Raw genomic sequence first — 55211 nt, forward strand, 5'->3', positions numbered from 1 at the left:
GGTGCTGTTCGCCGTCCATGTGTTCCTCCCTGCACGCCACCCTTGTGGGCGACGCTCGCTTCATCGACGCGACTCGCTCCCCGCGTGCCGATGACGCACTCCCGGTCCATGATCTGGGTCACACCAACGCAACGGCCGCGGTGAACGCGACTGCTACATCGAGGCAACCTCGACCACTGACAGTCATCCCTCTATACCCAAAGTAACAGGTACAGCGCCGTATCCGATATGTGACCCGGCGATACACTCGCGCGGATGACGTCCTCAGGTACTCCGCCCGACGGGCGGGCCACCCGGTGGGCAGGGCAGCGCGAACGCCGGCGCCGGGAGTTCGTGGAAGCCGGAATGCGTGCGATCGCCCGGTTCGGGCCGGAGGTGTCCACCGAGCAGATCGCCGACGAGGCCGGCGTCGCTCGCACGCGCATTTACAAGCATTTCGCCGACACCGCGGATCTGCAGCGCGCTATCGCGTTGCGCGCGGCGGAAATGATCGGGGCGCAATTCGCTCCGCTGTGGGGAGTTTCCGGCACGCCGCGCGAAATGGTGCACGCGACGATCGGCGCGCATATCGAATGGCTTTCCGAACACCGCGCGCTGTACCAGTACCTGATGCGCCAGTCGGTGACCGGCCCGCGCGACGTCGTCGCGGACGTGAAAACCGCGATCGCCCGGCAGCTGACGGTGCTGTTCGAGTACTACCTCGGCCTGTTCGGCGCGGACCAGCGGGTCGGCGAGACGATCGCGTACGGGCTGGTGGGGCTGGTCGAGTCCAGTACGGCGCATTGGCTGGACGCGCCGCGTGGGATCGACCGGGACGATCTGCGGCAGCTGCTCGCGCGGTGGGTCTGGTCGATTCTCGACGACACCCTGCGCACGGTCGGCGTCGCCCTCAACCCGGACTCGCCGCTGACCGACCTGGACTACCAGGTCCTGGACTGACAAAAGAAAACCTCCCCGCGGAACGCCGCGGGGAGGTCTCGAACCGAGGGAGTGTCAGGCCTTCCGCCCGACCCCTCCCGCGATGCATTCCTGGACCTGGTTCAGCGGCTGGTACCGCGGGCCGTCCGGCCACCAGTCCTCGCACAGCACCAGGCCCGGGTCGACCAGTTCGGTGCCGCCGAACATGCGGCCGATCTCGTCCCACGTGCGGAAGAGGCCGCTGCCCATCGGGCTGTGCGTGAACTTGTCCTCCATCCGCCGGGCGATCTCGCTGTGCTCGGGCGTCTGCGGGTCGAGGAAGTGCGCGACCACCACGAACGAGCCGGACGGCAGCGCGTCGACGTAGGTCCGCATCATCTCCTCGTAGTCGTCGCCGAGGTAGTGGTGCAGGGTTCCGTTGTGCAGCAACGCGATCGGCTTCGTCCAGTCGAGGAACTCGCGCGCGGTCTCGTTCTGCAGGATCTGGTCGGGCTTGAAGATGTCGGCTTCGATGAACCGGGTGTTGTCGTTCTCTTCGAGCAGCGCGCGCCCGTGCGCGAGGACCACCGGGTCGTTGTCCACGTACAGCACCCGGGCTTCGGGGATGATCCGCTGCACGACCTGGTGCGTGTTTTCCGCGGTGGGCAGGCCGGAACCGCAGTCGAGGTACTGGGTGACCCTGCCCTGGGTGGCGAGGAAGCGGCAGGCGCGGATCAGGAAGTTGCGGTTGGCCCAGGCGAGGTCGTTGACCTCCGGGGCCACGGTCCGCACCTGGTCGAGCACCCTGCGGTCGATCTCGTAGTTGTTCGTGCCGTTCAGCGCGGCGTCGTACACCCGGGCAATGCTCGCTCGCGTGATATCGACCCCGACCGGGTGCGAACTGGGCGATTCGACGGCCTCGGTCATTTCTGGCGTCACCTCGGATGTGTCGGACGTCTCTTTGGTCTACTCACCGTAGACCTTCCGGGCTGTCAAGCGACCGCCAGGAGGAGGACAACCGGAGTGGGTGACAGATTCTTGATTCATTCCAGAAAATCCGGCAGACTCCGGGGCATGCCGACGACCGCGGACTTCGAGCAGCTGCTGCGCGGAGTGCAGTTGCGGATCACGCGCCCTCGGGTGGCCGTGCTCTCCGCCGTGCACGCCAACGCGCACGCGGACACCGAATCCGTCATCGGCATGGTGCGCGCGGATCTCGGCGAGGTTTCCCACCAGGCCGTTTACGACGTGCTGCGCGCGCTGACCGAGGCGGGGCTGCTGCGGCGCATCCAGCCGCCCGGTTCGGTCGCGCGGTACGAGGCCCGGGTAGGGGACAACCACCACCACGTCGTGTGCCGCTCGTGCGGTGCCATCGAGGATGTCGACTGCGCGGTCGGGGAAGCGCCTTGCCTGACCGCGTCCGAAGCACACGGTTTCGTCATCGACGAGGCCGAGGTCGTCTACTGGGGCCGATGCCCCGCCTGTTCGACGGCAGCAAACTGATTCTCATTTCCGGAAGGATTCCCGTGTCTGACACCCCGAACGCCGAAGTCGGCGAGATGAACGAGGAGACCGCTGGCGGGTGCCCGGTCCACACGGGTCGCTTCGCGCACCCGACCGAGGGCGGCAGCAGCCGCGACTGGTGGCCGAACCAGCTCAACCTGAAGATCCTCCGGAAGCATCCCGCGGTGGCGGACCCGATGGACGACGGCTTCGACTACGCCAAGGAATTCCAGAGCCTCGACCTCGACGAGGTCGCCCGCGACGTCGACGCGGTGCTCACCGACTCCAAGGAGTGGTGGCCCGCCGACTTCGGCAACTACGGCCCGCTGTTCATCCGGATGGCCTGGCACAGCGCGGGCACCTACCGGATCGACGACGGCCGCGGCGGGGCCGGCGCCGGGCAGCAGCGGTTCGCGCCGCTGAACAGCTGGCCGGACAACGGGAACCTCGACAAGGCGCGCCGCCTGCTGTGGCCGGTCAAGAAGAAGTACGGCAAGAAGATCTCGTGGGCCGACCTGATGATCTTCGCAGGCAACCGCGCGCTCGAGACGATGGGCTTCAAGACCTTCGGCTTCGCCGGCGGCCGCGCCGACGTGTGGGAGCCGGACGAGGACGTGTACTGGGGCCCGGAGCGCACCTGGCTCGGCGACGAGCGGTACAAGGGCGACCGCGAGCTGGAGAACCCGCTGGCCGCGGTCCAGATGGGGCTCATCTACGTGAACCCGGAAGGCCCGAACGGCAACCCGGACCCGATCGCCGCCGCGCGCGACATCCGCGAGACGTTCGGCCGGATGGCGATGAACGACGAGGAGACCGTCGCGCTGATCGCGGGCGGGCACACCTTCGGCAAGACGCACGGCGCGGCCGACGCGGACGTGCACGTGGGCGCGGAGCCGGAAGGCGCCTCGATCGAGCAGATGGGCCTCGGCTGGAAGAACAGCTTCGGCAGCGGCAAGGGCCGGGACGCGATCACGAGCGGGCTGGAGGTCACCTGGACCCCCACCCCCACGAAGTGGAGCAACTGGTTCTTCCACAACCTCTTCACTTACGAGTGGGAGCTGACCAAGAGCCCGGCGGGCGCGCACCAGTGGAAGCCGAAGAACAACGCCGCGGCGAACACCGTGCCGGACCCGGAGACCGGTGACCTCAACCGGGCGCCGAGCATGCTGACCACCGACCTGGCGCTGCGCTTCGACCCGATCTACGAGCCGATTTCGCGCCGGTTCTACGAGAACCCGGACGAGTTCGCGGACGCCTTCGCTCGCGCCTGGTACAAGCTCACCCACCGCGACATGGGCCCGATCCAGCGCTACCTCGGCCCGCTGGTGCCGCAGGAAGAGCTCATCTGGCAGGACCCGGTCCCGGCCGTCGACCACGAGCTGGTCGACGACGCGGACGTGGCGGACCTCAAGGCGAAGATCCTCGAGTCCGGCCTTTCGGTGTCGCAGCTGGTGTCCACCGCCTGGGCATCGGCATCGACCTATCGGCACAGCGACAAGCGCGGCGGCGCGAACGGCGCCCGCATCCGCCTCGAGCCGCAGCGCGGCTGGGAGGTCAACGAGCCGGACGAGCTGGCGCAGGTGCTGCGCACGCTCGAGGGCGTCCAGGAAGCGTTCAACAGCGCGCAGACCGGCGGCAAGAAGATCTCGCTCGCCGACCTGATCGTGCTGGCCGGCGCGGCGGGCGTGGAGAAGGCGGCGAAGGACGGCGGCGTCGACCTCACCGTCCCGTTCACGCCGGGCCGCACCGACGCTTCGCAGGAGCAGACCGACGTCGAGTCGTTCGCGCCGCTCGAGCCGAAGGCCGACGGGTTCCGCAACTACCGCGGCAAGGCCAACCCGCTGCCGTCGGAGTACCTGCTGGTGGACAAGGCGAACCTGCTCAACCTGAGCGCGCCGGAGATGACCGTGCTGGTCGGCGGCCTGCGCGTGCTGGGTGCGAACTACCAGAACTCGGCCGCGGGCGTGCTGACCGACCGGCCGGGCACCCTGACGAACGACTTCTTCGTCAACCTGCTCGACATGGGCACCGAGTGGAAGCCTGCCGACGGCGAGGGCCCGAACGCGGAGTCCTTCGAGGGCCGCGATCTCGCCACCGGCGAGGTCAAGTGGACCGGCACCCGCAACGACCTGGTGTTCGGGTCGAACTCCGAACTGCGCGCCGTCGCCGAGGTCTACGGCAGCGACGACGCCAAGGAGAAGTTCGTCCGCGACTTCGTCGCCGCGTGGCACAAGGTGATGAACAACGACCGGTACGACCTGGTCTGAGTTCCGCCTGAAAGCCTAGGTCCGTGAAGGGCCCCTTGAGGGAATCAGATTCCCTCAAGGGGCCCTTCACGGCTTTTCGGCGGGTGCGGGGGTCAGGACTGGACGAGCTTGCCCATCGCGTTGACCTCGTCGACGTCGCCGGTGCTGAAGAACGACCACGGCACGGTCACGAAACCGCTGTCGCCCCAGCCGGATCCCCAGCTGTTCTCGATCTTCACGCCCTGGTCGTTGTAGGCCACGATGGTCACCTCGTGCCCGCCGACGACCGGGTCGCTGTTCGAGTCGCCGGGCAGGTACGAGTAGTCGCTCGCGGTCGACGAGTCCAGGTTCATGAAGCTCTGGTGCACGGTGAACCCGATCGCGACCGGTTCGCCCTGGGAAATGGCGTTCTCGATGTCGTTGCGCGCCGCGTCCCCGCTCGTCGACAATTGCGTGTAGCCGGACAGCTTGTAGTGCGCGGCATTCGCTTTCTCGTTCTGGTCGGGCTGAGTCGTGTAGTCGAAATCGCCCTGCCAGTAGTCGGATTTGGTGTCGATGCCCTGCTGCTGTTCCATCGGCAGCGCGACGCTCGCCCAGGTGCCCTGGTCGTTGCCCTTGGCGATCTGGGAGTAAATGAACATCGGGGCCATCGGGCCGCCGCTGATGCCCTGCTCGTTCATCAGCACGCCGTAGCCGGTGTAGCCGGTGGCCCAGGTGACGCACGAGCCGACCTGGCCCTGGTCGCCGGGCGCGTTGGCGTACTGGGTGAGGTCGCCGCTGGACGGCAGTTCGGCGGTGGTGCGCGGGTGCACCGGGAGCGCGGAGTTCGCGTGGGCGTGCATCCTGGACTGCGCGGCCTTCAGTCCGGCGACGTTCAGTCCGAGGCCGTGCTTGAGGTGCTGCGGGTGGTGCTGGGCGGCGGCCGCGGTGGCAGGGGTCGCGCCCATCGCCGCGGCCAGGCCGGCCGCGGCGAGCAGGGAAACGAGTGCGGACGTTTTTCTGATCTGCATTCTGGTACTCCTTGTGGACATGCAGAAAAAGAAATCGGAAAGGGTGGGGAGGTGGATCCGACCACGACAAAGGTAGATCGGCGGAAATTTTCCGGGAACCTACGAAAGGCGGGAGTGCATCAACTGTCGAATTGGAGCGGATCGATCAAGCGGACATTACGCCCGTTATCGCCGCTATTCCGGCGTACTGGTCCATTATGGACTCGCAGGAAACCGTCGTGCTCACAATGGTTTGAACCATTCGGCGAGGTTTCTCCAGCAGCGCGGGGGCTGCTCGCACGGGCCTCCGCGCCGGCGGAACCTCAGTCGGGCAGCGGGGTGGTGCGCGCGCCGTTGAGAAGGGCGTCGATCGCCCACTGGGAACGCGTGTCCGCGTTGCCGGAGAACAGGTTCTCGCTCGCCGCGGCGATGTTCGGATGCGTTTCGGGCGAGAGGCCGCGGACGGTTTCGGCGAGCGCGTCGTGCTGGCGTTCGGCTTCCGGGCGGTTCTTGCGGGTGCTGTGCTCGACCGCGCTGGCGGTGGCGACGAGCAGCAGCAGGTCGACTGTCCACGCGGCCGGGCCGGACGGAACCCCGGCCTCGGCGAGCAGGCCGAGCACGGTGTCGACGACGGCGAGGTAGTTCGGCCCGTTCAGCGGGGTCACGAGCGCGACGCGGGCGAGTCCGGGGTGGGCGTACAGGACGTCGCGGTAGGTGGACAGGACTGTCCACAAGCGACTGCGCCAGTCGTCTTCGGCGGTGCTCGCGGTGGTGGGGACTTCGCCGAGGAGTTCGTCGAGCACCGCGGCGTGGAGTTCGTCGGTGTCGCGGACGTAGACGTAGAGCGAAGCCGGGCCGGTGTCCAGTTCCTTCGCGAGCCGCCGCATGGTGACGCGTTCGGCCCCTTCGCGGCGCACGACGTCGAGAGCGGCCGCGACGATGCCCTCGCGGCTCAGCGCGGGCTTGGCGGGACGTTCCCGGCGGTTGTAGCCACTCGCGGTCATCCGCCCATGGTATGCGCACGCCGGCCGAACGGTCTGGACCTTGGCCGGGCTACTCGGCGAGCACACTGTCCAGCGTGGGCTGGACGTCGGTCCGCAGGATCGCGCCGAGGTAGACCGCGGCGACCCGCTGCTGCTTGTCCACGATCAGCGAGATCGGCACCGCGCTCAGCGGGAGGCCGCGCAGGCGCAGGGCGACCCGGCCGGACGGATCGAAGATCGACTCGTAGCCGAGCCCGAGGTCCTTGACGAAGTCCGCGGCGTACTTCGGGTTGTCGCGGACGTTGATGCCGAGCACCCGGATCCCCCGGTCGCGGCCGGAGTCGGCGATGTCCTGCAGTGTGCGCGCTTCGGCACGGCACGGCCCGCACCAGGCTCCCCAGAGGTTGAGCAGGACGACGTTGCCGGAGTAATCGGCCAGCGAGAGGTCCTTGCCGGGCTCGCGCAGGCTCTGGCCCTTGAGGTTCGCCACCTTTTTGCGTTGCGGCACCGGATAGTGGATGGTCGTCTGCCCGCCCGGCGAGACGAATTCGAAGGTGTCCGGCCGGCTGACCGCGTCCTTCCCGGTCGCGCACGCGGTGAGGGGCAGCAGTGCCAGGAGGAGGAGACGGGCGAAGCGCACGCGGCATGGTATCGCCGATACACCGGGCGGGCGCCGACGCGGTTTTCTAGGCTGGACCTCGTGTGGGAGACAGCGAGGGACCGCTTGCGGAGCAGGCTGGCCGACGGCTTGGCCCAGTCCGGGCTCACGCTGCCCTGGTGGGTTCCGATGGGGACGACCGCCTTCACGGTGATCGGGCTGGTCGTCGCGGTCGGACAGCGGGTCGGGCCCGCGCTGCCGGTCGCGATCGCCGGGTTTCTGCTGGTCACGGCCTCGACGCTGCTGTGGGTGTGCACCGGGCGGCTCGCGCCGTCGTGGGTGAAGGCGCTCGGGATGCTCGCCGGGATCGGGCTGCTGCTGACGTATCCGGTGGTGCCGGACTTCGCGCCGATGCCGTTGATCGTGCTCGCCGGCGAACTGGGGTCCATCGCTTCGGCGCGGGTCGCGTTCGCGGCGACCGGCGGGGCGATCGCGGTGCTCGGGGCGGCCGCGCTGACCGTCGGGCTGGTCGGGTTCCCGGTGTACATGCTCGCGGTGGTGGTGGGGATGGCCGCCGGGTTCATGCTCCGCTGGTACGTGCGCGCCCTCGACGCCGAGCGCGGCAAGCAGGCGGCCGTGCGCGAACAGGCGATGCTCGGCGAGCGGCAGCGGATCGCGCGCGAAGTGCACGACGTCGTCGCGCATTCGCTGAGCATCACGTTGTTGCACGTCACGGGCGCGCGGCACGGGTTGCGCACGGATCGCGACATCGACGAGGCCGTCGCGGCGCTCACCGAGGCGGAGCGGATCGGGCGGGCGGCGATGGCCGATATCCGCCGCACGGTTGGATTGCTCGCGCAGGAGTCGGCGGGGACGCGGCCGTTGCCCGGCGCGGGCGACATCGCGGACCTGGTGGCCGAAACGTGCGCGGCCGGGCTGGTCGCGGACTGGGAACTGGAGGGCGACGTGTCGGCGGTCGACAGCACGGTGGGGCTGGGGCTCTACCGGATCGTCCAGGAGTCGCTGGCGAACGTGGTCAAACACGCACCGGGGGAGAAGGCGTTGGTACGGCTGGAGATCGATGCGGCGGACGCGCGGTTGACTGTCCGCAATGGACATAGCGGCGCGGCGCGCAACGAGGGCGGCTCGGGGCTGGCGGGCATGAGGGCGCGGGCGGATCAGCTCGGTGCGCGGCTGACTGCCGGACCCGAGGGCGGCGAGTGGGTCGTCGACGTGACGGTGCCGTTGGCGCGCGAGGCCGCGTCGTGACCGCAGCGTCGGGCGAAATGCGGGTCTTGCTCGTCGATGATCAGGAGCTGGTGCGGTCCGGATTGCGGTTGATCCTGCGGCGCCGCGACGGGTTCGTGGTGGTGGGGGAGTGCTCGGACGGCGACGAGGTCCCGGCCGCGCTCGAAGCGGCCGGCGGGGTCGACGTCGTGGTGATGGACCTGCGGATGAAGCGGGTCGACGGCATCGAGGCGACGCGACGGCTGCGTGCGTCCGGCCCGCGTCCGCCGGTGCTCGCGCTGACCACGTTCGATGACGACGAGCTGCTCGCCGGAGTGCTGCGTGCGGGTGCGGTCGGATACGTGCTGAAGGATTCGCCCGCGGAGGACCTGATCCGCGCGGTGCGAGCGGTCGCGATGGGTGAGGCGTGGCTCGACCCGGCGGTCACCGGACGCGTGCTCACGACCTACCGCGAGGCGGCTGGCGATCGTCCGGTGCTGCCGCCTGGATTGCTGACGCCGCGCGAGATGGCCGTGCTGACGGCGGTGGCACGGGGTTTGACGGACGCGGAAATCGCCGGAACGCTGGGGATTTCCGCGAGTACGGTCGAGGCGCACTTCGAGCGGGTGTGTGCGAAACTCCGCCTCCGCGACCGGGCGGCGGCCATCGTCTACGCCTTCGACCACGGCCTGGTCATCCCCGGCGCGGCTCCCGCTCCGGCCGACCCGGACTCGTTGCGGTTCAGCGTGCTCGGCCCGTTGCAGGCTTGGCGGGGACCGAACCTGCTGGACCTGGGCCCAGTACGGCAACAGGCGCTGCTCGCGGCGCTGGTCCTGCGCCCCGGCGAGACGGTCAGTCCAGGAGAGTTGCTCGACGGCGTGTGGGGCCTGGAGCCGCCCGGCACCGGCGGCCGGGTGGTCCCGGTCTACGTGCACCGACTGCGGAAATGCCTGCGCGGCGCTGGTGAACGGACGGAAGACTCGGTCATCGGCAGCGATCGCGGCGGATACCGCTTCGCCGGGGAGCGAGCGCGGCTGGACGTCACCGAGCTGACCGACCGGATCTCGGAAGCCACCACCGCCACCCGCGGCGACGACCCGGCAGCTGCGGTCGACGCGTACGACGGTGCACTGGCCCTCTTCCACGGCGAGCCGCTGGCCGGACTGCCCGGTCCGTTCGTCGAGGGAGAACGCGTACGCCTGACCGAGCGGCGGCTGACGTTGGTGCAGGAGAAGGCGGTGCTGCAGCTGAAGCTGGGGCGGACCGACGACGTGGTGCACGAGCTGTCGGCGTTGCTGGCGGTGCATCCGCATCGGGAACCGCTGGCGGTGCTGCTGATGCGCGCGCTCCACAGCGGTGGCCGCCGGGCGGACGCGTTGGCGGTGCACCGGCGGATGCGGGAACGGCTGCGGGCGGACTTGGATGTCGAGCCGGGGGCGGAGCTGAACCGGGAGTTGCGGGTGGTGCTCAGCTCGGATCGGGGTCCCTCTTGAGCACGCACGGGACCCTGCACCATGTCGAGTTGTGGGTGCCGGACCTCGGCCGCGCGATCGCGTCGCTGGGATGGCTGCTGGAAGAACTGGGATACCAGCAGTTCCAGGACTGGGCCGCCGGACGCAGCTGGCGGTTCGGGCCGACGTACCTCGTGGTAGAGCAATCCCCGGCACTGACCGCGGACCGGCACGACCGCTGTCGGCCGGGGCTGAATCACCTGGCGTTTCACGTCAAGGACGCGGCGACGGTCGAGCGGCTGGCCGCCGGCGCCGCCCGGCACGGGTGGCAGCTGATGTTTCCGGAGAAACATCCCCATGCGGGCGGCGCGGAGCACTATGCCGCGTACCTGCAGAACGACGACGGCTTCGAGGTCGAACTCGTCAGCTCTGCCGCGCAGTGCTGACCGGAGTGCGCGGGCGGTGCTGACCCGGGTACTGGGAATCCGACGAATCCGAATCGGCGTCCGAGTCCGAGTCCGAGTATTCCGAAGCCGGATACTGCGACTCCGACGAACTCGCGTACTGCGCCGGATACCGCGAATCCGAAGAAGAACCAGTGCCCGGCTCCTCCCCAGAGCTGCTCTTCGAAGCCTCGCTGAGCTTCGTCATCAGCTGCGTGGCGGCTTCCAGCCCCTGGGTCACCGAGGTGATGAGCTGCAGCAAATTGTCCGAGTCCGACAGCAGAACTCCGAGCTTCTGCGCGATCTGCCCGCCGTACTGCGTAGCGATCGCCACCGCCTGCGGGATCGCCGCCGCGATGCTCGCGCCGAACGTCGCCTGCGCGGCGGCGAACGCCTGGGTCATCAGCTGGATGATCTGCCCGACAGCCTCCGAAATGAGCCCGCCGACCTCCTGCTGCGCCTTCGCGACGACCTTCCCCGCCCCGGTCGCCGCCTTGGCCATCGCGATACCGGCCTGGCCGACGGCCTCGACGCAGTCCGCGTGCTGCGAGCTGTTGTCGCGGTAGCTCGAAGCCGAAGAACCGCTCCACCCCGACGTTTCCGGACCCGCCGACTGGCGGTAGTCGTCCGCGACCGAGGACACCTGCTGGCCGCCGCCCTCCATGCCCTGCGAGTGCGACGACACCGAATCCGGGTTGCCCTGCAACTGTTTCAGCGGTTCTTCCAGGAACCGCACCAGTTCGGTGATCATCCCGAACCCGGCGGACGTCAACGCGGCGAGCGGGTCCTGCGACGCGCCGAGCAGGTCGAGCGCGGTGGTCGCGCCGCCGAGTCCGGCGGACACCCAGTCGTGGTTTTCGACCGCCTGCGCGGTGCTCTTCAGGTGTGCCAGCAGCTGGCCGGAGTCGGTGCTCGTCACGGTAGGTCCTTCCCGGGCAGCGAGGCCGCGTTGCCCTGGTCGCGGCGCTCGTAGCTTTCCGCGGCCTGCGTGAGGTTCGCGCTCACTTTGTCCACAGTGGACGAAGCGTGCGAGACGGCGTCGTTGGTCTTGCCGACCGCCGATTGCAGGCCCGCGGTGAGGAACTGCACGAAGACGCCGAGCGCCTGGTCGCCGAGTCCGGACGGGGCGCTGCGGGCGACATTGCCGAGCCGGTCGGCCAGATCGCCGACGGTGGCCGCGTGCCGGCGCAGTTGCGCGGGGTCGACCTCGAAGCCGGCGGTCACGAGATGATCCCCGGGTTCGCGAAGTAGTCGTCCTCCTGGCGCGGCGCGGCGGGAGCGGCCTCGACCGGCAGGTTGTCGCGGACGAGCTGGAGCGCGGGGCCGTCGCCGACGTAGTCGGTCATGATGTCCACGACCTGCGCGCCGGCCTGGCGGTGCGCGTCGTGCACGGTCGCGAGGATGAGCCGGGCGAGCGCGTCGGCTTCCAGCGCGCGGGCGGCGGGGCTCAGCCGAAGGTCGGTCAGCGCGCCGCTCGGGCCCACTTCGACCTCGACCTCGCCGCGCGGGGACGCGGCCCGGCCGCCGACGCGGCTGAGGCTCGCGCTCGCGGCCTCGGCGTTCGCCTGCATCCGGGAGAGGTTTTTCTGGTAGTCGGCGAGCCAGGCCGCCGAATCTTGGATCGGCACGGAAGATCCTCCGGTCGTTTTCGGTGCGGTCATCACGGCCGCCGCGCGGCGGTGGCCAGCTCGCCGAGGGCGAAGCGCAGATCGGCCTGGCGCAGCGAGTTCACGCTGAGCCAGCCGTCGCGCGCGGGGTTGACCCGGACGCGGCCGCGCGGTCCGTCCATCCAGGACAGTTCGCGGCCCGCCCTGGTGCGCCCGTCGCGGGTCGCGCCGAGCTGGCCCCGCCCGGTCAGCGGGACGACCAGGCCGACGAGACTGTCCAGCGCCGCCGGGTCTCCGCCGCTGTCGCGGACGAGGTCGCGCAGCCGGTGTGCGCGGGAGGTGTCGTCCTCGTCGTCGGTGAGCGCCATCGCCTCCTTGACCGCGTGCGCGGGCAGTGTGACCGGCATCGTGCGGGCCGCCTCGACCTGCGGGATTTCCGCGAGGACGGCGTCCACCAGCGCGGTCTCGTCCACCCGGCGCACCGACAGCGTGTCCGCCTCGAGCCGCTGACGGCAGATCAGCGCGGAGGACCGGTAGACGAGTGCGGTGACGGCGGTCGCCCCCTCGGCGTCCGCCACCACCAGATCGACGATGCCGCGGCGTTCGCGCAGCGCGGTCACGGCTTCCGCGGCGAGACCGTCCGGCCCGGATTCGTCCGCGAGACCACGTGCTTGCAGCGCCTGTCCGGCGGTGGCGAACAGGATCTCGCGTTCGCCCTCGATCCGGCCGTAAGACGGCACCTGCAAGGGATACGGCCAGCTCGCCCCGGCGTGCGCGGCCAGCAGGTCCGCCTCGACGAGTCCGATGTGGACGGTCTCGTCGCCGGTACGCGGCAGCACGGCGGTCATTCGGCTTGCCGTTCGAGCCGCTGGAACGCTTCCTGTACCCCGGATTCGTGCTCTTGATAGCGCCGGATACCGGCCCGCAGCGCCTCGTGGAACCCGGTCAGCTCGGTGTCCGCCGCGCCCAGTTCGCCGGTCAGCCCGGCGTGCCCGGCGGCCTCGCGCAGCCGCTGCGCCAGGTGCAGTGCGGGCGGCGCGGTGCCGAGCTGCGGGAGCCGGTCGGCGAGCCGTCCCGCCGAACCGACGAGTTCCCCGGTCTGCTCGCCGAGTCTGCCGAGCGCGGCGACCTGCCGGTCCAGCGCGTTCGGGGCGACCTCGTGGCCGGTCATCGGAAACTCCTGTCTTTCCGGGGTGTCACAGCCCGATCACCGGGCTGATGGTCTTGTCTTCGGGGTGCAGGAGCGGCTGGTCGAGGACCGGCATCTTGTTCTTGTGCTCCTCTTCCTCCTCTTGGGCGGCTCCCGCGCCGCGGCCGGGCATCATGCCGTTGCCGTTGGCCGCGCGGGCGGCGGCCATCTCCGCCATCGCGGCGTTGCGGGCGAGCAGCGCGCCCTCCATGCCGAGCGCGGAGCGAATCCCCGCGGCCATCCCGGATTCGACCGGCGCCGCGGTGGTCAGCGCGCCCCACGGCATGCTGCCGCCCGCGCCGGTCCCGGCTCCGCCGAGCGGACCGACGTAGCTCGACGCACTGGTCGACTCGTCCGCGCCGTAGGAATCCGCGGTCGTCGACCCGGCGGGCGGCGGATTGATGGCGCGCGAGCTCTTGTGCAGGCTGGCTTCGTAGCGCTGCATCACGTGCACCGCTTCGGCTTTCTGTTCGGCGGCCGCGACGTTCGCGGCGAACAGGCTGGCCCCGCCGCCCGCGACCGCGCCGATCGCCGCGCCCATCAGCGCACCCGGACCGGCGCCGATCCCGCCGGCACCGGCGCCGAGGATCCCGCCGATGACCGCGCCCGCACCCGCTCCGGCCGCCGCGGCGGCGACTGCGCCCCCAGTCGGGTCGCCCGGCGGCTTCGGCATGGTGTTGCGCGCGACGGCGAGCGAATCGCCCGCGTTCTGGGCCGCGCCGCCGACGGTCCCGGCGCGGTCGCCGATCCCGGACGCGCGCTCGCCGAGCGAGCCCAGCCGTCCGGAAGCGCGTTCGGCGGCCTGTCCGCTCCAGTTCTCGTGCAGCGTCCCCTGCTGCGATTTGAGCGAATCGGCGTGCGAGCGCATTTCCGAACCGTGCCGCTGCCATTCCGCCGCGACCGTGCTGACGTCGCCGACGTCGGCCTTCTCCCACAGCATCTGGTACAGCTGCTGGTGCGTGTAGGCGTTCCAGTTGGTGCTGCCGGGCGGGATCGGGGCCCCGAAGTAGCCCTCCCACACGTTGCGCAGCGCGGACACGACCGGTTTGGCCAGGTCGCCGACCGGCCCCGCCTTGTCGAGTCCCGCGAGCGCCGAGTCCGCCAGATTCTCCACCCCGGCCGACGCCGCGTCGGCCACTGATCCGGATTCGCCGGTCATACCCCCACCTTCGCCTCTGCCCGGCAGGCTGTCGCCAGGCACTCGCGCACGGTAAAGGGCGGCGATGAAATCACGATGAAAGCTGTGATCACCGGGGCGGGACGAGGTCTCCGCTCTCGATCCGGGCCGCGGTGCGGGCGAGCCACGCGGCGTCGTGGGCGAGGCGGGAAACCAGGAAATGCACCTCGATCATCTGCATTTCCGGCAAATCGGCGTTATCGAGCGTCGCGGACAGTTCTCGCTGCTGCCCGCTGACCCGTTCCGCCCGGTCGCGCAGCAGCGTCACCGCGCGGGCGGGCGGCAGCGCGCCGAGGTAGGCCAGCGCGATCAGGAACCGGGAATCGAGGTTCGGGTCGGCGTCGCGCAGTTGCCGTTCGATCCGTCCGCGGAAATCGGCGAGACCCGTCTCGGTCAGCCGCACCGGTCGCGGGTCGCCCTCGCCGTCCGGTTCGACGAGCCCGTTCCGGGTCAGCGTGCCGACCAGTGTGTACACGGTCGACGTTTTCGGGTTCAGGAACGGATAGCGCGTGCGCAGCTCGCGCAGGAGCGCGTACTGGTGGCGCGGGGTTTCCACGAGCAGGCCCAGCATCGGCAGCACGAGCGGGTTGTCGAGAGCGTTCGTCGGCACCGGACCAGGGTAGCGCACTATAGTCGTATACGAGTACATTGCTCGTATACGACTACTGGAGGAGACGCTCATGATCGCCTTTGGCGTGTGGCCCGGCGTGGTCAGCACGGATCTCGTGCGGCTGGAAACCTTCATCGACGCGCCGCCGGAGGACGTCGAACGGACCGCGGAAGCGTTGCGGGACCTCGCGAAGGGCACGGAACGGTTCTACGTGCGGTGCTATCGCAGCTATCGGGGCCCGCACGAACCGACGCCGCCTGACCCCGTGCCGTACCTCGGCGACGGACGGGTGGTCGACTACGTGCTCGGTTACGGCAGTCCGGAGGTCGATCCGGACGGGTTCGCGGACGCGGTGCGGGCCGCGGTTCGCGAGGTCGCCGAGTTGGGCGGCGGGAAACTGCAGGTCTGCGAGGAGGTCAATGTGGCCGCGCCGCTGGACGGCGGCAGTCCTGGTTGCTACGAAGCGCTCGGGGCCGGGCTCGCGGCGGCGCTGGACGAGCGGGCGCGGCTGGGGGTCGACGTGATGATCGGGTTCAACGCCGCGGTCGCGCTGTCCGGCGATCCGTTCTGGGACGCGGTGCGCTCGGCGGTAGACCCGGAAGTACTGAATCGCATTGACTTCCTCGGCTTGGACTTCTTTCCGGACGTATTCCGTCCGGTGCCTGCCGACGCGTTGGCCGGCGCGGTGACCCACGTCGTGCGGTCGTTTCGCGAATCCGCGTCGGCGATTGGTATCCCAGCGACTGTGCCGATGCACATCACCGAGACCGGTTGGCCGACGGGACCGGAGAATTCGGAGGAACAACAGGTGCGCGTGATGGAATCCGTCGCGCGCACGGTGTTCGAGCTGGCTGCTGAGGCCGGGGTGGACACCTACGAGATTTTCGGGCTGCGGGACGGATTGTCGAGCGGTCCGCGAGAGAATCGGTTCGGATTGCTGCGCGACGATTATTCCCCGAAACCGGTGTACGAGACGATGAAGCGGCTGATCGCCGAACATTCTTCCTGAACGGCAGTCCCGCGAAAGATGGACATTCCGCCGCGTGCCGGATTCTTTTAGTTCCATCTGGCCCCTGGTCACCGAGAAGGGGAGGCCCGATTCTGTATCGGTCATAGATCACCAGTGCCCTCAGGGAGATACCGTGCGCAGAACTAAGTTGGTGGCAGGCGCGTTGGGTGCCTGCGCACTGGTCATGGGTGTGGCGCCAGCGGCGAGCAGCCAGATCGGCCAGCAGTCGCCGGACACCGCCCGGCAACCCGCCGGTTCGGCCTATCGCGACGGCGACTCCGCCTCCGCCACGCTGAAGGACGCGAAGGGCGACGAGGTCGGCTCCGCGTGGTTCACCGCCGACAACCGCTCGCACGCCGTCTGGGTCGAGGTGTACCTCACCGGTCATTTCACGCCCGGTTTCCACGGCATGCACGTCCACGAAAAGGGAAACTGCACCGTCGGCGATCCGAAGAACCCGTTCACCGCGGCGGGCGGCCACTTGATGCCGATGGACCACCACACCGGACTGCCGATCGGGCAGCTGCCGCCGGTGCAGGTCCGGTCGAACGGTCGTGGGTATCTCAAGTTCGTGCTGGACACCTTTACTCTGGACCAGCTTTTCGGTCCTGACGGCACCGCGATCATCGTGCACTCGAAGTCCGACAACTTCGCGAACATTCCCGCCGATCGCTACAGCGTCCGGGGTGACCCCGGCGCACCGGTGCCGGATGAAAAAACCAAGGCGACCGGCGACGCGGGCTCCCGGTTCGCGTGCGGCGTGCTCACCCGCGACCAGAACTGACTCAGTCCTTTGTAGACTCATCGTGGTCCGTGCAGGACTCCTTGCCGGAATCAGATTCCCGCAAGGAGTCCTGCACGGACCGGTAGCCGGGGTCGCGGAGGCGGCGGCTACTACGATCGGCGCATGTCTAGTCAGCCGGTCACGCTCTCGCGGCCCGTGCGGTTCTTCAGTTTCGCGTCCGCGGCGAGTCTTCGCTGGACCGGCTTCGGCGGGGTGCTGCTGCTCGCCGTCGCGGTGTACGCCGGGGCCGCCGGGATGCCCGGGGTCCTGCCGTTCGCGGGCGGGATCGCCGGTGCCGGGCTGGTGGTGCTCGCATGGGCGCTGCTCGGCGGCCGCATCCTCGCCGCGGACCTCCCCGACGCGGGCTGGCTGAAGCGGACGCTCGCGTTGTGGTGCGGGCCGTTGCTCGTCGTGCCGCCGCTGTTCAGCGGGGACGTCTTCAGCTACCTCGCGCAGGGTGCGGTGGCCGCGCACGGGTTCGACCTCAACGTCGTCGGGCCGCGGCAGGCACTGGGTTCGGCGTCGGACATCGTCGGCCGGGTCAGCGTTTACTGGCGCGAGACGCCGTCGCCGTACGGGCCGTTGTTCGGCGCGGTCGAGCGGGTCATCGCGCAGGTGTCCGGCGGGAATCCGATCGTCGGCGTCGCACTGCATCGGCTGATCGAGGTGGCCGGGCTGGTGCTGATCGCGTGGGCAGTGCCTCGGCTGGCGGCCGCGGCGGGAGCGTCGCCGCGGGTCGCGTTGTGGCTGGGCGTGCTGAACCCGCTCGTTCTGTGGCACGTGGTCGCCGGGATGCACAACGACTCGCTGATGCTGGGCCTGATGCTCGCGGGGGTGGCGATCGCGCTGGAAGCGGTGGGCGACCGGATCCGCTGGTGGCCGCTCGCGGGCGGGGTGCTGCTCATCGCGCTCGGTGCTGAGGTGAAGGTGCCCGCGCTGGTCGCGCTGGCCGCGGTCGGCACGGCGATTGCCCGCCGGCGCGGGCGGATCGGCGAATTCCTGCTCGCGGGCGCGGCGATGGTCCTCGTCTTCGCGGCGGTGTCCGCGGCGGTTTCGCTCGCGTCGGGGATCGGGTTCAGCTGGGTCTCGGCGCTGACGACCTCGGGGGAGGTCAACAGCTGGATGGCGCCGACGAACTGGTTCGGCTTCCTCGTCGGCGGCATCGGTTCGCTGTTCGGCGCGCACCTCACGCAGACGATGATCGGTGTCGGCAAGATCATCGGGTACGTGCTCACCGCCGCCGGGATCGTCGTGGTGCTGCAACGCCAGTGGACCGGCCGGATCGACGCGGTCCGCTCGCTCGGGCTGATGCTGAGCGCGGTCGTGGTCTTCGGGCCGGTCGTCCAGCCGTGGTATCTGCTGTGGGCGGTGATTCCGCTGGCCGCGTCGCTGCCCGCCGGCCGCGTGCGGTCCGTGGTGATCACGCTCGTCGCGGTGTTCTCCGTGGTGCTTCCGCCGGTGGGCGGCAACTTCAGCGGACGCGTCGGGTTGCTGGTGCTCGCATACGTGATCGGGCTCGCGGTGGTGGTCGCGGCGTTCTTCGCGCTGCGGAAAGCGTCCGCAGTGGACTAACGCTGGCTGAGCCAGACCTGTTCAGCGGCTCGCGCGGACGCGATCGCGTCGTCGACCACCAGCGGCTTCGCCGGGTCGAGCGTGGTGTGCGATTCGGTGGTGTAGAAGCGCACCTCGTGCCCGTCCGGGTCGTGCAGGCCGGGCAGGATCCAGCCGAGGGTCGCGAAGTGGACGCCCGCGTGCTGTTCGCCGCGGCGGGTGAGATCGTCGGCTAGTTCGGTGAGGCCGGCCCGGTCGGGGACGCCGATGGAGAAGTAGTCGAACCCGGCCGCCGCGCGGGCGAGGTCCGGGTTGAGCACGAGTCCGAGATCCGGTCCGCCGCGCGGATGCGTCATGGTGACGCCGGTCCGGCGGCCGTGCCGGCGGAATTCGAGGGCGATCGCGTAGCCGAGCCGGTCGGCGTACCAGGCTGCCGACCGGTCGAGGTCGGCCACCGGCAGCTTCAGGTGATGCACTCCGTCGAGGGTGGGGATCATCGTCGGCCTCCACTGATGCAGTCCAACTGCAATGTAGTTATGATGCATCTGGTGAAAGACCAGGTCAAGGCCGATGCCAGGGCCGAGTTCGGGGCCGCCCGGATCGCCCGGACCGAGGCGCTCGTCGTCGCCGCGGCGCGGGAGCTGTTTCTGGAGCACGGCTATGCGGCCACCGCGCTGACGCAGGTCGCGCGCCAGGCCGGGGTCGCGCCGAGGACCGTGTACGTCCGCTTCGGCACCAAGGCGGCGTTGTTCCGGCGGGTGATCGACGAAGCGCTCGTCGGGGACGCGGAGCCGATCGACGTCGCGCACCGGCCGCGAGCGCAGGACGCGATGACCGCCAGGACCTTGGCCGAACGGTTGAACGCGCTCGCCGACGTCACGGTTGGAATCGCGGACCGCGCCGGAGCGTTGCTCGAAGTGGCAGCACAGGCCGAAGGCGCGGAGCCGGAAATCGCCGAGGCGGCGCAGTCCGGGCGACGCGAGACAGCACGACTGTGCCGGGAGTTCTGGTCCCGCGCGACGCATGACGGTCTTCTTGAGTCCACTGTGGACATAGAGCAACTCGCGAGCACCACGGATGCCTTGCTGTGCGCGGACACGATGGTGCATCTGCGTCGCGTGCACGGCTGGGCCGCGGCGGAATACGGGCGCTGGCTGCGAACGGTGCTGGTTGCCCTGGGCAGGACGTCCGGATAGGTTGCGATCATGGACATCGAGGTGCTCGTGTTCGACGTGCTGGGCACGCTCGTCGACGAACCGGCCGGAATCCGTGCGGGAATCCGGAAATTCGCGCCGTCGCTCGCTGGCCCGGAGGTCGAAGAGCTGCTTTCGGTGTGGCAGAAGCACGTCGAGCAGGAGCAGGGCCGCATCGTCGCCGGGGAGCGACCGTACGTCGCGAGCGACGTCATCGACCGGGAAGCCGCGCAAGCCGTCGCCGACGCGGTCGGTGCTGGCGACGCCGCCCAGTTGGCGCTCGCGGCCCGGCAACTGCCGCCGTGGCCGGACACTGTGGACGGCCTCGCTCGCCTCGCCGAACGGTTCCCGCTGGTCGGACTGTCCAACGCGAGCCGGACCGCGTTGCTCGACCTGTGCGCGAACGCCGGACTGCGGTGGCACACCGTGCTCTCCGCCGAGAACGCTCGCACCTACAAGCCCGCTCCGGACGTTTATCAGCTCGCTATCGACGTCGCGGGCCGCGCACCGGAGCGGCTGCTGATGGTCGCCGCGCACGCCTGGGATCTGCGAGGCGCGCAAGAAGCTGGGTTCCGGACCGCGTACGTCAGCCGCCCGGTCGGCGATCCGCCGGGCCCCGCCGATCGGTTCGACCTCCACGCCGACAGGCTCGCGGACCTCGCTGATCAGCTCGAAAACGGTCGCGACTGAACCCCGGACCAGGCATGATCTCGGCGTGACCGCGCCCAGGACGACCGATCTCAGCGACTTCGAACGCCGTCTGGTCGAGTCGGCCCGCGAAGGCGAACTGCTCGGGGCCGACCAGATCGACGTCGACGACCTGGCCGAAACCGAAAGCCCGGACCACCTCGTGCGGGCGGCGGTCCTGCGCGACCTGCTGCTCGGCAGGCACGGCGACCTCGATCCGCGCGGGATCATGCTGGCGCGGGCGCGCATCACCGGCGAACTGAACCTCGACGGCGTCTCCGCGACCGCCGGACTCATGCTGCTCACCTGCGTCTTCGACCAGCCGGTGCTCGCGCGCCAGGCGAGGCTGCCGCACCTGTACTTGATCGGCGGGCGGATGCCGGGCCTGCACGCGTCGCGGGTGCGGATCGAGGGAGACCTGCACCTGTCCGACGGCGTGCGGATCACCGGAGACAGCCCGGACGGGGCGATCCGGCTGATCGGCGCGCACCTCGGCGGGAGCCTGCTCTGCCGGGACGCGGACATCGTCAATCCGGCCGGGCTCGCATTGGAGGCGAGTTCGGCGGAACTGGGCGGCGGGCTGTACCTGCACCGGGGAACCCGGATCACCGGCTCGTCGGCGGACGGCGCGATCCACCTCAACGGCGCGAGCGTCGGCGGTCCGCTGGAATGCCAAAGCATCAAGGTTTCCAACGACCTCGGACCGGCCGTCGAGGCGGACACCCTGACGGTCGCGCGCAGCATGCTGATCCGGGATTCGGAGCTGAGCGGCAAGGGCGAGATCGGCGCGATGCGGTTGCAGGGCGCGCAGATCGGCGGGCAGCTCGAGTTCTCCGCGACCACGCGGATCACGTCGCCGGAAGGACGGCTGCTCGGGCTCTCCGACGCGAAAGCCACCACAGTGTTCATGCCGGGCGACCTCGTGTGTCCCGAAGGCAGCACGAGCGCCGAGTGCGATCATTCCGAACTGGCCTGGCTGGACGGATTCACCTGCACCGCCATCGATCCGGCGTTCGGCTGGCGGCGGTGGCTGCATCTGCTTCGGTGTCACACCGAGTACTACGACGCCACCGGTTACCAGAAGCTGGCGGCAGTCGAACGGACCGCGGGCCACGACGGCAACGCGCGCACGATCCTGATCGCGCAACAGGACGACCTGCGCCGCCGTTCGCCGGAAGCACTCGGCGGGCGGATGTCGCGGCTGTTCCACTGGATCTGGGGCACGCTGGCCGGATACGGCTACCGCGCCCGGCGCACGGCGGCGGCGTTGCTGCTCGCGCTCGTCGCGGCCGGAGTACTCGGATTGTGGGCCGGGGCAACGGAAACCCAGCCCGGGCACCACGCGGCGCAACGGGTCGCGACCGGGACGGCGTGTTCCCCGGTCGAACTGATCGGCCTGGGGCTCGACCGGGGCTTGCCGATCGCGCCGACCGGGTTGCGGAGCCGGTGCGACCTCGATACCGCGAGTGTGTCCGGGCAGGTGTTCACCGCGGCGATCTGGGGCGTGCAGGTCGCGGTGTGGGGACTGGCGACGCTCGCGCTGGCCGGGTACACGAACCTGGTGCGCAAAACCGCCTGACGTTCCGCGCTGCTCACAGCAGATCTGCCGTCGGCAGAGAAAGCGGCGGCGGCCGGGCCCGCGGCGGCAAGGTCGAGGCATGACCAACGAATCGACTCCGCCGATGTTCGACCAGCGGCTCCGGGAACGGTTCCTGAGCCAGCGGGTCCTCGTGCTGGACGGCGTGCTCGACGACGACAACGGGACGGTCCTCGCGACCCAGATGCTGTCCCTGGCGGGCGAAGACCCGGTCAAGGACATCGCGTTGTGGATCCACTCGCCCGGCGGTTCGGTCCCGTCGATGCTCGCGATCCGCGACGTGATGCGCCTGGTGCCGTGCGACGTTTCGACGCTCGCACTCGGATTGGCGTGCAGCGCCGGGCAGTTCCTGCTGTCCGCGGGCACTCCCGGGAAGCGATTCGCCCTGCCGCACGCGCGAATCCTGATGCACCAGGGATCGGCCGGCATCGGCGGCTCGGCCGTGGAGGTCGAGGTGCAGGCCGACGACCTGCGCTACACCCGGGACACCGTGCTGGGCCTCACCGCACAGGACACCGGGCAGCCGTTCGACCGGATTTTCGCCGATTCCCTGCACGACCGGTGGTACACCGCCGCCGAGGCGCGGGACTACGGCTTCATCGACCAGATCGTCGACCGCCTGGAGCAGGTCGTGCCGGTGCGCACGCACGCGATGGGCCTGGGGGTACGCGCATGAGCACCTACACCATCCCGAACGTCATCACTCGCAGCCCCGGCGGCGAGCGGATCATGGACGTCTACTCGCACCTGCTGTCCGAACGGATCGTGTACCTGGGCACGGCGATCGACTCGGGCGTCGCGAACGCGCTGATCGCGCAGTTGCTGTTCCTGGAGTCGGACAACCCGGAGCAGGAAATCAACCTGTACATCAACTCCGAGGGCGGCGACCCGGCCGCGATGCTGGCGCTGTACGACACGATGCGCTTCATCAAGGCCCCGGTGGCGACGACCTGCGTCGGCCAGGCAGTGGCGACGGGCGCGGTGCTGCTGGCCGCAGGCGCGGCCGGCCGCCGATCGGTGCTGCCGCACGCGCGGGTGGTGCTGCACCAGCCCGCCGCACAGGGCCGCGGGACGATCCCCGACCTGATCCTGCAAGCGGACGAGGTGATCCGGGTCCGCACGCAACTGGAGGAGATCACGTCCCGGCACACCGGCCACGACGTGGCGGAACTCCGGCACGACACGGACCGCGACCGGGTCTTCGACGCGGCCGGGGCGGTGGAGTACGGGCTCGCGGACCAGGTGATCGCGGCCCGTCCGTGAGGCGGGGACGCAGGCCGGTCTGGGGTTCCGGCCTGCGGCTTCGCTTGAGCTGCGGTGAGTACTGGCCTGGGTTTCGCGCTCAGGCTGCCGTGCGCGAGGCTGTGGTGAGCGCGGGTCCGGCTTGCCTTGGCTCAGCGCGTCTTCAGCACGCGTCCGGCGGGCGATGCGCGGGCCGCGGTTCGAGCGCGTTGTTCCCGGCGATCCCGCTCAGCGGCTCAAGCCGCCATCAGCACCGGGCCGGCCGGACGCCGCGCGGGCCGCGGTCCGACCACGCTGATCCGCCGCATGTCCCCGGCGATCCCGCTCAGCAGACCGGCCAGGTTCACCCCGAGCGCACCGGTCACCGCGGCGATCATCTCGCTCGACGGTTCCTTCCGGCCGCGTTCGATCTCGGACAGGTACTGCGGCGAGATCCCGGCCCGCTCGGCGACGTCGACGAGCCGCTCGCCCTGGGTTTCCCGGGCGGCGCGGAGACTGCGGCCGAGCACCTCGCGCCACAGGGGTTCCGCCTCGTCGTCCCGGGCGGGGGCGCGGCGCTGGTGGAAAGGAAGGATGTCCGCCATGGGCCCAGCCTGGCATCCGCGGGGCCTCCGGCGACAGCGGTTCCGCTCAGGGCAGAACGTCAGCCCGCGACTTGGTTGCCGAGCATGATCACGCCGAGCACCAGCGCGATCGCCGACACCCCGATGCCCACCCCCGACACCGGCTTGCCCGTGTGCCGTCCGATGACGCCGACGAGTCCGCAGGCCAGGCCGGCCAGTCCGAACGGGAGCGCGAGGTACGCCCGGACGCCGCTCAGGTCGATCGGCAGCAACGGAACCACACAGCCGAGCACGCCCAGCACCAGCGACAACACCCCCAGCCATACGCCGTTCGCCGGAGCGGGCAGGGCGGGCGGATAGGGGGAGTAGCCGGGGTACTGCTGGGCATTCGGCTGGACCGGCCATGGCTGCGGCTGCCCGGTCCACTGCGGCGGGGGCCCGGCCGGCGGCATTCCCTGCGGACGGGGTTCGTCAGTCATCGGAAAGCTCCTCACCGCGCGAAAGAAACGTCGTCACACCTTAGAACGCGGGTGCGAGAAGGCTCATCCGTTTCGAGCAAGTCGGTAGGGTGCCCGAGGCAGCAACCAGCGACCGACGAGGTGACGCATGGACCGGCGCGAACTGATCGACCAGGCTCTCCGCGGCGTCGAGGCGTGGGAACGCAAATGGGGTCCGTTCACCCCGTCCCCGGCGAGCGAACCGGACGTCGATCTCCCCGCGCTGCTCGAAGACTACGCCGCGAGGATGGACGCGTCCTTCCCCTTCTTCCACCCCCGCTACGCAGGGCAGATGCTCAAACCGCCGCATCCGGTCGCGGTGGCCGCCTATCTAGCCGCGATGGTGGTCAACCCGAACAACCACGCGCTCGACGCCTCGCAGGCCACCTCGCCGATGGAGGTCGAGGTCGTCGCCGACCTGGCGCGGATGTTCGGGTTCGCGCAGCCGTCGCTCGGCCACCTCACCTCCAGCGGGACGATCGCGAACCTCGAAGCCCTCTGGGTCGCCCGCGAACTGGCTCCGGGCAAAGCGGTCGTCCATTCGCGGGACGCGCACTACACGCACGGCCGCATGTGCCAGGTGCTCGGCGTGGAATCCCGTGCGGTGCGGGCACTTCCCGACGGACGCGTTGACCTGTCCGCCGTCGAAGCCGAGGTCCGCGGCGGTGGGGTCGGCACGGTGGTGCTGACCCCGGGAACGACCGGGCTCGGGGCGGTCGACGACATCCAGCAGGCCCTCGCGCTGAAAGAACAGTACGGAGTCCGCCTGCATGTCGACGGCGCGTACGGCGGGTTCTACACTCTGCTGGGCGAGTACGAGGCCTACCGTGCGATCGGCTCGTGCGATTCCGTTGTCGTGGACCCGCATAAGCACGGGCTTCAGCCGTACGGCTGTGGTGCGGTGCTGTTCGCCGACCCGGCGGTCGGCCGGTTCTACCAACACGATTCTCCCTATACCTACTTCACTTCCGACGAGTTGCACCTCGGGGAGATCTCCCTGGAATGCTCCCGCGCGGGTGCTGCCGCCGGAGCGCTTTGGCTTACTCTGCAAGCCTTCCCGCTGGAACGCGACCGCGGCCTCGGCCGGTTGCTGGCCGCGTGCCGTCGAGCGGCGAACGACTTTGCCGGACTGCTCAAGGAATCCGACCGGTTCGCGCTGCACCTTGAGCCCACTTTGGACATTGTCGCCTACTGGCCGCGACGGACCCGGATGAGCGAGATCACCGAAGCCGCCAACACCATCCTCCAGAAGGGCATGGCAGACAAGGACAATCCACTGTACCTGTCCACTTTGCGGGTTGACGCGGACGCGTTCGCCGCACTGCACCCGGACGTCGAACGCGACGCCGAGACCGTCACCATCCTCCGCTCGGTGTTGATGAAGCCCGAGCACGAGGCCTGGATCCCGCAGCTCAAGCAAGCGCTCGACCGGTTGGCGGACTGAGTCCCGGACAGCGGGACTGACCCGCTCAATCCGGACGGACCGCCGGTTACATCGGTGCGCATGGCTGTGGAACCGCGCACCGCAGAGCGGTCGAGAGGGTATTACGTCGCGATCGTCGTGGCGATCGCGCTCCTGACCGAGAACGCCAACTTCGAGTTCACCCTCGTCGGGGTGGGCCTGCCCGACATCGCCGCCGCCTTCGGGACCGGCCAGGTGGCGCTGGTGATGACCGTCGTCTTCGTCGCGTCGCTCGTGTTCCTCCCGATCGCCGGGAAACTCGCCGACACGCACGGCAAGAAGAAAGTCCTCCTGGCCGCGGCCGTCATGTTCGGCGCCGGATCGCTGATCTGCGCACTGGCCCCGGTGTACTGGCTTTTCCTTGCCGGACGCGTGCTCCAGTCCGCTTTCGTCGTCGCGTACGTCGCGGGTTACGGCCTCATCCGCGACCTCTTCCCGCCGCGGCTGGTGCCGCTCGGGGTCGGCGCGCTCGGGGTCGGCACCGGCGTCGCCGCGTTCGGCGGTCCGCTGCTCGGCGGGTATCTGGTTGATGCCTATGGGTTCCGCAGCGCCTTCTGGTTCACGCTCGGCTACGACGTTGTCGTCTCGACGCTCGTGCTGCTCGTCGTCCCCGAAACCCGGGTGCGGATCAAACGCCGTATCGACGTCGCCGGTGGCTTGCTGCTCGGCGGCGGGATGGCGGTGCTCGTGCTCGGCCTGGTCGAGAAGGAGTATCTCGGTTACGCCGTGGCGCTTTCGGTGGTGCTGCTGGTGCTTTTCGTGCTCGTCGAGCGCCGCCGCGCCGAACCGTTGATCGATCTCGCGCTGGCGTCTCAACCCAAGGTATGGCTGACATTGCTCGCTTCGGGCACCGCCATTTTCGTCACCACCGCCAACAGTTCCGTGCTCATCCCGCAACTGCTCAGGACTCCGCATGTGCCCGGCGTGGCGGAACGCGGTCTCGGCATGAACGCGTTGGAATACGGGGTAAGCTACGGCCTGCCGTTCGGCCTGGTCGGCGCGGCCGCCGGCTATGCCGCCGGATGGGTGTGCCGGAGATTCGCGCCGAGAACTGCTTTGCTCACCTCGATTGCCGGCACCCTCGGTGGGGTAGTGCTGATCCTTTTCGGACAGTTGAACGGGCCGGTCCTGATCGTAGTGATCGCCGCACTCATGGGCATCGGACTGGGATTTCTCTACGCCGGAGCCAACAATCTCGTCATCGAGGCCGTGCCCGCGGAGGCGCAGGGCGTCACGACTTCGTTGCTGTACACCGCACTCGGCGTGATGAACACGCTCGGCACGGCGATCGTCGGTTCGATCACCGCCGCCCATCAGGTCCGGCTCGGCACGGGTGTTTCCATTACGAACGACACCGGATACCAGGCGGCGTACTTCGTACTGCTCGGCGTCGGCGTCCTCGCGCTCTTGCTGACTTTTCTGATGCGGCACGGCCGGACTCCGGCTACCGGCGGGACGGCGAACGCGTAAGATCCCTGCTGTGACAGACGGCCGGAATACTTGCGCAGACTGGAAATTCGCCGTGAGCACGCTGGGGATGCCCGGCATTCCGGTGCGGGAATCGGCCGCCATCGCCGCCGCGCACGGATGTGCCGGGCTGGAACTGCGGGTGCACGCGGACGAGGAAGTCCACTTAGGACTGAAAGATACCGGGTCCGTTCGCGACCAGATCAGCGAAGCAGGGCTGGAGATTTCCGCACTGGCCGGCTACGTCCAGGTCTGCGCACCCGGTATAGCCGGCGAACTCCGCGCGCTGATCGACCTTGCCGCGCGACTGAACGCCCCCGCGATCCGAGTCTTTCCCGGCGGCACCGGCGAAGACGGCCGCGCGGTAGACCAGATCGCCGAGGTGCTCCCCGACCTGACCGACTCCGGCGTCCAGTTGCTCGTCGAGACCCACGATTCCCACCTCACCGCGGAATCCGTGCTCCGCCTCGTGAAACCGTTCGCCGACCCGGCACGGGTAGCGGTCCTGTGGGACGCGCTGCACCCGTGGCGGGCAGGCGAAGCTCCGGCGCGGACCCGGGCGCTCCTGGGGGAGTACCTCGGGTACTTCCAGTTGAAGGACGCGACCGCCGGGCTGACCCCGGTCCCGCCGGGCGAGGGAATGGTCCCGCTCGGGGAATGCGGGCGCCTGCTGCGATCGTGGTCCGGCTGGATTTCCCTGGAATGGGAACGCGCCTGGCATCCGGAGATCGCGCCGGTCGACGTCCCGCTGCGCGCGGCGGCGGATTGGCTGGCGCGCTGGCGCGGTTGATCAGCCCGCGGAGGTTTGTGCCACGTATTCCTCAAGTCCGCGTCCGGTCAGCGGATAGTAGTCGGACAACCGCCCGCCCTCGTCGAGCCGTCTCCGTGCGAATGCTTCTTTGTCTTGGTGAGCAAGGGAATCCTCGGCAATAGTCAAGGCTTTCGACTGCGGCACCACGACTGCCCCGTCCTCGTCGGCCACGATCACATCCCCCGGCGTCACCAGCGCGCCCCCGGCGCCGACCGGAACGTTGAACGCGGCCGGGAACAGTTCCGTCTGCGACGCGTAATGCGGCGTCACCCCCGTGCACCACACCGGCACGCCAAGCGCGCGGATCCGCGCGGCGTCGCGGACCCGGCCGTCCACCACGATTCCCGCGCCGCCGCGCAGTTTGAAGTAGCGCACCAGCATGTCGCCGAGGCAGCCGGTGAAGTGGCTGCCGAACGCCGAAACCACCAGCACATCACCCGGTTTGATCGACTCCAGCACCTGCCACAACGCCGTCTTGCGCTCGGCGTCCTCCTGTGCGGTGCCGGAGAAAACGTCCTCGCGCTGCGGCAGGAACTGCAGAGTCACCGCGCCGCCGACGACCTTGACGTCCGGGGTCCGGTGCAGCGGGACGGGACCGTCGAGGAAGGTCCGTGTGATGCCCATCTGGTGCAGCTTCGCGCACGCCGTCGCGGCGCTGACGTCGTCCAGTGCCTCGATCATCCGCGTGGTCGGCCGGGTGAAGGTCGCGGTCTGCACCGGCGCCAGCTTCGAGTCGTAGATGTCGGTTTCCCCTGCTGGGACAGCCTGCCGGCCGTTCGCGTCCATGGCGTGCCTCTCCGCGCGTCGCCGTCCGAGTGACGGTGACATTATCGTCTATCGATGGTAGATGTAACCGCCGACGGCCGAGCGCTGTCAACCTCGGACACCCCCGAGGACCCCCGCAGGTCCCGCTGAAGGGAGACCGCTGTGCCCGCATCCCCGGATTGGTTCGAGCCGGCCCGGTTCGGCTTGTTCGTCCACTTCGGCCTCTACAGCCTCGCCGCGCGGCACGAATGGGTCCGCAGCCGCGAGGCGATCCCGGACGCCGAGTACGACCGCTACCTCGAACGATTCGACCCCGACCAGTTCGACGCCCCGGCACTGGCCAAAGCCGCCCGCGAAGCCGGGATGCGCTACGCCGTTCTCACGGCCAAGCACCACGACGGCTTCTGCCTCTTCGGCTCGAAGCTGACCGACTACCACTCGGTCCGCGTCACCGGACGCGACCTGGTCGCCGAGTTCGCCGACGCGATGCGCGCCGAAGGAATCCGCGTCGGGCTGTACTACTCGCTGCTCGACTGGCATCACCCGGACTTCGAGATCGACCGCTACCACCCGCTGCACGCCGACACCGCCGCGCTCGGCAAACCCCGCGACATGGCCCGCTACCGCGAATTCCTGCGCGGCCAGGTCACCGAGCTGCTCACCGAGTACGGCGACATCGACCTGCTGTTCTTCGACTTCACCTACCCGGCGAAGGGCCCGGAGGACTGGGGCGCGGAGGAACTGCTGGCCCTCGTCCGCGAGCTGCGCCCCGGAATCCTGGTCAACGACCGCCTCGGCATCCCCGGCGATTACGTGACGCCCGAGCAGTACCAGCCCGACCGTCCGCTGGAACGCGACGGCGTGCCGGTGCGCTGGGAGGCCTGCCACACGCTCAACGGATCCTGGGGCTACGACCGCGACAACCACGAGTACAAAGACCCCGCGCTGCTGGTGCGGATGCTGGTCCAATCCGTGTCGTGCGGCGGAAACCTGCTGCTCAACGTCGGTCCGACCGGCCGCGGCGCGCTCGATCCGCGTGCCCGGGAAACACTCGCCGCCATCGCCGGGTGGATGCACCTCCACGAACGCTCGGTGCACAACGCCGGACCGGCAAAGTGCACGCCGCCGTCGAACGTGCTGTACACACAGGCCGGCGACCGGCTGTACGTGCATCTCCTGTCGTGGCCGCTCAAACACCTCCACCTGCCAGGGCTGGCCGGCCGCGTCCGGTACGCACAGCTGCTGCATGACGGCTCGGAGGTGCGGTTCCACCAGCTCGACGGGGAAAACCACGAGCACAACAACCTCGCGCCGCCGAGCCAGGACGCGGGCACCCTCACGCTGACCCTGCCCATCATCGCGCCGGACGTGCTGCTCCCGGTGCTCGAACTGTTCCTCGAAGCCGATGCTTAACCCACTGGAACCGAAAGAGCCGAACCTGCCGGATGTCACCGCCCGGACGGTCTGGGACGCGACAGAATCCTCGACGCGGCAGGACATTCTGGTCGCCGCGGCGATCGAACTCGACCGCCCGGTGCCGCAGTTGCTGGCCGGAGACTGGGCCCGCCCGCTCCGCGACGGCAACCGCAGTGCGTACGAAACGAAGGTCCGGCAGCTGAAGGAACGCGTCACGGTGCTGGTCCTGGCCGCGGTCCTGACCGGCGAAGTCGCGCCGGCCACCGCGCCGCCGGGGGAGTGCCCGAACCTCGACGCGGCGATCGACGGCCTGGTCGCGCTCGCCGAGGCGACCACCTGGTGCTGGGCCCCGCACGACCGGTTCGCCGCGGCCCGCGGCGACGTCCTCCCGGACCCGGACGAACCGTTCCTCGACCTCGGCGCGGCCGACGTGGTGTCCCTCTTCGCCTGGGCCGACCAGGTGCTCGGCCCGCATCTGGACCTGCGCGCGCCCGGTCTGCGCCGCCGTCTTCGCCGCGAGGCGGACCGGCGCGTGCTCGGCCCGTTCGAGCGGATCCGGGACTGGGCGTGGATCGGCGCGGACGGCACCGCGAACAACTGGAATCCGTGGATCCACGGTGCGGTCCTCGCCGCCGCGGCGTTCCTGTGCGACGACCAGCCGCGCCGGACTCGGCTGGTGCGGCTCGTCTGCGAAGGACTCGACCACTACCTCGCCGCGCTGCCCGACGACGGCGCCATCGACGAGGGCATCGCGTACTGGTGGCAGGGTCCGTGCCGGTTGCTGGAGGCGCTGGACCTGCTGTCGGAGCTCGGCATGCCGGACGTCCGCGAGCCCTTCGCCGAGCTGCTGCGGTATCCGCAGCGGATGCACCTCGGCGAGGATTGGTATGTCAACGTCGGCGACGCCTCCGCGCGTTTGCTGCTGTCTCAACCGTGGCATGTGCCGTATCAATGGGGCCGGTTGCTCGGTCAACCCGAAACGGCCGCGCACGCCGCGGAAGGCGCTCGGTTGTCCGGTCGCGCCGTGCATCCGGTAGCCGGACTGGGCCGCGCGCTCGCCGCGCTGCGGGACCCGCACTGGTGCCGGGCCGCGCTCGAAGGCAGCCAGGAGACGCCGTGGCTGGCGCGTGAATCGTGGTTCTCGCGCGTCCAGATTTTGGTGGCACGCGAGGAAACCGGCCGGGTCGACGGGCTTGCCGTGGCGGCGAAAGCCGGGCACAACGGGGAGCACCACAACCACCTCGACGTCGGGACGTACTGGGTAGCGCTCGACGGCCGTCCGATGGTCGTCGACGCCGGTCGGCCGACCTACACCGCCGCGACGTTCGGGCCGGACCGGTACGCCGCGTGGCCGTTCCGCAGCGCCTGGCACAACGTCCCGGAACCCGGTGCGGAACAGGTACCCGGCGCTGGGTTCGGGGCGCGCGCGGTCATGGTCGATCTCAGCGAACCGAGCCTGCGTGCGGAACTCAGCGGCGCGTACCCGGACGGCGCCGTGCCGAGGTGGCAACGAACCGTCCGGCTGTGCCGTGCCGGACGCGAAGTCGTGGTCGAGGACGAGTGGGACGGAGATCCAGAACCCGTTCTGGTGCACCATCTCCTCGCCGGTTCGGTCGAGTGCGGAGCCGGTTGGGCCAGCGTCGCCGCCGAGGGCCGGACGCTGCGGCTGGCCTGGGACGCCGGGGCGGCGGTCGCGGTGCCGCGCGAGCAGCCGATCGACGATCCGCTCCTGCGGCTGAGCTGGGGAAACGTCCTCACCCGGCTGACCTTGCGGGTCACCGATCCCGCCGCGCGCCGGGTAACGGTGCGCTGGAGCCGGTGAAAATCCGGTCTTGACAGGCCGGGGGCGAGGTTTACGATCAGTTATCGATAGACGATGAAGCGAGATTGATCGTTTTCCTGATCTGAACCGGCAGCGGGGTCGGTGCGCCCGTGTCGCCGAAGTGCGTCCCCGCGCGCCCTTGGTGAGGCGATTTCCGTTGCGGCACAGGCGTTTCGCCTCCGATTCGTTATTGACCGCGCTCGGGGTGCATGGTTTCATCTCGACTATCGATTACTCGCGATTACGCAATGGAGCGTGTGGCTGACATGAGAAAACACTGGCGCCGAGGCACCGCTGCCATCGCGGCGACGATCGTGCTCGGCTCGACCGCGGCGTGCGCGGGCGGTTCGTCGGACGCGTCCGGGGAGACGACCCTGCGGGTGATCGTCAACATCACCCCGAACCTCACCCAGGAGTACTGGAAGGGCCTGTTCGCCCAGTACGAGCAGAAGCATCCGGGCGTGCACGTCAAGCTGGAGCTGACCGGCACGATCTCGGCGGGCGCGAAGCTCAACCAGGACCTCGCCGCGGGCGATCCGCCGGACATCGCCCAGCAGATCATCCCGACCAAGGAGAACGCGCAGCTGTTCGCGGACCTCAGCGACCAGGAGTGGACCAAGGACACCCCGCTCGCGCAGCAGCACGAGATCGAGGGCAAGCGGTACCTGGTCGGCGTCGGCGAGCAGATCCAGTCGCTGGTGTTCTACAACAAGGCCGCGTTCGCGAAGGCCGGGGTGAACCCGGCGGCGATCAAGACTCTCGACCAGTTCACCGAGGCGATGGGCAAGCTCAAGGCGGCGGGCTTCCAGCCGCTGCAGACTGCGGGGCAATGGGTTCCGGGCGCGCAGTTCTCCATGATGGCCGACGCGGGCGTGCTCACCGCCGATCCGGAGTGGACAGTGAAGCGCACGGGCAAGAAGGTCAGCTTCGCCGACAGCGGCTACGTGAAGTACCTGCAGCGCTACCAGAGCTGGATCCAGCAGGGATACCTCCAGAAGAGCGCGCTCGGCCTCACCTACACCGACGGCCAGGCAGCGTTCCTGGCCGGCAAATCGGCGATGTACGTGATGGGCTCGTACTTCGTTCCCTCCGCGGACAAGGCGAAGAAGAGCGACGAGATCGGCGTGTTCAGCATGCCGACCGACGGCGCGTACCCGTCCGGCCAGTTCGGCAACGTCGCGGACCCGTACGTGGTCGCCGCGGCTTCGCCGCATCCGAAGGAAGCGACCGAGCTGGTGCGCTGGCTGGTCACCGACAAGGAGGCCGTGCGCAGCCAGCTCGCCGCGGACGGCAACCTGCGCAAGGGATTCAGCTACGACATGTCGAGCCTGGGCAAGCAGGTGCAGCAGATTCTCGAAGCCGCGCCGTCGGTGCTCGTGAAGGCGGGCGAACGCCAGCCGATCGACGGATACACCACTGAGCTCAACACCCAGGTGCAGTCCCTGTACACCGGCTCGTCGGCGCAGCAAGTCGCGGAGGGTTTGGACAAGTGGTGGAACTCGCAGAGCTGACGAAGCCGGTCGCGGCACCGCCCACGCCGCCGCGGCGCAACACCCGGCCACGCGGGGTGCGGCTTCGTGCGGTCGCGGTCTCGCTGGGGATGAGCGGACCGGCGGTGCTGCTCTACACCGTGCTCACTGTCGTACCAGTCGGCGTAGCGATATATCTCAGTTTCACCGACTGGAATGGCTTCGCCAAGGCCGTGTTCGTCGGGGGGAAGAACTACGCGAAGCTGTTCTCTGACCCGGCATCGGGCCGCGCCTGGTATGTCACCGGCATCATCTCGGTGGCGGGCACCGTGCTGATGGTCGGCGGCGGGCTGGTGTACGCGCTGGCGTTGCGCGGACGGTCCAAATGGAACTCGTTCTTCCGCGCGCTGGCCTACTATCCGCACGTGATCAGCGCGCTGATCCTGGGCTATCTGTGGGCGGCCATCCTCGGCACCAACGGCGCGATCAACAGCACGCTGCAGAAATTCGGGATCGGTCCGATCGGGTTCCTGTTCGACGAGAAGCTCGCGCTGATCGCGTTGATCTGGGTCATCGTGTGGGCCGGGTTCGGCTTCAACGTGGTGCTGTTCGTCGCCGCGCTGCAGACCGTCCCAGCGGAACTGCTCGAAGCGGCGGCGATCGACGGAGCGTCGAAGGGGCAGATCAACCGGCGGATCGTCGTCCCGATGATCGCTCCCGTGGTCACCGTCGCGACCGTGCTGAACCTGGTCGGCCTGATCCGCGCGTACGACCTGGTCGTGAGCCTCACCGGCGGCGGTCCGGCCGGTTCGACCCAGACGTACGGATATCTCATCCTCGCCAAATCGTTCGAGGGCACCAAGATCGGCTACGCGACCGCGCAGGCCGTGTTCCTGATGGTGGTCTCGGCCGCGCTCGCCCTGCTGGTCACAGCGTTGCGCAACCGGCAAGACCAAGCCGCGGCCGGATAAGGGGGCAAGCAGTGGTGGTACAGGCGGAGCCGCGGGCTGTTGCGGCGCGGCGGCTGAAGCGAGGCGCGGAACGCGAGGGCGGCGTCGTCCGGTTCGTGCTGCTCGCCGGGCTCCTCGTGGTGATGGTGGTGCCGGTTTACCTGTTGCTGGTCAACAGTTTCAAACCGCAGGACGACATCGTCAACAACCCGTTCGGGCTTCCGGTCGGGAACTTCACCTTCGATTTCATCAAAGCCGCGGCGACGAGCCCGGACTTCAACGTATTGCAGGGATACGGGTTCACCCTGTTCCTCGTCGTGACGGTGGACATCTTCTGCATCGCGCTCGCCGGACCCGCGGCGTACGTGATCGCGCGCAGCCTGAAGAAACGCACGCAGCTGTTGTTGCTGTACTTCCTGGCCGGCACATTCATTCCGGGTGCGGCACTGGTGATCCCGGTGATCTACGTACTGCGTTCGGTCGGCCTCGCGAACACCGTGACCGGCCTGATCGCGCACGACGTGGCCTCGACGCTTCCGGTGAGCATTTTCCTGTTCGTCGGCTTCATCCGCACGATTCCGGTCGACATCGACAACGCGGCGACGATCGACGGCGCGGGCCGGTACCGGACGTTCTGGATGATCATTTTCCCGCTCATGCGCCCGGCCGTGGTCACCGTGCTGATCCTCAACTCGATCGGCATCTGGAACGACTTCGTCAGCCCGCAGATCCTGCTGAGCCCCGGCTCCGGCCACTACACCGTGACCACCGCGATCTACGCCGGGATCAGCCAGTATTCGACCGACCTGACGAAGGTGTTCCCGAACCTCCTGCTGGCCATCGCGCCGGTGATCATTTTCTTCATCTACATGCAACGGCACATCATCAGCGGCCTCACCGTCGGGGCCGTGAAGGGCTGAGTCTCTCTCATGAGGAGTAAGGACAATGCAGTGCTGAGGAAGGTCGCGGTCCTGGCGGCCGCATTCGTCACGACGCTCGCCGTCGCCCCCGCCGCTTCGGCCGCCGGGCGCACGTTTTACGTGGCCGCCAACGGTCACGACACTGCGAACGGGCAAGCCCCGGCCGCGGCGTTCCAGCATGTCCAACGCTGCGCCGACGTCATGGTGGCCGGCGACACCTGCGTAATCGCCGGCGGCACTTACCGGGAAACGGTGAAACCGGCCAATTCCGGTACCGCCGGAAAGCCCATCACCTATCGCGCCGCGCCCGGCGAGAAGGTGACGCTGAGCGGCGCGGAACCGGTTCGCGGCTGGGCCAAGGTGTCCGCGGCCGACGTCGCCGCCATCGCCAAGACGGATCCGTTCGCGGCGAACTCTCCGTTCAGCCAGGCGGTATCCGCCGGGAATGTCTACCGCACCTCGGTGGATCTCGGCAGTGATGTGTCCACCGTGCAGGTGTTCACCGACGGGACCATGGGCGTCGAGGCACAGTGGCCGTATCCGGGCCTGGACCTGGTGACGCCGAAGCTGGCGTACGCGGGCGCGGGCAGCGCGGACGCCACCATCGTCGATCCGGGAATGACCCGTCCGGCCGGATACTGGAACGGCGCTCGCGCGCTGACCGGGTACTGGTATGTGTCGGCAACGTCCACAGTGACCAGTTCCGCGGCGGGTTCGGTGACGCTGGCCGCGGCTCCGCCGTGCGTACACAAGGTCGTGCCGAAGGACACGCGGTACTCGCTTTTCGGCAAGATCGGCGAACTGGCGAATCCGGGGGAGTGGTTCTACGACACCGCCGCCAAACAGCTTTACGTGTACAGCACGGACAACCCGGCGGCGCACAGCGTCGAGGCGAAGCGGCGCAAACTCGCCTTCGACCTCACGAACAGCAGCTACACCAACCTGACCGGGCTGACCTTGTTCGGCGCCTCGGTGCAGACCGGCGCGTCCAGTACGAATGTGGTGCTGGACAAGATCAATGCCCACTATCTTTCGCACTACACCGACATCACCCAAGGCGCGACGGACTGCGGTTCCACGGTGACCCGGGGCGTCGCCGACACCGGATTGGTCATCAACGGCACGAACAACCAGGTCGTCAACAGCAATCTCGCGTACAGCGCAGGAAATGCGATTGCGTTGCGCGGTCAGCACAACACCGCGAACAACAACGTCATCCACGATGCCGACTACCTCGGCACCTACGCGGCAGGCATCGCGGTGGCGGGCAACAGCCAAACCGTGCAGCACAACACGATCTACCGCGTCGGCCGCAGCGGAATCAACCTGCAATGGGACGTCGCGACAGGCACGACACCCGGACCGGACCGTATCGCGTACAACGACATTTACCAGTACGCCCGGCTCAGCCTGGACACCGCAGCGATCTATACCTGCTGCGCCTCCGACATGCTGCAAACGTCAATCGACCACAACATCCTGCACGACGGCACGCCCACGCCCGGCGTAAACCCGTTCGCCGTAGCCGGGATTTACGCCGACAACGGCCAGAGCAACCTGACCATCGCGAACAACGTCGGATGGAACAACCTCGAGAAAACCGTGATGCTGAACGGCCTCGGCTCCGGTTCGCGCAACAACCTCGTCTACAACAACACCGGCGGCGCGACGTTGTTCTACGTCAAGGGACCGGATCAGTCGACCGGAACGAAGCTCTACAACAACATCGGCGAGATCGTCGGACTGGCCGGGGCGACGGACGGCGGAATGCTGATCTCGAACAACCTCCCGGCGGACACCGACCCGAAGTTCCTCGACGCGGCGAAGCACGACTACCGGTTGAGCGCGGACTCCCCAGCGCGCAACGCCGCGATCCCGTTGCCAGGCATCAATGACGGCTCGACCGACCCGGCCCCGAGCCTCGGCGCGTATCAGTACGGCGCTCCCAAGTGGACTGCCGGAGCGACACGGTAAATGCTCGCGGCGCCCGGACCGTGCGAAACGGTCCGGGCGCTGTTTGTTTTCAGTTCTCCTTGATCCACGCCGGACTGATGCCCATCTCGGTAAACCGCCAGCCTTCCGCGGTCTTGGCCATCGCAGTGGTCAGCCGCACGCCGCTGCGTCGATGCGGCGGCTCGCCTTCCCGGTAGAAGTAGACGAGTTGGTTGGCAGTCGCCGTAGCACGCTCACCGTCGAGGTCGACGAGGATGTCGCTGTGCACGTGCTGGGCGAGTTCGTCGCGCTGCTGGGTGAGGAACTCGGTCACCTCGGCCAGCCCGTGCAGTTCGCCGCGCGGGGAATGCACGGCGATGCCGGGGTGGTAAACGCGGTCGATCTCGTCATGCCGGCGCTCGTCCAGCATCCGCGCGAGACGAGCGAACAGTTCGGCGACATCGAGACGGTCGGTGATCGGCATGCGGGCTCCTTCGATGTTGGTGGGACCAACACTAGTGGAAAGTTGTTGGTCGCGCCAACACTGCTAGCATGGGCGCATGGACGAGATCCCGCGCCGCCTGACGGAAAAGCCGAGCTGGCTGCTCACCCAGCTGACCGTGCACGCGCGCCGGCTGGTCTCCGAGGGGTTCGCCGAGGCGGGCGCGCGCGGCTACCACTACCGGATCCTGGCCGCACTGGACGAGTTCGGCCCGGCCAGCCAGGCCGACCTGGGCCGCCGCTGCCGGGTGGACCGCAGCGACGTCGTGGCCGCGGTCAACCAGCTGGCCGAGCTGGGCTACGCGGAACGCACCCCGGACCCGGACCACGGACGGCGCAACATCGTGCACCTCACCAAGGCCGGGAGCCGCCAGCTGCGTCGGATGGACAAGCTGCTCGACGGCGTGCAGGACCAGCTGCTGGGAACGTTGTCAGCGGAGGAACGGGCGACGCTGGTGCGGCTGCTGGGACAAGTGCTGGCTGATCACGAGGCCGGCTGAGCCCGCGAACGGGAAGCGCCACGGGCGTCGACTGGGCCGCAGGCTCGCGCCGAGATCGTCGTGAGTGTCTATGCCGGTTCTAACCGGCGCGAACACTCACGACAACCCGCCCGCCCCTTCGGCAGTCTCCCGCTCGCCGGCCTCACTTCTTCCGGCCGGCGCTCCCACGGGCAGCCCTCTTCTTCTGCGCCCGAGGATCCGGCACCGGCGACCGTCCCGCCGCGTGTGCCGCGAACGCCTCCGCCGCGGCCTCCCCGTCGCGCTCGCGCAGCAGCGACACCAATCGGCTGTGCTCGTCCGCCATCGCGTGCCAGTCGCCGTCGAACAGCGGGTCCGCGATCGCCCGCAGCGCACGCAGGCTCGGCTCCAGCACCTCCCACATCCGGGTGAGGAACGGGTTCCCCGGGATCTGGCTGACCAGCGTGTGGAACGCGATGTCGGCGTCGCGGAACTTGCCGACGTCGTTGAGCGCCACCGCGCGGTGCATGTCCTCGACCAGTTCGTCCAGCGCGGCGAGATGCTCGTCGGTGATGTGCTCGGCGGCCAGTTGCGCGGCGAGCCGTTCCAGCGGTTCGCGCACCTGCCGGGCGTGTTCGGCGTCCTGTTCGGAGATTTCGACGACGAAATTGCCGCGGCGCGGGATGTGCGTCAGCAGGCCTTCGCGGGCCAGCTGTTTGACCGCCTCGCGGACCGGGGCCTGGCTCACGCCGAGCCTGCGCGCGATTTCCGATTCGACGACGCGTTCGTTCGGTTCGAGTTCGCCGTCCACGATCGCCTGGCGCAGCAGTGCGTACACCCGGTCGGAGATCAGCGGATTGCGGAACTGGTCCTTGTTCGTGGCCAGCGTGGAGGCGAAACCCGCTGGTGCGTCGTCGGTTTGCCGTGTCGTTGCCATGAGATTCCCATCGTGCGCTGCCGGAACCGTCCTGCCATGATAGGCGGGATCGCCTAACAGGTATCGATGGACCGGGGTCAGTTCCCGAGCAGTCCGGCCAGCCAGGCCAGTTTCACCGTTTCGTGCGGGGCCGCGCCGCCCTCGTGGTCGTTGAACGGATAGCTGCGGATGCTCTTGTGCTCCGGCGCGAGCCCGTTCAGCGCACCGTAGTGATTGAACGCGGCGAAGACCGTCGAAGGCGGGCAAATGTGGTCCATGAGCGCGGTGGAAAACAGCGCGGGCGCGTTCGCCCGCCGGGCGTGGCTCGCGCCGTCGAGATAAGCGAGCGTGCGGTTCACCGTTTCCGCGTGCTGCCGGCGCAGCTTCACGAACTGCTGCACCTCGACGTACGGAGGTTTGTCGGTGATCGTGGTGGCCCGCGGAAAATGGCACAGGAACGGCACGTCGGGCATCGCCGCGACGAGGTCGGGCACGAGCCCGGCGGCGGCCAGCGCGATCCCGCCGCCCTGGCTGGTGCCGGTGACCACGACGCGCGCCGGATCGACCTCCGGATGCGTTCGCACCGCGTCGATCGCGCGCACGGCGTCGGTGTAGACGCGACGGTAGAAGTGGCGATGCGGGTCGAGGATGCCGCGGGTGAGGAAGCCCGGTGCGGCGATGTCGCCGGTCGACGGGTCGGGGTCGGGCGTCTCCGCGCCCTGGCCGCGGGTGTCCATGATGAAGTGCGCGTACCCGGCGCTGGCCCACAACGTCTTCTCGTGCGGCACGCCGCGGCCGCTGCCGTATCCCAGGTATTCCACGACCGCGGGCAGCGGTCCGGTTCGGGTGACCGGCAGTTGCAGCCAGCCGCGGATCGGGGCGTCGCCGTAGCCGCGGAAGGTGACGTCGAAGGTGTCGATCGTCGCGAGGCCGTTCGGCGTCGGTTCGAAAGTCGCTTCGACGTCGACGGCCCGCTGCTCGGCGAGCGTCTTCGCCCAGAACTCGTCGAAATCGGCCGGTTCGGGGAGCGTCGGCAGGTAGCGCTCGAGCTCGTCGAGGGGCAGGTCGAAGAAGGCCATGCGTCGGATCTCCAGGACTCCCAGGGCGACGTTAACCATCGCCTATCGATCATTGAATCGAACCAGGCGCGCGGGAGCGTTGTCAACCAGCCAGCCGGTAGACCCGGCGAGGCGTGCTGAGCAGGATTTGGTCCCGTTCCGACAGGGAGACGGCCTCCACCGAGGCGGCCAGCGAGTCCGCGCGCGAGCCGCGGGGGAGGCAGATCGGCCAGTCGGAGCCCACGACGCACCGGTCCGCGCCGACCGCGTCGAGCGCCTGTCTGGCCGTCTTGGAGTTGCCATGCGGCTGAGTCAGCAGGCCGGACAGCTTCACGACCACGTTCGGAACCGTCGCCGCGTCCCGCAGTTCTCGCTGCCATTCATCGAGGTCAGACGGGTTGCCGAGATGGTCGGCCACGACGGTCAAACTGGGATGTTCGGCTGCCACTTCCGCGGCGGTCCGCAGTGCGTGCCGGTGGAGGTTGAGTTCGAGGACTCGTCCCGCGTCAGCGAGCATCGGGACGAGCGCGCGAGCTTCCGCCGGAGTAGCGGACCAGTCCGCGCCGCCGATCCGCATCCCGTTCGGTGCGTCCGGTTCTGTCAGCAGCATGCGCAATGCCGCGGCCTCGCAGACGTGCAGATTCCCGACGTATCCCGCGATCAGTTCCGGATGCCGCCGGCGCAGCTCCCGCAACGCGAGCGTCTCGCCGGCGTCCCCGCGCGACGCTTCGACCAGCACTGTTCCGGTGATGCCCAGACCGGTGCCCGCGGTTTCGAGGTCCTTGGCCCGGTACGCGCGCAAGTGCGGCGAACCGGCCTTGAGCCAGGGAAACCCGGCGGCCGGGTCCCACAGATGCGCGTGGCAGTCGAACATCTCGCGGCCTCCGGGAGTATTGACACGGGGAATCCCGGTCTCGATGATAGCCATCGGTTATCGATCAGCAATAGAGAGCGGGTGGCGGCGATGCAGGACGTGCCTGGGGTGCGAGCCGGCCGCGAGCTGGCGGCGGTGCCGGAATGGGCGCGGCTGGAGCGAGAGCTGTTCGCCGCGCTGGACCGGGCGTGGCCGGTGTTTTCCGCCCGCTACACCGAAGGCGACGGCCGGTTGGTCTTCCGCGACAAGCTCGGCGAGGGGCACGACGACCGCGACGGCGTCGACGACTTCTACGAGCCATTCTTCAACTGGCCGACGCTGTACCTGCTCGGCGGCAGCACGGAGATTCTCGACGCCGCACATCGCCATTGGCGCGGCGTGACCGCTCAGCTGACCGAAATGGGCATGGTCGTCGACGGCATCGAACGCGGCTACGACTGGTTCCATCAGGGCGAAGGACTGCTGCTCTATTACGCGCTCTGCCTCGCCCGCCCGGACGACGCCGAACTGCACGACCTCGCCGTCCGGTTCGCCGACCTGTACCTGCCCGGCGGCCCGAACTACTCCGCCGAACACCGCGTGATCCGCGCCCCGCACACCGGTGCCGCCGGTCCGCGGTGGGGTTTCAGCGACCACGAGGAGTACTTCCCTTGGAGCGAAGCGCTGCGCCCGTACGGCCTGCCGCTGGACTGGCTGGGCATCACGGAGTTCGACGACCTCAAGGATCCGGCGAAGGCTCGCGCGTACGGCCACGAGATGTGGGAACGGATGGGCCGCGGCGACGTGGTCGTGAACCTGGCCGTGACCAGCCTCGTGACCACCGCGTTCCTGCTGACCGGCGAACAACGTTACGCGGATTGGGTCGCGGAGTACGTCGGCGCCTGGCTCTCTCGGCTGGAAGGGCGTGCGGTACTGCCGGACAACGCAGGACTGCACGGCGAAGTCGGCGAACACCTGGACGGCCGCTGGTACGGCGGCCACTACGGCTGGGCGTGGCCGCACGGCCTGAACTCAGTAGGCGCCGCGACGCTCGTCGCCGCCATGAACGCCGTCCTCCTGACCGGCGACGAGTCCTTTTTAGACCTGGCCCGCAACCCGCAGGACGCGGTGCTGAAGCAAGCAGCACCGCGTACCGGGCCGGAAATGGGCACCCTGAAGAAACGCTGGCAACCCCACCTGCGCGAGCTGAACGGCACCCCGACCCTGATGGTCCCGCAGCGACACGACGGCTCCGGCTGGTTCGACTACAACATCATGCCGACACAGCTCCCCGTTTCGCTGTGGCAGTTCAGCCGGCACGACGCGGACTTCGACCGGATCGAACGCCTGCGCGCGGAGTCTACTTGGGACTGGACGACCGTCCACACGCAACGGCTCAAGGACGAAGCCGGCCACGAAGAACCGTGGTTCGAATATCTGCACGGCCGCAATCCCGAGTTCCCGGAACGAATGCTGCGCAGCGCGTTGGACAGCAGCGCCGCCAAACTGGCCGCGATCGAGCAGGATCCGGCACCGGTCCCCAGCGCCCTGGACATCCACCACTGGCAGGACCACAACCCCGTCGTCACCGAGGCTTTGCTGCAGTTGACCACTGGGTCGCCACAGATCCTGTACAACGGCGGCCTCGCGCAACTGCACCTGCGCTACTTCGACGCGGACCTCCGCCGCGCTGGCCTGCCTCAGGACGTCGCCGCCTTGGTATCCGGCATCGCGACCGGCCACACCGTAGTCGACCTGGTAAATCTCGGTGCTGCTAACCGGAATCTCCTCCTGCAGTCCGGCACCTTCGCCGAACACCGCCTGGAATCCGTACAGGTTGACAACGGCCCGGCGACCCCGGTGAATGGCCGATACCTGCGAGTGGAACTGCCTCCGTCGAGCGCGGTGCGACTGACCCTGTCGATGACGCTGCGAGCCGAGAAGCCGACCATGCGCGCGCCCTGGGAGAACGAACGATGAACGTCGACCTGCCCCGCCTCGGCATCGGCACCGCACCATTGGGCGGACTCTTCGAGGAAGTGTCCGAAGAGGAGGCCGCCGCCACCGTCCACGCCGCCGCCGATGCCGGAATCACTTACTTCGACACCGCGCCACGCTATGGTCACGGCCAAGCAGAAGAACGTCTTGGCCGCCTGCTGCCTTCTGACTTCGAGCCAGTCCTGTCCACCAAAACCGGTTGGCTGCTGCGCCCCGGGTCCAAAGTGGAACCCGTGTGGACCGAGCGCGGCATCCGAGAGTCGCTGGAATCCAGCCTCACCCGGCTCCGCCGTTCCTCAGTGGACATTCTCTACCTGCACGACCCGGACGATTTCCCTGACGAGGTCCGAACTTCGGCATACCCGGCCGTACGAAAACTCCGCGACGAGGGCCTAGTCCGCGCCATCGGCTTCGGCATGAACCACGCCGGCAAACTGGCCGCGTACGTCGCCGAGTACGAAGTGGACGTCATCCTCATCGCAGGCCGATTCTCGCTGCTGGACCACGATGCACTGCGAACCCTCCTGCCGCTGTGCGCCGAACGCGGCACCGAGGTGGTCATCGGCGGCGTATTCAACACCGGCCTGCTGGCCGACCCGAACGCCGCGTCGATGTTCAACTACCGCCCCGTCGCCGCCGAACCCCTGGCCCGCGCCCGACGCTGCGCGGAACTGTGCACCGGATTCGACGTCCCCCTCGCCGCCGCGGCAATCCAGTTCCCTTTCCTGCATCCCGCAGTCCGGTCGGTCGTAGTCGGCTGCCGATCCGCCGCCGAAGTCACCCGCAACGCGGCTTCCTTCCGGCACCCGATACCAGGAGAGTTGTGGAAACGGCTCGCCGCCGAAGGTTTTGTACCGCCGGAACTGCTGCCCGCCTGAGCCGAGTACTGTTCCGGCATGCCGGGCAGACAAGGCGGAAACCGCGTGACGCTGCGTGAAGTCGCCGACCACGCACAGGTGTCCGTAGCGACCGCTTCCCGAGTACTGGCCGGAAACTACCCCGTCGCGGCGGAAACTCGGCACCGCGTCGAACAGTCGATCCAGGCGCTCGACTACGTGGCGAACGTACACGCCCGCGCACTGGCCGGCGTCGCCCCGCGGACAGTCGCGTTCGTGCTGCCGGACATCCGCGCACAAGCCTTTGCTCATGCCGCCCAAGGCGTCGAAGAAGCCGCCGCAGAACACGGCGCGCTCTGTCTCATCTGCACAACTCAAGGCGACCCGGAACGGGAACACGCCGTATTCCAGATGCTCCGCGAGCAACGAGCCAGCGCAGTAATCCTGATCGGCGGCGTAGTCGACGATGCCGAATACCGTGCCAACATCACTGACCTCTCGCGCGGACTCGCCACCGCCGATTCCCGCCTAGTCCTGTGTGGACGCCCACCGGCCGGTGACATCCCCGCCATCGAATACGCCAACGAATCCGGTGCTTACTCCATAACCCAACACCTGATTTCCTCGGGTCACCGAAGAATCCTCTTCCTAGGCGGCCCCTCCTCCGGCCCCGCGACCACCACCGTCGCCGACCGCCTAGCCGGTTACCGCCGCGCCCTCGGCCACCCCGGCTGGGTGCAACCCGCCGACTTCACCCGAGAATCCGGCTACCAGCAACTCTGCACAAGACTGCCCGAAGACTTCACCGCCGTTTTCGCCGCAACAGACCTGGTCGCGGCTGGTGCCCGTGCCGCCCTGCACGCACACGGCCTGCGCGTACCAGAAGACGTTTCCCTGGTCGGCTACGACGATCTGGAGCTTGCCGAAGACCTGGGCTTGACCACCGTCCGAGTCCCCTATGAGGATTTGGGCCGCGCCGCCGTCCGCCTGGCCCTTTCCGGCCGGGAACATTCGGTACTGGAAACCTCGGTAGTAGTCCGAACTTCCGTCGCCCCACTCTAAGCAAGCCGCGCCAGTTCGTCCCGATACACCGGATACGCGGCAGGTTTCCCCGCCGCGAACAATTCCAGCTCCCGAACCGCACACGCCCCGAGCCGGGCCAGTTCATTTCCTCGCGACCCAGCCAGATGCGGCGTGAGAAACACATTCGGCAGCGTCCATAGTGGAGACTCAACAGGCAGAACCTCTGGCTCCGTCACGTCCAGCACTGCGTTAATCCGCCCAGCCACGAGCTCCCGGGTAAGCGCCGCAGTATTAACCAGCGCACCCCGTGCCGTGTTGACGAGCGTCGCCCCGTCCCGCAAGAGAGCCAGTTCGGCGGCATCCAGCATATTCCGAGTCTCCGGCAGATCCGGTGCCTGCACAGTGACAATGTCGCTAGTTGCCAACAACTCGGGCAACTCCAGCAACTCGACCCCTAATGCTTGTGCTTCCTCCGGCGCGAGGAACGGATCACTCACCGCGACCTGGAGATCAAACGGCCGCAACAGCTCAATAAGCCGCCGCCCAGTACGCGACGCCCCGATGACCCCGACCCGCGCCCCGAAGTTGCCCGGCTCCCCGCCCTCCGCCGGATCCCCGGGTTCTCGATGCTCCCGGTAGCTCTCGCGCGCACCGAACGCGTCCTTGCCGGCAAGCAGAATCGCCGCCAACGCGAACTCAGCCACCGGCAACGCATTCATCTCCGCAGCGGACGTGATGCGCAACCCACGCTCCCAGCACGCGTCGGTGACGTGCGCCTTCACTCCGCCGGCCGCATGAAACGCCGCCCGCAACCTCGGTGCCCGCTCCAACACCTCCGCCGTGATCGGGGGACACCCCCACCCCGTGATCAGCACGTCGACGTCCGCGAGCTCAGCCTCCCCGAAGTCCTCAATCACCACCTCGGGATCGAGGTCCGCGCTGGCGCGCAGCCGATCGAGCACCGGCGCGGGAAACAGACCGGCCACATAGCGAGACGCCATCGCCAACACCGCGCGGGGCCGCTGCTTCATGGATAACCCTCCGGGGATAGTAAGCGCTTTCTATCCTAGCCAGAGACCTATCGATTGCATACCGCAGACCGCCGACGCGAAGACAGTCGATCATCATCCGCCCGACGCCCGACGCCCGGCACCCGTCCGGCGGATCTGCCGCGCCGATACCCGCCCAGGCGGTCGCCAACTGACTGAATCCGTCAACGACATCCGGCGGACTGTATGCAATCGACGACATTCCGCCGACGTGGCGACAGTCGGTTGGATTCGGTCCACTGCCGCCAGCCGCGAGTCGCCAGCTGCGACCGCCAGCCGTCAGTCGCCCGCCCCGAGTCGCCAGCTGCGAGTCGTCAGCCGCGACCGCCAGCTGCAAGCCGTCAGCCGCGACGCCAGCCGCCAGCCGCGAGTCGCCAGCTGCGAGCCTTCGGGCCGCCTGTCGTCGGCCGCCTGCCGTCGGCTGCCAACTGGGGTCCGCTCATCGCGACATCTAGCTGAATTGCGCAGGGAACCGCTGCAGCGCAAGCAGATCGAGGCCGCGCGGTGCTGCACTGCGGAGCGTCGTCGGAATTTCGTCCGCTAGTCGACTTTCCAAAGGTATGCCGGTCGATTGCATACAGTCCACGTGGATGTAGGCAGCAGTGTCCCGGTCGATCGAATCCTGCCCACTTGTCGACCTGCCGTAGGTATCCCGGGCGATTGCATACCGTCGACTTGTCTTCGGGTAATCCGCGAAACGCTCGGCTGTCCTCGCGCTGGCGTGGTCGCCCCCTCTGCGGCTTCCGTCTCTGCGGCGGCTTTCGCGGCTAATGGCGATGAGCGCCGCTAAGTCCGGGCTGCCTCGGTCGCGAAGTCCTGGTCCGCACCCGCATCCCGCCCCGAGTCGCCCGCCCCAAAGCAACCCGTCAACTGTGACCCTCATCAACAACAAGCGCCAACAACATACCGCGTATGCAACTATTGCAACTGCCGACAAGAGGCATCCACACGCAGATCAAGGAGACGCGGGCTCATGCCACTAGCACTGGTAGCGCTGGCCATCGGAGCGTTCGGGATCGGCACCACCGAATTCGTGATCATGGGCCTTCTCCCCGAGATCGCCGCCGACTTCGGAGTGTCGATCCCGTCCGCCGGGCTTCTGGTGACCGGCTACGCGCTCGGGGTCGTCGCCGGGGCGCCGGTAATGACCATTCTCGGCACGAAGATCAACCGGAAGACCATGCTCATGCTGCTCATGGGCCTGTTCATCGCCGGGAACCTGCTGTCGGCGGTCGCGCCCGCGTTCGGGGTCATGCTTGCCGGGCGGGTTGTCGCGTCGCTTGCGCACGGGGCGTTCTTCGGGATCGGCTCGGTCGTCGCGGCGGAGCTCGTCGCGCCGGACAAGCGGGCCGGGGCGATCGCGATCATGTTCACCGGGCTCACGGTCGCCAACATCGTCGGCGTGCCGCTCGGCACGTTCGTCGGGCAGGCGGTCGGGTGGCGGGTCACCTTCGGGATCGTCGCGGCGCTCGGCGTCGTCGGGCTCGCCGGGGTTGCGAAGCTGGTGCCGGACCTGCCCCGGCCCGAAGGGGCGCACTTGCGCAAGGAACTGGCCGCGTTCCGGAACGTCCAGGTGGTGCTCGCGATGGCCATGACAGTCCTCGGCTTCGGCGGGGTCTTCGCCGCGATCACCTACATCGCCCCGATGATGACCGAGATCGCCGGGTACTCCGCGGGTGCGGTGACGTGGCTGCTGGTGCTGTTCGGCATCGGCATGTTCCTCGGCAACCTGACCGGCGGCCGGTTCGCCGACCGCAAGCTCATGCCGATGCTCTACGTCAGCCTCGGCGGGCTCGCGATCGTCCTGGCGCTGTTCACGGTGACCGCGCACAGCAAAATCCTCGCCGCGGCAACGATTCTGCTGATCGGCGCGCTCGGCTTCGCCACCGTACCGCCGCTGCAGAAGCGCGTTCTCGACCAGGCGCACGGCGCTCCGACGCTCGCGTCCGTCGTCAACATCGGCGCGTTCAACCTCGGCAACGCGCTGTCCGCGTGGCTCGGCGGCGTCGTGATTTCCGCCGGATTCGGTTACACCGCACCGAACTGGGTCGGGGCCGCGCTCGCCGGTTCCGCGCTCGGCCTCGCCTTCCTTTCGGCCGCTCTCGAACGCCGTCCGCGCGTCGCCGTGGCCGAACCCCTTGTCCAGCACTGAGAAAGGCACTGCCCATGAAGATCCGCCTCAACAACGGCGTCGAAATCCCGCAGCTCGGCTTCGGCGTCTTCCAGGTCCCGGACGACGAGACCGCCGCCGCGGTGACCAGCGCTCTCCAGGCCGGTTACCGCAGTATCGACACTGCCGCGATCTACGGCAACGAAGCAGGCGTCGGCCGGGCTATCGCCGAGTCCGGGATCTCGCGCGACGAACTCTTCGTCACCACCAAGCTGTGGAACGAGGACCAGGGCTACGACTCCACCCTGCGCGCCTTCGACGCCAGCCTCGCGAAACTCGGCCTCGACTACGTCGACCTCTACCTGATCCACTGGCCGACGCCCGCCCGCGACCGTTACCTCGACACCTGGCGCGCCCTGGAACACCTGGCCAAGGACGGCCGCATCCGCGCCGCGGGCGTGTCCAACTTCCAGCCCGCCCAGCTGCGCCGCCTGCTCGACAACAGCGGCCTCGTGCCCGCGGTCAACCAGATCGAGCTGCACCCCGGCCTGCAGCAGGCCGAACTGCGCGCCTTCCACGCCGAGCACGGCATCGCGACCGAAGCGTGGAGCCCGCTCGCCCAGGGTGCGGTCCTGACCGACCCGGCGATCACCGAAATCGCTGCGCGCACCGGGAAATCCGCCGCGCAGGTGGTGCTGCGCTGGCACCTGCAGCTGGGCAACATCGTGATCCCGAAGTCCGTGACGCCCGCCCGGATCCGGCAGAACCTCGACGTCTTCGACTTCGAGCTGACCGACGGCGACCTCGCCGCGATCGCTGCCGCTGACCGCGGCTTGCGCACCGGGCCGGACCCGGATCAGTTCAACTGACGGATCGCCGCGGGCTTCTTCCAGCCGAGGTCCGTGAAGGGCTCCTTGCGGGAATCTGATTCCCGCAAGGGCCCCTTCACGGACGGCTGCGGGCGTCGGGTGGCCCGCTCGGCGCCCGAAACAGCTCCGGCACGGCCTGTCCGCCTAGTTCCGCACAAGCCGGGTGGCCGTGACCCCGTTCGGAAAAGCGGTCCGCTCCGCCACCGAAAACACCGTCGGATCGAACCCGCCCTCCACCATCGGGATCCCGGCGCCGGCCACTACCGGGTAGCTCTTCAGCACGATCTCGTCGATCTCCGGCAGCAGTGCCCCGGCCAGCGTGCCGCCGCCGCACAGCCAGATGTCTTTTCCGGTTTCCTCCTTCTTCAGGTCTCTGACCAGGCCGACCGGGTCCCCGGGCACGACGGTCACCGCCGGGTCGATGTCCGGTTTCAGGGTGCTCGAGACGACGTACTGGCGAAGGTGCGCATAGGGACTGGGGACGCTCGGATCGAGCTGATGGGTCGCGCGGCCCATCAGGACGGTGTCGAACCGGCGGTTCGGGGCGTCCTCGACCCCGGCGGCGGCACGGAAGGCGGTCGGGATGGTTTCGGGGTACAGCGTGTTCATGAATCCCATGTAGGCGGCGGTCTGCTGAGCGTCGCCCTGCGGGAAGAAGTCGAACTCGCCCGCGGGGCCGGCGATGCGGCCGTCGAGGGTGACAGCGATGTAGTACACGAGCTTGCGCATCTGGTAACTCCGTCTGTAGTACTATGGTTGAAGTGGTTTGAACCGTACAACTACAACTGGAGTGGTGTCAAATGGTGCGGAGGAACGACCAGCGGCGGGCTGCGCTCGTCGACGCGGCGATCGAGGTTCTGGCGCGCGAGGGGGCGCGCGGGCTGACGTTCCGGGCAGTCGACGGGGAGGCCGGCGTTCCCGCAGGCACCGCGTCGAACTACTTCGCCAACCGCGACGAGCTCTTCACGCAGGCTGGGGCCCGGGTGTACGAGCGGTTGCAGCCGGAAGACGATTCGCTCCCGCCCGGGCTCGGGGACCGCGAGTCGTATGCCCAGTTGATGCGCGAGCTGGTCAGCCGGATCGCGGCGTTTCGCACCGGGTATCTCGCGTTGCTGGAGCTTCGGCTCGAGGCCACTCGACGGCCGGAGTTGCGGAAGGTGCTGACGGAGCGGGTCCGGGCCGACGTCGAGGGGAACGTCGCGTACCACGTGGCGTCCGGGCTGCCCGGCGACGCCACGGCGGTCAAGCTGCTGATTCTCGCGTTGAACTGGCTGATCGTCGAACAGCTGACCTTGCCGGACGTTTTCTCCGAAGCGGAACGGGAACACTTGATCAGCGAGGCGGTCGAACGGATCATCGGCCCCGAATAGGGACTATCCGGGAGAAAAAGAACCGTTTCCCAGCCCGCTCTCGACCGTCAATTTAGGTTTGCCTATCGTAATCTGCGTGCAGTGGGCAGACGCGGTTCCGAACCTGATGATCGGCTTGCGCGAAGGGCTGGAAGCAGGCCTCGTGGTGAGCATCCTGCTGGCCGCGCTGCGCAAGATCCGGCGGCCGGAAGACGGCACGACGGGCACGGTTTCCACTGCTCCGGTATGGCTGGGCGTGCTGGGCGCGGTGACCGTGGCGGGCAGTTTCGCCACAATTCTCACCTTTTCCACCGATGTCCTTTCTTCCCGGGCGCAGCAGATCGTCGGCGGCTCGTTGAGCGTGCTCGCGGTATTCCTCGTCACCGGCATGGTGTTTTGGATGCGGCGGACCGCGATGGGGCTTTCCGCGCAATTGCGCGGCGAGGTCGAACGCGCGGTGGCGATCGGCGCGGGCGCGCTTACGCTCACCGCGTTCCTGGCCGTCGGCCGCGAGGGCCTGGAGACCACGCTGTTCCTCTGGACGGCGGTGAAAGCGTCCGGCACGACGGTCGCGCCGCTGACCGGAGCGGCGCTCGGGCTCGGCCTCGCGATCCTGCTGTGCTGGCTGCTCTACCGCCGCGCGGTAAAGCTCAACCTCGGCGTTTTCTTCAGCCGCACGGCATTCGTGCTGATCGTCATCGCGGCGGGCGTGCTGTCCTACGGTCTCGGCGATCTCCAGGACGGGGGAGTGCTGCCCGGTCAGAGCTGGGTCGCCTTCGACCTCGCCGGCACGCTCGACCCGAACTCGTGGTGGGTTTCGCTGATCAGCGGCGTCACCGAGCTGACGCCCCGGATGACCGTGCTGCAGGTGACGGCCTGGCTCGTCTACCTCGCCGTCGTGATCCCGCTGTTCGTCAAAGCCGGTCGACAGCCGGTCGAGCGAAAGCAGGTAAGCGAACCGGAGCCAGCGGGGAAGTGGGAACGGCTGGCGGGCAAGCACACCGCGATCGTCGCGGGCGCGCTGGTGCTGGTGCCGGTCGCGGTGGCTGCGCTGGTGATCGCCGCGCTTCCGCAAGCCGCAGCGGGTTCCGCGATCTCGGTGACCGACCACGACTGCGCGCCGGAATGGAAGTCCGCGCAGGCCGGGACGCGGAGCATCACGGTGACCAACAAAACCGCGAAGGCGGGCGAGATCCGGCTCGACGACAGCAGCGGCGGGATCGTCGCGGAGATCGAGACGATCGGCCCGGCCACGAGCGCCACAATGTCGGCGACGCTGGCCGACGGTTCCTACACCTTCCACTGCCTGATGTCCGGGCAGCCGACCACCGCGTCGGCTCCGGTGCAGGTCAGCGGCGGCGCGGCGAACGACGGCCCGGCACCGGTCAAACCGGTCACCACCGAAGATCTCACCGGACCGAATCAGAAATATCTCGCCTACGCGGCCCAGCAGCTCGGCACGGTGTCGGCCGCGGTGGGCACGGTCCGCGCGGATTTGGCCGCAAACAACACTGAAGCGGCGAAGAAGGACTGGCTGACCGCGCAACTCGCGTGGGAACGCGTCGGCGCGTCCTACAACAGCTTCGGCGACACGGGTACCGCCGTCGACGGGCTGCCCAACGGATTGCCCGCGAACACAGCTGATCCCGGGTTCACCGGGTTGCACCGCTTGGAGTACGGCCTGTGGCACGGCCAGGCTCCGGCGTCACTGGTCCCGGTCGCCGACCAGCTGGCCCAGGATCTCGCGAGCCTGCGCGGAAAACTCGCCACCGACGACGTCGCGGGCGATCCCACGAAGCTGCCGATCCGCGCACACGAAATCCTGGAAGACGCGATCCGCGACCATCTGTCCGGAATGGACAACCAAGGCAGCGGGACTGCTTACGCCGCAACGGATGCTGACCTCGATGTCACTCGCATCGTCCTGGCCGAGTTGACTCCGCTGCTCAACGAGCGCGCCCCCAATCTGGTCCAGACAGCGGCGAAGCAGCTCACCACGTTGCACGAAGCGCTGGTCAACCACGCACCCACCACCCTCGCCCAGCGGCAGGCGGTGAACGGCGCGGCCGGCGCTGTCGTCGAGACGCTGTCCGCGGTGCCCACTCTGCTCGAAGTTCCCCCGAGCCACTGATCGGCTGGTGAATCCCGAAGTGACGAACGTCAATCGCCGCAACTTCCTGAAAGGCGCGGCCGCCGGCGCGGCAGGCACCGCGCTCACCGGAGGCGTGCTGATCGGCGGTGCCCAGGCCGACGAACGCTCCGCCGGCGCGGCTCCGACCCCGGCGACGGAGTACCCGTTCCACGGCGCCAACCAGTCCGGCGTGCTCACCCCGGCTCCGGCCGAAAAACAGGCTTCCGCCGCCTTCGTGGCCTTCGACCTGCTCAGCGGCTCGAAGACGGACCTGATCGCGCTCCTGCACACGCTCACCGACCGCGCCCGGTTCCTCACCGCCGGCGGAACGCCGCCGAATCTGGGTGTCGGAAGGCCGCCGTCGGACAGCGAGGTGCTCGGCCCGTCCGTCCCTGCCGACGGCCTCACCGTCACGGTTTCGTTCGGCGCGAGCCTGTTCGACCGCGTCGGCCTCGCGGCGCGGAAACCGAAAAAGCTGACCCCGATGAAGATCTTCCCCGACGACGCGCCGGAAGCCGCTTGGATGCACGGGGACCTGCTGATCCAGCTGTGTGCCAACAATCCGGACACCGTGCACCACGCGCTCCGCGACCTCACCCGGCACACCCGCGGCGCGATGCAGCTGCGGTGGAAGATGCACGGCTACAACCCGCCGCCGCGGCCGTCCGGCGCGGGCCGGAACCTGCTGGGGTTCAAGGACGGCACGGCGAATCCGGTCGGCGGCGAGGCGGGCGGGCTGGTGTGGGTCGACGATCCGGCCGAGCCCGCGTGGGCGCGCGGCGGCAGCTACCAGGTGGTGCGGCTGATCCGGATGCTGGTCGAGTTCTGGGACCGGGTGTCGATCAACGAACAGGAGAAGATGTTCGGCCGCCGCCGCGATTCGGGCGCCCCGCTGGACGGCAACGCCGAGACCGACAACCCGAACTACGCCGCCGACCCGAAGGGCGCGGTGATCCCGCTGACCGCGCACATCCGCAAGGCCAACCCGCGCACGCCCGCCACCGACAACCAGCGCCTGGTCCGCCGCTCCTACAACTACGACCTAGGTGTGGACGCGAACGGGGAACTCCAGGCCGGGCACGTGTTCGTCTGCTATCAGGAGGACGTGCGGCGGCAGTTCGAGACGGTGCAGCAGCGGCTGGCCGGGGAACCGCTCGTGGACTACGTCCAGCCGTTCGGCGGCGGCTACTTCTTCGTGCTGCCGGGCGTCCGCGACCAGGCCGACTGGTATGCCAGCGGTCTATTTGGTTAGGCTAACCTTGCTTCTAGCGGTCGAGGTGCGGTGCAATGAGGTATGGACCTGTACTCGATCGGCGAGGTGTCGGCGTGCTTCGACGTGCCGCCCTCGACGCTGCACTACTGGGAGAGCTGCGGCCTGATCGAACCGCACCGCCGCTCCGGCTGGCGGTTCTACGATCGGGACCAGCTCTACCGGATCGCACTGATCCGCACCTGGCGGGAGACCGGTCACCTGAGCCTCGACGACATCGCCGTGCTGCTCGGAGTCCGCGGCCGGTCCGGTGACTGGCGGAGCACGGTCGCGTCCCGGATCGAGGCGATTCAGGAGCAGGCAGCCCGGCTGCTCGACGCGCAGGCTTATCTGCAGCATCTCATGACCTGTCGGCACGAGGGCGCGCTGGACGAGTGCCCTGGGTTCCGGGCCGGAGTCGAGCTGCCGGTCGCCAAGGCGGTCAGGTAGCCGGCCGGGCTGGAGCGCGTATGTCCTTGCCCGCCGCGTCTCGTCGGCCGGTGCGCCGCACAGCACGCTGCTGAGGAAGCCCCAATGTGGCATTGGGTGCGTCATGCGCACCGAACGCCACATTGGGTGCGTCGCATGCACCCAATGCCACATTGGGGCGGTGCGGAGCGGGGCCGGGGCGCGGGGGTGTCCGGCTGGGGGGACGGGGGGAGGGGTCATCGTGGTGCCGGATTTTCGGGGTGGTGCCAGTGCTTGAGCTGCTGTTTTGCTGATTTCGGTGCCAAAGTGGTGCCAAGTTGAGCCAAGGTGGCTTGTGTTGGTGCCAAGCGTGTGCCATAGTGGTGCCATGGACTTGACCACGTACGTAAGCAACCTCGGGCGGGAATTCGCGACGCTGGCCGAGGCCGGCGGCGAAGAGGGACGCGCGCTGGTCGAGCGGCTCACCGGATCGCTCGAATCGGCGATCCGGATGACCCTCCTGGACACCCTGTCCGGCGCCGTCGACGAGATCACCCGGGACCTCGCGCCCGGCTCGGTCGAACTGCGTCTGCGCGGCCGCGACCCGAACTTCGTCGTGACCGCGCCGCCCGCCGAACCCGCACCGGCCGCGGCTCCCGCGGCCGAACCGGCTCCGGAGGCCGAACCGCTGTTCTCCGAGGACGGGCCGTCCGCGCGGATCAACGTGCGGCTGCCCGAACAGCTCAAGGCCGCGGTCGAGGAGGCCGCCGCCAAGGAGGGCCGATCGGTCAACGCCTGGCTCGTCCGGGCGGCCACCGCGGCGCTGCAGCAGCGGCCCGAACGCGAACAGCGGTTCGAATCGCCCGGCGGCACGTTTTCCAAGCAGAGCTTCACCGGCTGGGTCCGGTAGCTCCCTTCTTCGCTGACTCCTTCACCCGTCTCTGACCTGCGGAGACGGCACACCTATCCGAAACGTGGGGACAACCATGCCTAAATTCGACACGCCCGACCCGATTTCCGTCACCCTCGACCTCGGCGTCGGCCACGTCCGGTTCGCCGCGAGCGACCGCGCCGACACGGTCGTGGAAGTCCGTCCGACCGACGAGACGGACTCGTCCGACGTCAAGACCGCGAAGCAGATCCGCGTCGACTACAGCAACGGCATGCTGCACGTCACCGGCCCGAAGATGCGGGCGTTCGACTTCTCCCGCAAGACCCGCTCGGTCGACGTGACGGTCGAACTGCCCGCAGGCTCGCGGATCGCCGCCGAGGTGCAGGCGGGTGCGTTCCAGAGCACCGGGCAGCTCGGGCAGTCGCGGTTCAAGACCGCGGCGGGGAACGTCAGC

The 55211-nt window shown here is 68.7% G+C and carries 57 protein-coding genes (2 of these 57 running past the window's edge); 35 read left to right on the plus strand and 22 right to left on the minus strand.

The genetic code is table 11. The annotated features are described in order from the left end of the window. Positions 1–19, minus strand: partial view of a hypothetical protein gene (locus tag L3Q65_RS43140; RefSeq protein WP_220507476.1) — the start only. 218 nt of this gene lie to the left of the window's left edge; 19 of the gene's 237 nt are visible here — the first part of the coding sequence; it begins with the start codon at positions 17–19; its stop codon lies off the left edge, out of view. Positions 20–255: 236 nt separating this feature from the next. Between L3Q65_RS43140 and L3Q65_RS43145 the strand changes: the two genes are divergently transcribed. After that, entirely contained in the window at positions 256–939 is a 684-nt protein-coding gene (locus L3Q65_RS43145) for a TetR/AcrR family transcriptional regulator (protein WP_182892487.1), read from the plus strand. Positions 940–993: 54 nt separating this feature from the next. Here L3Q65_RS43145 and L3Q65_RS43150 read toward each other — a convergent pair whose 3' ends face one another. Then, a complete protein-coding gene (locus tag L3Q65_RS43150; protein ID WP_182892486.1) occupies positions 994–1824 on the minus strand; it encodes an SAM-dependent methyltransferase in 831 nt (276 codons plus the stop codon). A gap of 147 nt (positions 1825–1971) precedes the next feature. Between L3Q65_RS43150 and L3Q65_RS43155 the strand changes: the two genes are divergently transcribed. Then, a complete protein-coding gene (locus L3Q65_RS43155) occupies positions 1972–2400 on the plus strand; it encodes a Fur family transcriptional regulator (protein WP_182892485.1) in 429 nt (142 codons plus the stop codon). 23 nt (positions 2401–2423) lie between these two features. Continuing rightward, entirely contained in the window at positions 2424–4667 is a 2244-nt protein-coding gene (gene katG / locus L3Q65_RS43160) for a catalase/peroxidase HPI (RefSeq protein WP_237598194.1), read from the plus strand. Positions 4668–4759: 92 nt separating this feature from the next. On the opposite strand, the gene L3Q65_RS43165 is transcribed toward katG, so the two are convergent. The 3 genes from L3Q65_RS43165 to L3Q65_RS43175 all read right to left on the minus strand — a co-directional run bounded on the left by L3Q65_RS43165 (position 4760) and on the right by L3Q65_RS43175 (position 7258). Beyond that, positions 4760–5656 (minus strand): C1 family peptidase, encoded by an 897-nt coding sequence (locus tag L3Q65_RS43165; RefSeq protein WP_182892483.1) that lies wholly within the window; start codon positions 5654–5656, stop codon positions 4760–4762. Positions 5657–5958: 302 nt separating this feature from the next. After that, complete coding sequence (locus L3Q65_RS43170; protein WP_182892482.1) at positions 5959–6639, minus strand: TetR/AcrR family transcriptional regulator; 681 nt, start codon at positions 6637–6639, stop codon at positions 5959–5961. A 49-nt stretch (positions 6640–6688) separates the two neighbouring features. Next, entirely contained in the window at positions 6689–7258 is a 570-nt protein-coding gene (locus L3Q65_RS43175; protein WP_237598195.1) for a TlpA disulfide reductase family protein, read from the minus strand. A gap of 60 nt (positions 7259–7318) precedes the next feature. Here L3Q65_RS43175 and L3Q65_RS43180 point away from each other — a divergent pair, with 60 nt between their 5' ends. Genes L3Q65_RS43180 through L3Q65_RS43190 form a run of 3 tightly spaced genes read left to right on the plus strand, consistent with a single transcriptional unit; the run spans position 7319 to position 10340 of the window. Then, entirely contained in the window at positions 7319–8485 is a 1167-nt protein-coding gene (locus tag L3Q65_RS43180; protein WP_237598196.1) for a histidine kinase, read from the plus strand. Continuing rightward, positions 8482–9936, plus strand: a complete 1455-nt coding sequence (locus L3Q65_RS43185; RefSeq protein WP_182892479.1) for a BTAD domain-containing putative transcriptional regulator — start codon at positions 8482–8484, stop codon at positions 9934–9936. The genes L3Q65_RS43180 and L3Q65_RS43185 overlap by 4 nt, the downstream gene beginning before the upstream one ends. Continuing rightward, a complete protein-coding gene (locus L3Q65_RS43190) occupies positions 9933–10340 on the plus strand; it encodes a VOC family protein (protein ID WP_182892478.1) in 408 nt (135 codons plus the stop codon). The genes L3Q65_RS43185 and L3Q65_RS43190 overlap by 4 nt, the downstream gene beginning before the upstream one ends. Here L3Q65_RS43190 and L3Q65_RS43195 read toward each other — a convergent pair. The 7 genes from L3Q65_RS43195 to L3Q65_RS43225 all read right to left on the minus strand — a co-directional run bounded on the left by L3Q65_RS43195 (position 10318) and on the right by L3Q65_RS43225 (position 14920). Further along, complete coding sequence (locus L3Q65_RS43195) at positions 10318–11256, minus strand: hypothetical protein (RefSeq protein WP_182892477.1); 939 nt, start codon at positions 11254–11256, stop codon at positions 10318–10320. The two genes, L3Q65_RS43190 and L3Q65_RS43195, sit on opposite strands and share 23 nt — an antisense overlap. Continuing rightward, positions 11253–11561: a type VII secretion target gene (locus L3Q65_RS43200; protein WP_237598197.1), complete on the minus strand. Its 309-nt coding sequence runs from the start codon at positions 11559–11561 to the stop codon at positions 11253–11255. Before L3Q65_RS43200 ends, L3Q65_RS43195 begins: the two co-directional genes overlap by 4 nt. Then, positions 11558–11965, minus strand: coding sequence for a YbaB/EbfC family nucleoid-associated protein (locus L3Q65_RS43205; RefSeq protein WP_312872147.1), 408 nt, complete (start codon positions 11963–11965; stop codon positions 11558–11560). The genes L3Q65_RS43200 and L3Q65_RS43205 overlap by 4 nt, the downstream gene beginning before the upstream one ends. Positions 11966–11997: 32 nt before the next feature. Then, positions 11998–12792 (minus strand): ESX secretion-associated protein EspG, encoded by a 795-nt coding sequence (locus L3Q65_RS43210; protein WP_237598198.1) that lies wholly within the window; start codon positions 12790–12792, stop codon positions 11998–12000. Continuing rightward, positions 12789–13115: a hypothetical protein gene (locus L3Q65_RS43215; protein ID WP_182892473.1), complete on the minus strand. Its 327-nt coding sequence runs from the start codon at positions 13113–13115 to the stop codon at positions 12789–12791. The genes L3Q65_RS43210 and L3Q65_RS43215 overlap by 4 nt, the downstream gene beginning before the upstream one ends. 25 nt (positions 13116–13140) lie before the next feature. Then, a complete protein-coding gene (locus L3Q65_RS43220) occupies positions 13141–14292 on the minus strand; it encodes a WXG100 family type VII secretion target (protein ID WP_237598199.1) in 1152 nt (383 codons plus the stop codon). Positions 14293–14380: 88 nt separating this feature from the next. Next, positions 14381–14920: a PadR family transcriptional regulator gene (locus L3Q65_RS43225; RefSeq protein ID WP_237598200.1), complete on the minus strand. Its 540-nt coding sequence runs from the start codon at positions 14918–14920 to the stop codon at positions 14381–14383. Positions 14921–14990: 70 nt separating this feature from the next. Here L3Q65_RS43225 and L3Q65_RS43230 point away from each other — a divergent pair, with 70 nt between their 5' ends. From L3Q65_RS43230 to mptB, 3 genes are all read left to right on the plus strand, one after another. Further along, entirely contained in the window at positions 14991–15929 is a 939-nt protein-coding gene (locus L3Q65_RS43230) for a hypothetical protein (RefSeq protein WP_237598201.1), read from the plus strand. Between the two features lie 133 nt (positions 15930–16062). Further along, positions 16063–16713, plus strand: a complete 651-nt coding sequence (locus tag L3Q65_RS43235; protein ID WP_220507474.1) for a superoxide dismutase family protein — start codon at positions 16063–16065, stop codon at positions 16711–16713. Positions 16714–16836: 123 nt separating this feature from the next. Beyond that, entirely contained in the window at positions 16837–18285 is a 1449-nt protein-coding gene (gene mptB, locus L3Q65_RS43240; RefSeq protein ID WP_237598202.1) for a polyprenol phosphomannose-dependent alpha 1,6 mannosyltransferase MptB, read from the plus strand. On the opposite strand, the gene L3Q65_RS43245 is transcribed toward mptB, so the two are convergent. Continuing rightward, complete coding sequence (locus L3Q65_RS43245; RefSeq protein ID WP_182892468.1) at positions 18282–18761, minus strand: VOC family protein; 480 nt, start codon at positions 18759–18761, stop codon at positions 18282–18284. The genes mptB and L3Q65_RS43245 overlap by 4 nt on opposite strands. A gap of 51 nt (positions 18762–18812) precedes the next feature. On the opposite strand from L3Q65_RS43245, the gene L3Q65_RS43250 reads away from it, so the two are divergent. The 5 genes from L3Q65_RS43250 (at position 18813) to L3Q65_RS43270 (ending at position 23004) form a co-directional block, all read left to right on the plus strand. Further along, positions 18813–19460 carry a TetR/AcrR family transcriptional regulator gene (locus tag L3Q65_RS43250; protein WP_237598203.1) on the plus strand — a complete coding sequence of 216 codons (648 nt, stop codon included), beginning with the start codon at positions 18813–18815 and terminating at the stop codon, positions 19458–19460. A gap of 9 nt (positions 19461–19469) precedes the next feature. Further along, positions 19470–20147 (plus strand): haloacid dehalogenase type II, encoded by a 678-nt coding sequence (locus L3Q65_RS43255; RefSeq protein ID WP_237598204.1) that lies wholly within the window; start codon positions 19470–19472, stop codon positions 20145–20147. A 25-nt stretch (positions 20148–20172) separates the two neighbouring features. Then, positions 20173–21723 carry a hypothetical protein gene (locus L3Q65_RS43260; RefSeq protein WP_237598205.1) on the plus strand — a complete coding sequence of 517 codons (1551 nt, stop codon included), beginning with the start codon at positions 20173–20175 and terminating at the stop codon, positions 21721–21723. Positions 21724–21802: 79 nt separating this feature from the next. Continuing rightward, entirely contained in the window at positions 21803–22417 is a 615-nt protein-coding gene (locus L3Q65_RS43265) for a ClpP family protease (RefSeq protein ID WP_067591539.1), read from the plus strand. After that, complete coding sequence (locus L3Q65_RS43270) at positions 22414–23004, plus strand: ClpP family protease (protein ID WP_182892465.1); 591 nt, start codon at positions 22414–22416, stop codon at positions 23002–23004. Before L3Q65_RS43265 ends, L3Q65_RS43270 begins: the two co-directional genes overlap by 4 nt. Positions 23005–23219: 215 nt before the next feature. On the opposite strand, the gene L3Q65_RS43275 is transcribed toward L3Q65_RS43270, so the two are convergent. Then, positions 23220–23567, minus strand: coding sequence for a helix-turn-helix domain-containing protein (locus tag L3Q65_RS43275; protein WP_182892464.1), 348 nt, complete (start codon positions 23565–23567; stop codon positions 23220–23222). A gap of 59 nt (positions 23568–23626) precedes the next feature. Further along, positions 23627–24025, minus strand: coding sequence for a hypothetical protein (locus tag L3Q65_RS43280; protein WP_237598206.1), 399 nt, complete (start codon positions 24023–24025; stop codon positions 23627–23629). Positions 24026–24152: 127 nt separating this feature from the next. Between L3Q65_RS43280 and L3Q65_RS43285 the strand changes: the two genes are divergently transcribed. The 3 genes from L3Q65_RS43285 to L3Q65_RS43295 are packed head-to-tail and all read left to right on the plus strand — an operon-like array spanning position 24153 to position 27762. Then, the gene (locus tag L3Q65_RS43285) at positions 24153–25487 is read left to right on the plus strand and encodes an aminotransferase class V-fold PLP-dependent enzyme (RefSeq protein WP_182892463.1); all 1335 of its coding nucleotides are present in this window, start codon (positions 24153–24155) and stop codon (positions 25485–25487) included. A 60-nt stretch (positions 25488–25547) separates the two neighbouring features. Further along, positions 25548–26975 carry an MFS transporter gene (locus L3Q65_RS43290; protein WP_182892462.1) on the plus strand — a complete coding sequence of 476 codons (1428 nt, stop codon included), beginning with the start codon at positions 25548–25550 and terminating at the stop codon, positions 26973–26975. Between the two features lie 52 nt (positions 26976–27027). Next, a complete protein-coding gene (locus tag L3Q65_RS43295; protein WP_237598207.1) occupies positions 27028–27762 on the plus strand; it encodes a sugar phosphate isomerase/epimerase in 735 nt (244 codons plus the stop codon). On the opposite strand, the gene L3Q65_RS43300 is transcribed toward L3Q65_RS43295, so the two are convergent. Beyond that, complete coding sequence (locus tag L3Q65_RS43300; protein ID WP_237598208.1) at positions 27763–28569, minus strand: ribonuclease activity regulator RraA; 807 nt, start codon at positions 28567–28569, stop codon at positions 27763–27765. Between the two features lie 141 nt (positions 28570–28710). On the opposite strand from L3Q65_RS43300, the gene L3Q65_RS43305 reads away from it, so the two are divergent. From L3Q65_RS43305 to L3Q65_RS43330, 6 genes are all read left to right on the plus strand, one after another. Next, positions 28711–29961 carry an alpha-L-fucosidase gene (locus tag L3Q65_RS43305; protein ID WP_237598209.1) on the plus strand — a complete coding sequence of 417 codons (1251 nt, stop codon included), beginning with the start codon at positions 28711–28713 and terminating at the stop codon, positions 29959–29961. Continuing rightward, positions 29954–31786 (plus strand): heparinase II/III family protein, encoded by a 1833-nt coding sequence (locus tag L3Q65_RS43310; protein ID WP_182892459.1) that lies wholly within the window; start codon positions 29954–29956, stop codon positions 31784–31786. The genes L3Q65_RS43305 and L3Q65_RS43310 overlap by 8 nt, the downstream gene beginning before the upstream one ends. A 266-nt stretch (positions 31787–32052) precedes the next feature. After that, positions 32053–33297, plus strand: coding sequence for an ABC transporter substrate-binding protein (locus L3Q65_RS43315; protein ID WP_182892458.1), 1245 nt, complete (start codon positions 32053–32055; stop codon positions 33295–33297). After that, a complete protein-coding gene (locus L3Q65_RS43320; protein ID WP_220507472.1) occupies positions 33276–34226 on the plus strand; it encodes a carbohydrate ABC transporter permease in 951 nt (316 codons plus the stop codon). The genes L3Q65_RS43315 and L3Q65_RS43320 overlap by 22 nt, the downstream gene beginning before the upstream one ends. 11 nt (positions 34227–34237) lie before the next feature. Further along, the gene (locus tag L3Q65_RS43325; protein WP_237598210.1) at positions 34238–35125 is read left to right on the plus strand and encodes a carbohydrate ABC transporter permease; all 888 of its coding nucleotides are present in this window, start codon (positions 34238–34240) and stop codon (positions 35123–35125) included. Positions 35126–35155: 30 nt separating this feature from the next. Next, complete coding sequence (locus tag L3Q65_RS43330; RefSeq protein ID WP_237598211.1) at positions 35156–37099, plus strand: right-handed parallel beta-helix repeat-containing protein; 1944 nt, start codon at positions 35156–35158, stop codon at positions 37097–37099. Between the two features lie 49 nt (positions 37100–37148). On the opposite strand, the gene L3Q65_RS43335 is transcribed toward L3Q65_RS43330, so the two are convergent. Then, positions 37149–37541, minus strand: coding sequence for a nuclear transport factor 2 family protein (locus L3Q65_RS43335; RefSeq protein WP_237598212.1), 393 nt, complete (start codon positions 37539–37541; stop codon positions 37149–37151). Positions 37542–37617: 76 nt separating this feature from the next. Here L3Q65_RS43335 and L3Q65_RS43340 point away from each other — a divergent pair, with 76 nt between their 5' ends. Beyond that, positions 37618–38058 (plus strand): MarR family winged helix-turn-helix transcriptional regulator, encoded by a 441-nt coding sequence (locus L3Q65_RS43340; RefSeq protein WP_237598213.1) that lies wholly within the window; start codon positions 37618–37620, stop codon positions 38056–38058. 142 nt (positions 38059–38200) lie between these two features. On the opposite strand, the gene L3Q65_RS43345 is transcribed toward L3Q65_RS43340, so the two are convergent. The 3 genes from L3Q65_RS43345 to L3Q65_RS43355 all read right to left on the minus strand — a co-directional run bounded on the left by L3Q65_RS43345 (position 38201) and on the right by L3Q65_RS43355 (position 40918). After that, positions 38201–38953 carry a GntR family transcriptional regulator gene (locus L3Q65_RS43345; RefSeq protein WP_237598214.1) on the minus strand — a complete coding sequence of 251 codons (753 nt, stop codon included), beginning with the start codon at positions 38951–38953 and terminating at the stop codon, positions 38201–38203. 77 nt (positions 38954–39030) lie between these two features. After that, the gene (locus L3Q65_RS43350) at positions 39031–40050 is read right to left on the minus strand and encodes an acetylxylan esterase (RefSeq protein ID WP_237598215.1); all 1020 of its coding nucleotides are present in this window, start codon (positions 40048–40050) and stop codon (positions 39031–39033) included. 43 nt (positions 40051–40093) lie between these two features. Beyond that, entirely contained in the window at positions 40094–40918 is an 825-nt protein-coding gene (locus L3Q65_RS43355; protein WP_237598216.1) for an amidohydrolase, read from the minus strand. Between the two features lie 36 nt (positions 40919–40954). Between L3Q65_RS43355 and L3Q65_RS43360 the strand changes: the two genes are divergently transcribed. From L3Q65_RS43360 to L3Q65_RS43370, 3 genes are read left to right on the plus strand one after another with little or no spacing between them, the layout of a single operon-like run. Beyond that, positions 40955–42823 carry a hypothetical protein gene (locus L3Q65_RS43360; protein WP_237598217.1) on the plus strand — a complete coding sequence of 623 codons (1869 nt, stop codon included), beginning with the start codon at positions 40955–40957 and terminating at the stop codon, positions 42821–42823. After that, positions 42820–43719, plus strand: a complete 900-nt coding sequence (locus L3Q65_RS43365) for an aldo/keto reductase (RefSeq protein ID WP_237598218.1) — start codon at positions 42820–42822, stop codon at positions 43717–43719. The genes L3Q65_RS43360 and L3Q65_RS43365 overlap by 4 nt, the downstream gene beginning before the upstream one ends. An 18-nt stretch (positions 43720–43737) precedes the next feature. Beyond that, positions 43738–44739, plus strand: a complete 1002-nt coding sequence (locus L3Q65_RS43370; RefSeq protein WP_237598219.1) for a LacI family DNA-binding transcriptional regulator — start codon at positions 43738–43740, stop codon at positions 44737–44739. Here L3Q65_RS43370 and L3Q65_RS43375 read toward each other — a convergent pair. Beyond that, complete coding sequence (locus L3Q65_RS43375) at positions 44736–45731, minus strand: hydroxyacid dehydrogenase (RefSeq protein WP_237598220.1); 996 nt, start codon at positions 45729–45731, stop codon at positions 44736–44738. The genes L3Q65_RS43370 and L3Q65_RS43375 overlap by 4 nt on opposite strands. 991 nt (positions 45732–46722) lie before the next feature. Between L3Q65_RS43375 and L3Q65_RS43380 the strand changes: the two genes are divergently transcribed. Then, positions 46723–47901, plus strand: a complete 1179-nt coding sequence (locus L3Q65_RS43380; RefSeq protein WP_237598221.1) for an MFS transporter — start codon at positions 46723–46725, stop codon at positions 47899–47901. Between the two features lie 14 nt (positions 47902–47915). Then, positions 47916–48728: an aldo/keto reductase gene (locus L3Q65_RS43385; protein WP_237598222.1), complete on the plus strand. Its 813-nt coding sequence runs from the start codon at positions 47916–47918 to the stop codon at positions 48726–48728. Positions 48729–48872: 144 nt separating this feature from the next. Here the strand turns inward: L3Q65_RS43385 and L3Q65_RS43390 are convergent, their stop codons facing one another. Then, on the minus strand, positions 48873–49457 hold the full coding sequence (locus L3Q65_RS43390; RefSeq protein WP_237598223.1) for a dihydrofolate reductase family protein: 585 nt from the start codon (positions 49455–49457) through the stop codon (positions 48873–48875). 71 nt (positions 49458–49528) lie between these two features. On the opposite strand from L3Q65_RS43390, the gene L3Q65_RS43395 reads away from it, so the two are divergent. From L3Q65_RS43395 to L3Q65_RS43420, 6 genes are all read left to right on the plus strand, one after another. Further along, entirely contained in the window at positions 49529–50098 is a 570-nt protein-coding gene (locus L3Q65_RS43395) for a TetR/AcrR family transcriptional regulator (protein WP_182892445.1), read from the plus strand. A gap of 76 nt (positions 50099–50174) precedes the next feature. Beyond that, positions 50175–52208 (plus strand): iron uptake transporter permease EfeU, encoded by a 2034-nt coding sequence (gene efeU, locus L3Q65_RS43400; protein WP_237598224.1) that lies wholly within the window; start codon positions 50175–50177, stop codon positions 52206–52208. Between the two features lie 19 nt (positions 52209–52227). After that, complete coding sequence (gene efeB / locus L3Q65_RS43405; RefSeq protein WP_182892443.1) at positions 52228–53460, plus strand: iron uptake transporter deferrochelatase/peroxidase subunit; 1233 nt, start codon at positions 52228–52230, stop codon at positions 53458–53460. 42 nt (positions 53461–53502) lie between these two features. After that, on the plus strand, positions 53503–53907 hold the full coding sequence (locus L3Q65_RS43410; protein WP_182892442.1) for a MerR family transcriptional regulator: 405 nt from the start codon (positions 53503–53505) through the stop codon (positions 53905–53907). Between the two features lie 346 nt (positions 53908–54253). Then, positions 54254–54775: a YlcI/YnfO family protein gene (locus tag L3Q65_RS43415; protein WP_182892441.1), complete on the plus strand. Its 522-nt coding sequence runs from the start codon at positions 54254–54256 to the stop codon at positions 54773–54775. A 76-nt stretch (positions 54776–54851) separates the two neighbouring features. Then, positions 54852–55211, plus strand: the beginning of a protein-coding gene (locus tag L3Q65_RS43420) for a DUF4097 family beta strand repeat-containing protein (protein WP_182892440.1). Its footprint extends 486 nt past the window's final position; only the first 360 of its 846 coding nucleotides appear in the window; the start codon lies at positions 54852–54854; its stop codon lies beyond the right edge, outside the window.

This window comes from Amycolatopsis sp. FU40, from assembly GCF_021903635.1.
GTDB lineage: Bacteria > Actinomycetota > Actinomycetes > Mycobacteriales > Pseudonocardiaceae > Amycolatopsis > Amycolatopsis dendrobii.

What these genes read in the sequence shown, in the direction of transcription:
- L3Q65_RS43145 (WP_182892487.1), top strand. Translation starts at nt 256, where the DNA reads ATGACGTCCTCAGGTACTCCGCCCGACGGGCGGGCCACCCGGTGGGCA.
- L3Q65_RS43150 (WP_182892486.1), bottom strand. Translation starts at nt 1,824, where the DNA reads ATGACCGAGGCCGTCGAATCGCCCAGTTCGCACCCGGTCGGGGTCGAT.
- L3Q65_RS43155 (WP_182892485.1), top strand. Translation starts at nt 1,972, where the DNA reads ATGCCGACGACCGCGGACTTCGAGCAGCTGCTGCGCGGAGTGCAGTTG.
- L3Q65_RS43165 (WP_182892483.1), bottom strand. Translation starts at nt 5,656, where the DNA reads ATGCAGATCAGAAAAACGTCCGCACTCGTTTCCCTGCTCGCCGCGGCC.
- L3Q65_RS43170 (WP_182892482.1), bottom strand. Translation starts at nt 6,639, where the DNA reads ATGACCGCGAGTGGCTACAACCGCCGGGAACGTCCCGCCAAGCCCGCG.
- L3Q65_RS43210 (WP_237598198.1), bottom strand. Translation starts at nt 12,792, where the DNA reads ATGACCGCCGTGCTGCCGCGTACCGGCGACGAGACCGTCCACATCGGA.
- L3Q65_RS43215 (WP_182892473.1), bottom strand. Translation starts at nt 13,115, where the DNA reads ATGACCGGCCACGAGGTCGCCCCGAACGCGCTGGACCGGCAGGTCGCC.
- L3Q65_RS43220 (WP_237598199.1), bottom strand. Translation starts at nt 14,292, where the DNA reads ATGACCGGCGAATCCGGATCAGTGGCCGACGCGGCGTCGGCCGGGGTG.
- L3Q65_RS43230 (WP_237598201.1), top strand. Translation starts at nt 14,991, where the DNA reads ATGATCGCCTTTGGCGTGTGGCCCGGCGTGGTCAGCACGGATCTCGTG.
- mptB (WP_237598202.1), top strand. Translation starts at nt 16,837, where the DNA reads ATGTCTAGTCAGCCGGTCACGCTCTCGCGGCCCGTGCGGTTCTTCAGT.
- L3Q65_RS43245 (WP_182892468.1), bottom strand. Translation starts at nt 18,761, where the DNA reads ATGATCCCCACCCTCGACGGAGTGCATCACCTGAAGCTGCCGGTGGCC.
- L3Q65_RS43255 (WP_237598204.1), top strand. Translation starts at nt 19,470, where the DNA reads ATGGACATCGAGGTGCTCGTGTTCGACGTGCTGGGCACGCTCGTCGAC.
- L3Q65_RS43265 (WP_067591539.1), top strand. Translation starts at nt 21,803, where the DNA reads ATGACCAACGAATCGACTCCGCCGATGTTCGACCAGCGGCTCCGGGAA.
- L3Q65_RS43270 (WP_182892465.1), top strand. Translation starts at nt 22,414, where the DNA reads ATGAGCACCTACACCATCCCGAACGTCATCACTCGCAGCCCCGGCGGC.
- L3Q65_RS43275 (WP_182892464.1), bottom strand. Translation starts at nt 23,567, where the DNA reads ATGGCGGACATCCTTCCTTTCCACCAGCGCCGCGCCCCCGCCCGGGAC.
- L3Q65_RS43280 (WP_237598206.1), bottom strand. Translation starts at nt 24,025, where the DNA reads ATGACTGACGAACCCCGTCCGCAGGGAATGCCGCCGGCCGGGCCCCCG.
- L3Q65_RS43285 (WP_182892463.1), top strand. Translation starts at nt 24,153, where the DNA reads ATGGACCGGCGCGAACTGATCGACCAGGCTCTCCGCGGCGTCGAGGCG.
- L3Q65_RS43290 (WP_182892462.1), top strand. Translation starts at nt 25,548, where the DNA reads ATGGCTGTGGAACCGCGCACCGCAGAGCGGTCGAGAGGGTATTACGTC.
- L3Q65_RS43300 (WP_237598208.1), bottom strand. Translation starts at nt 28,569, where the DNA reads ATGGACGCGAACGGCCGGCAGGCTGTCCCAGCAGGGGAAACCGACATC.
- L3Q65_RS43310 (WP_182892459.1), top strand. Translation starts at nt 29,954, where the DNA reads ATGCTTAACCCACTGGAACCGAAAGAGCCGAACCTGCCGGATGTCACC.
- L3Q65_RS43315 (WP_182892458.1), top strand. Translation starts at nt 32,053, where the DNA reads ATGAGAAAACACTGGCGCCGAGGCACCGCTGCCATCGCGGCGACGATC.
- L3Q65_RS43335 (WP_237598212.1), bottom strand. Translation starts at nt 37,541, where the DNA reads ATGCCGATCACCGACCGTCTCGATGTCGCCGAACTGTTCGCTCGTCTC.
- L3Q65_RS43340 (WP_237598213.1), top strand. Translation starts at nt 37,618, where the DNA reads ATGGACGAGATCCCGCGCCGCCTGACGGAAAAGCCGAGCTGGCTGCTC.
- L3Q65_RS43345 (WP_237598214.1), bottom strand. Translation starts at nt 38,953, where the DNA reads ATGGCAACGACACGGCAAACCGACGACGCACCAGCGGGTTTCGCCTCC.
- L3Q65_RS43350 (WP_237598215.1), bottom strand. Translation starts at nt 40,050, where the DNA reads ATGGTTAACGTCGCCCTGGGAGTCCTGGAGATCCGACGCATGGCCTTC.
- L3Q65_RS43355 (WP_237598216.1), bottom strand. Translation starts at nt 40,918, where the DNA reads ATGGCTATCATCGAGACCGGGATTCCCCGTGTCAATACTCCCGGAGGC.
- L3Q65_RS43360 (WP_237598217.1), top strand. Translation starts at nt 40,955, where the DNA reads ATGCAGGACGTGCCTGGGGTGCGAGCCGGCCGCGAGCTGGCGGCGGTG.
- L3Q65_RS43365 (WP_237598218.1), top strand. Translation starts at nt 42,820, where the DNA reads ATGAACGTCGACCTGCCCCGCCTCGGCATCGGCACCGCACCATTGGGC.
- L3Q65_RS43370 (WP_237598219.1), top strand. Translation starts at nt 43,738, where the DNA reads ATGCCGGGCAGACAAGGCGGAAACCGCGTGACGCTGCGTGAAGTCGCC.
- L3Q65_RS43375 (WP_237598220.1), bottom strand. Translation starts at nt 45,731, where the DNA reads ATGAAGCAGCGGCCCCGCGCGGTGTTGGCGATGGCGTCTCGCTATGTG.
- L3Q65_RS43380 (WP_237598221.1), top strand. Translation starts at nt 46,723, where the DNA reads ATGCCACTAGCACTGGTAGCGCTGGCCATCGGAGCGTTCGGGATCGGC.
- L3Q65_RS43385 (WP_237598222.1), top strand. Translation starts at nt 47,916, where the DNA reads ATGAAGATCCGCCTCAACAACGGCGTCGAAATCCCGCAGCTCGGCTTC.
- L3Q65_RS43390 (WP_237598223.1), bottom strand. Translation starts at nt 49,457, where the DNA reads ATGCGCAAGCTCGTGTACTACATCGCTGTCACCCTCGACGGCCGCATC.
- L3Q65_RS43395 (WP_182892445.1), top strand. Translation starts at nt 49,529, where the DNA reads ATGGTGCGGAGGAACGACCAGCGGCGGGCTGCGCTCGTCGACGCGGCG.
- L3Q65_RS43410 (WP_182892442.1), top strand. Translation starts at nt 53,503, where the DNA reads ATGGACCTGTACTCGATCGGCGAGGTGTCGGCGTGCTTCGACGTGCCG.
- L3Q65_RS43415 (WP_182892441.1), top strand. Translation starts at nt 54,254, where the DNA reads ATGGACTTGACCACGTACGTAAGCAACCTCGGGCGGGAATTCGCGACG.